This window comes from Streptomyces canarius (genome assembly GCF_014650735.1).
Lineage (GTDB): Bacteria > Actinomycetota > Actinomycetes > Streptomycetales > Streptomycetaceae > Streptomyces > Streptomyces olivaceoviridis.
Genome location: NZ_BMVN01000046.1, coordinates 1 through 57671 on the forward strand (window position 1 = coordinate 1; position 57671 = coordinate 57671).

At 72.0% G+C, this 57671-nt stretch carries 47 protein-coding genes (1 of these 47 running past the window's edge); 24 read left to right on the forward strand and 23 right to left on the reverse strand.

Annotated elements, in window-relative coordinates; all coding sequences use genetic code 11:
- The coding region (locus IE294_RS38080; RefSeq protein ID WP_189893862.1) for a transposase at positions 1 to 275 on the forward strand (275 nt) is incomplete at its 5' end.
- A gap of 70 nt (positions 276 to 345) precedes the next feature.
- Here the strand turns inward: IE294_RS38080 and IE294_RS38085 are convergent.
- The 13 genes from IE294_RS38085 to IE294_RS38145 form a co-directional block, all read right to left on the reverse strand.
- On the reverse strand, positions 346 to 1671 hold the full coding sequence (locus tag IE294_RS38085) for a hypothetical protein (RefSeq protein WP_189893864.1): 1326 nt from the start codon (positions 1669 to 1671) through the stop codon (positions 346 to 348).
- 104 nt (positions 1672 to 1775) lie between these two features.
- Positions 1776 to 1961, reverse strand: a complete 186-nt coding sequence (locus IE294_RS38090; RefSeq protein WP_189893866.1) for a hypothetical protein — start codon at positions 1959 to 1961, stop codon at positions 1776 to 1778.
- Between the two features lie 478 nt (positions 1962 to 2439).
- Positions 2440 to 3708, reverse strand: a complete 1269-nt coding sequence (locus IE294_RS38095) for a hypothetical protein (RefSeq protein WP_229917747.1) — start codon at positions 3706 to 3708, stop codon at positions 2440 to 2442.
- A gap of 53 nt (positions 3709 to 3761) precedes the next feature.
- The gene (locus IE294_RS38100; protein ID WP_189893870.1) at positions 3762 to 5741 is read right to left on the reverse strand and encodes a hypothetical protein; all 1980 of its coding nucleotides are present in this window, start codon (positions 5739 to 5741) and stop codon (positions 3762 to 3764) included.
- The gene (locus IE294_RS38105) at positions 5738 to 6532 is read right to left on the reverse strand and encodes a toll/interleukin-1 receptor domain-containing protein (protein WP_189893872.1); all 795 of its coding nucleotides are present in this window, start codon (positions 6530 to 6532) and stop codon (positions 5738 to 5740) included. The genes IE294_RS38100 and IE294_RS38105 overlap by 4 nt, the downstream gene beginning before the upstream one ends.
- A gap of 306 nt (positions 6533 to 6838) precedes the next feature.
- Positions 6839 to 8092: a helix-turn-helix domain-containing protein gene (locus tag IE294_RS38110; protein WP_189893874.1), complete on the reverse strand. Its 1254-nt coding sequence runs from the start codon at positions 8090 to 8092 to the stop codon at positions 6839 to 6841.
- A 471-nt stretch (positions 8093 to 8563) separates the two neighbouring features.
- Complete coding sequence (locus IE294_RS38115) at positions 8564 to 9028, reverse strand: GNAT family N-acetyltransferase (RefSeq protein WP_189893876.1); 465 nt, start codon at positions 9026 to 9028, stop codon at positions 8564 to 8566.
- Between the two features lie 216 nt (positions 9029 to 9244).
- Positions 9245 to 10375: a DNA polymerase III subunit beta gene (dnaN, locus tag IE294_RS38120; protein ID WP_189893920.1), complete on the reverse strand. Its 1131-nt coding sequence runs from the start codon at positions 10373 to 10375 to the stop codon at positions 9245 to 9247.
- An 83-nt stretch (positions 10376 to 10458) separates the two neighbouring features.
- Positions 10459 to 10962, reverse strand: a complete 504-nt coding sequence (locus tag IE294_RS38125) for a YbaK/EbsC family protein (protein ID WP_014674734.1) — start codon at positions 10960 to 10962, stop codon at positions 10459 to 10461.
- Positions 10963 to 10994: 32 nt separating this feature from the next.
- Positions 10995 to 11885, reverse strand: a complete 891-nt coding sequence (gene ddaH / locus IE294_RS38130) for a dimethylargininase (protein ID WP_373315921.1) — start codon at positions 11883 to 11885, stop codon at positions 10995 to 10997.
- Positions 11886 to 12054: 169 nt separating this feature from the next.
- Entirely contained in the window at positions 12055 to 13437 is a 1383-nt protein-coding gene (locus IE294_RS38135; protein WP_189893878.1) for an MFS transporter, read from the reverse strand.
- Between the two features lie 66 nt (positions 13438 to 13503).
- The gene (locus tag IE294_RS38140) at positions 13504 to 14889 is read right to left on the reverse strand and encodes an FAD-binding oxidoreductase (protein ID WP_189893879.1); all 1386 of its coding nucleotides are present in this window, start codon (positions 14887 to 14889) and stop codon (positions 13504 to 13506) included.
- A 2-nt stretch (positions 14890 to 14891) separates the two neighbouring features.
- Entirely contained in the window at positions 14892 to 15224 is a 333-nt protein-coding gene (locus IE294_RS38145) for an avidin-fold protein (RefSeq protein WP_189893924.1), read from the reverse strand.
- Between the two features lie 176 nt (positions 15225 to 15400).
- Here IE294_RS38145 and IE294_RS38150 point away from each other — a divergent pair, with 176 nt between their 5' ends.
- From IE294_RS38150 to IE294_RS38190, 9 genes are all read left to right on the forward strand, one after another.
- The gene (locus IE294_RS38150) at positions 15401 to 16660 is read left to right on the forward strand and encodes an ATP-grasp domain-containing protein (RefSeq protein WP_189893880.1); all 1260 of its coding nucleotides are present in this window, start codon (positions 15401 to 15403) and stop codon (positions 16658 to 16660) included.
- An 89-nt stretch (positions 16661 to 16749) separates the two neighbouring features.
- Positions 16750 to 18048: a lysine N(6)-hydroxylase/L-ornithine N(5)-oxygenase family protein gene (locus IE294_RS38155; RefSeq protein ID WP_189893881.1), complete on the forward strand. Its 1299-nt coding sequence runs from the start codon at positions 16750 to 16752 to the stop codon at positions 18046 to 18048.
- Between the two features lie 33 nt (positions 18049 to 18081).
- The gene (locus IE294_RS38160) at positions 18082 to 18447 is read left to right on the forward strand and encodes a cupin domain-containing protein (protein ID WP_189893882.1); all 366 of its coding nucleotides are present in this window, start codon (positions 18082 to 18084) and stop codon (positions 18445 to 18447) included.
- 3 nt (positions 18448 to 18450) lie between these two features.
- Positions 18451 to 20079 carry a class I tRNA ligase family protein gene (locus tag IE294_RS38165; protein ID WP_189893883.1) on the forward strand — a complete coding sequence of 543 codons (1629 nt, stop codon included), beginning with the start codon at positions 18451 to 18453 and terminating at the stop codon, positions 20077 to 20079.
- Between the two features lie 40 nt (positions 20080 to 20119).
- Positions 20120 to 21241 (forward strand): NAD(P)/FAD-dependent oxidoreductase, encoded by a 1122-nt coding sequence (locus IE294_RS38170; RefSeq protein ID WP_189893884.1) that lies wholly within the window; start codon positions 20120 to 20122, stop codon positions 21239 to 21241.
- Positions 21242 to 21266: 25 nt separating this feature from the next.
- Entirely contained in the window at positions 21267 to 22523 is a 1257-nt protein-coding gene (locus IE294_RS38175) for an ATP-grasp domain-containing protein (protein ID WP_189893885.1), read from the forward strand.
- A gap of 23 nt (positions 22524 to 22546) precedes the next feature.
- Complete coding sequence (locus IE294_RS38180; protein WP_189893886.1) at positions 22547 to 23845, forward strand: ATP-grasp domain-containing protein; 1299 nt, start codon at positions 22547 to 22549, stop codon at positions 23843 to 23845.
- Positions 23846 to 23867: 22 nt separating this feature from the next.
- Positions 23868 to 24860, forward strand: coding sequence for an MmcQ/YjbR family DNA-binding protein (locus tag IE294_RS38185; protein ID WP_189893888.1), 993 nt, complete (start codon positions 23868 to 23870; stop codon positions 24858 to 24860).
- A gap of 120 nt (positions 24861 to 24980) precedes the next feature.
- Positions 24981 to 25817, forward strand: coding sequence for an isocitrate lyase/PEP mutase family protein (locus IE294_RS38190; RefSeq protein WP_189893890.1), 837 nt, complete (start codon positions 24981 to 24983; stop codon positions 25815 to 25817).
- 49 nt (positions 25818 to 25866) lie between these two features.
- Here the strand turns inward: IE294_RS38190 and IE294_RS38195 are convergent, their stop codons facing one another.
- Positions 25867 to 27516 carry a DUF885 domain-containing protein gene (locus tag IE294_RS38195; protein WP_189893892.1) on the reverse strand — a complete coding sequence of 550 codons (1650 nt, stop codon included), beginning with the start codon at positions 27514 to 27516 and terminating at the stop codon, positions 25867 to 25869.
- Entirely contained in the window at positions 27513 to 28994 is a 1482-nt protein-coding gene (locus tag IE294_RS38200; protein ID WP_229917750.1) for an NB-ARC domain-containing protein, read from the reverse strand. Before IE294_RS38200 ends, IE294_RS38195 begins: the two co-directional genes overlap by 4 nt.
- Before the next feature lie 595 nt (positions 28995 to 29589).
- Between IE294_RS38200 and IE294_RS38205 the strand changes: the two genes are divergently transcribed.
- Entirely contained in the window at positions 29590 to 32613 is a 3024-nt protein-coding gene (locus IE294_RS38205; RefSeq protein ID WP_306433507.1) for an AfsR/SARP family transcriptional regulator, read from the forward strand.
- Positions 32614 to 32666: 53 nt separating this feature from the next.
- Here IE294_RS38205 and IE294_RS38210 read toward each other — a convergent pair whose 3' ends face one another.
- From IE294_RS38210 to IE294_RS38220, 3 genes are all read right to left on the reverse strand, one after another.
- Entirely contained in the window at positions 32667 to 32831 is a 165-nt protein-coding gene (locus tag IE294_RS38210; protein ID WP_189893893.1) for a hypothetical protein, read from the reverse strand.
- A gap of 129 nt (positions 32832 to 32960) precedes the next feature.
- Entirely contained in the window at positions 32961 to 33329 is a 369-nt protein-coding gene (locus IE294_RS38215) for an alpha/beta fold hydrolase (protein ID WP_189893895.1), read from the reverse strand.
- A gap of 125 nt (positions 33330 to 33454) precedes the next feature.
- Entirely contained in the window at positions 33455 to 34672 is a 1218-nt protein-coding gene (locus IE294_RS38220; RefSeq protein WP_189893897.1) for a serpin family protein, read from the reverse strand.
- A gap of 112 nt (positions 34673 to 34784) precedes the next feature.
- Here IE294_RS38220 and IE294_RS38225 point away from each other — a divergent pair, with 112 nt between their 5' ends.
- The 6 genes from IE294_RS38225 to IE294_RS38250 all read left to right on the forward strand — a co-directional run bounded on the left by IE294_RS38225 (position 34785) and on the right by IE294_RS38250 (position 41304).
- Complete coding sequence (locus IE294_RS38225; protein ID WP_373315922.1) at positions 34785 to 35978, forward strand: DUF4190 domain-containing protein; 1194 nt, start codon at positions 34785 to 34787, stop codon at positions 35976 to 35978.
- Between the two features lie 149 nt (positions 35979 to 36127).
- On the forward strand, positions 36128 to 36880 hold the full coding sequence (locus IE294_RS38230; RefSeq protein WP_189893899.1) for a GntR family transcriptional regulator: 753 nt from the start codon (positions 36128 to 36130) through the stop codon (positions 36878 to 36880).
- A gap of 375 nt (positions 36881 to 37255) precedes the next feature.
- Positions 37256 to 37447, forward strand: a complete 192-nt coding sequence (locus IE294_RS38235) for an SPOR domain-containing protein (protein WP_189893932.1) — start codon at positions 37256 to 37258, stop codon at positions 37445 to 37447.
- Between the two features lie 30 nt (positions 37448 to 37477).
- Complete coding sequence (locus IE294_RS38240; RefSeq protein WP_189893901.1) at positions 37478 to 37903, forward strand: (deoxy)nucleoside triphosphate pyrophosphohydrolase; 426 nt, start codon at positions 37478 to 37480, stop codon at positions 37901 to 37903.
- Positions 37904 to 38015: 112 nt separating this feature from the next.
- Positions 38016 to 38444 carry an ATP-binding protein gene (locus tag IE294_RS38245; RefSeq protein WP_014674759.1) on the forward strand — a complete coding sequence of 143 codons (429 nt, stop codon included), beginning with the start codon at positions 38016 to 38018 and terminating at the stop codon, positions 38442 to 38444.
- A gap of 271 nt (positions 38445 to 38715) precedes the next feature.
- Entirely contained in the window at positions 38716 to 41304 is a 2589-nt protein-coding gene (locus tag IE294_RS38250) for a SpoIIE family protein phosphatase (protein ID WP_189893903.1), read from the forward strand.
- Positions 41305 to 41369: 65 nt separating this feature from the next.
- On the opposite strand, the gene IE294_RS38255 is transcribed toward IE294_RS38250, so the two are convergent.
- Positions 41370 to 42995 (reverse strand): hypothetical protein, encoded by a 1626-nt coding sequence (locus IE294_RS38255; RefSeq protein ID WP_189893905.1) that lies wholly within the window; start codon positions 42993 to 42995, stop codon positions 41370 to 41372.
- Between the two features lie 81 nt (positions 42996 to 43076).
- Between IE294_RS38255 and IE294_RS38260 the strand changes: the two genes are divergently transcribed.
- Positions 43077 to 44375 (forward strand): glycoside hydrolase family 18 protein, encoded by a 1299-nt coding sequence (locus IE294_RS38260; protein ID WP_229917752.1) that lies wholly within the window; start codon positions 43077 to 43079, stop codon positions 44373 to 44375.
- Here IE294_RS38260 and IE294_RS38265 read toward each other — a convergent pair.
- The 4 genes from IE294_RS38265 to IE294_RS38280 are packed head-to-tail and all read right to left on the reverse strand — an operon-like array spanning position 44353 to position 48235.
- Positions 44353 to 45126, reverse strand: coding sequence for a succinate dehydrogenase/fumarate reductase iron-sulfur subunit (locus tag IE294_RS38265; protein ID WP_189893907.1), 774 nt, complete (start codon positions 45124 to 45126; stop codon positions 44353 to 44355). The two genes, IE294_RS38260 and IE294_RS38265, sit on opposite strands and share 23 nt — an antisense overlap.
- Positions 45123 to 47078: a fumarate reductase/succinate dehydrogenase flavoprotein subunit gene (locus IE294_RS38270; protein WP_189893908.1), complete on the reverse strand. Its 1956-nt coding sequence runs from the start codon at positions 47076 to 47078 to the stop codon at positions 45123 to 45125. The genes IE294_RS38265 and IE294_RS38270 overlap by 4 nt, the downstream gene beginning before the upstream one ends.
- 22 nt (positions 47079 to 47100) lie before the next feature.
- A complete protein-coding gene (sdhC, locus tag IE294_RS38275; protein WP_189893910.1) occupies positions 47101 to 47922 on the reverse strand; it encodes a succinate dehydrogenase subunit SdhC in 822 nt (273 codons plus the stop codon).
- 28 nt (positions 47923 to 47950) lie between these two features.
- Entirely contained in the window at positions 47951 to 48235 is a 285-nt protein-coding gene (locus IE294_RS38280) for an Rv0250c family protein (RefSeq protein ID WP_014674766.1), read from the reverse strand.
- Between the two features lie 313 nt (positions 48236 to 48548).
- Here IE294_RS38280 and IE294_RS38285 point away from each other — a divergent pair, with 313 nt between their 5' ends.
- The 6 genes from IE294_RS38285 to IE294_RS38310 form a co-directional block, all read left to right on the forward strand.
- Entirely contained in the window at positions 48549 to 50876 is a 2328-nt protein-coding gene (locus IE294_RS38285) for an ABC transporter family substrate-binding protein (protein ID WP_229917754.1), read from the forward strand.
- Between the two features lie 173 nt (positions 50877 to 51049).
- Positions 51050 to 52957 carry a translational GTPase TypA gene (gene typA, locus IE294_RS38290; protein WP_189818102.1) on the forward strand — a complete coding sequence of 636 codons (1908 nt, stop codon included), beginning with the start codon at positions 51050 to 51052 and terminating at the stop codon, positions 52955 to 52957.
- Positions 52958 to 53438: 481 nt separating this feature from the next.
- Positions 53439 to 54479: an ABC transporter permease gene (locus tag IE294_RS38295; RefSeq protein WP_189893913.1), complete on the forward strand. Its 1041-nt coding sequence runs from the start codon at positions 53439 to 53441 to the stop codon at positions 54477 to 54479.
- A gap of 104 nt (positions 54480 to 54583) precedes the next feature.
- Positions 54584 to 56377: an ABC transporter substrate-binding protein gene (locus tag IE294_RS38300; protein ID WP_189893915.1), complete on the forward strand. Its 1794-nt coding sequence runs from the start codon at positions 54584 to 54586 to the stop codon at positions 56375 to 56377.
- Between the two features lie 92 nt (positions 56378 to 56469).
- The gene (locus IE294_RS38305) at positions 56470 to 57447 is read left to right on the forward strand and encodes an ABC transporter permease (protein WP_014674771.1); all 978 of its coding nucleotides are present in this window, start codon (positions 56470 to 56472) and stop codon (positions 57445 to 57447) included.
- 15 nt (positions 57448 to 57462) lie between these two features.
- On the forward strand, positions 57463 to 57671 hold the 5' portion of the coding sequence (locus IE294_RS38310) for an ABC transporter ATP-binding protein (protein WP_189893917.1). 853 nt of this gene lie beyond the right edge of the window; 209 of the gene's 1062 nt are visible here — the first part of the coding sequence; it begins with the start codon at positions 57463 to 57465; its stop codon lies beyond the right edge, outside the window.

Below are 57671 nucleotides of genomic sequence, written 5' to 3' on the forward strand. Positions count from 1 at the left end.
CGATGCGGGCCTGGGTCGCCGAACAAGACTGGCTCACCCTGGAACGATTACCCGCCTACGCTCCTGAGCTGAACCCGGTGGAACTGCTGTGGTCCTCGCTCAAGAAGCGTGAACTCGCCAACCTCGCCGGCGACCACCTCGCCGATGTCGCCGACGCCACCGAGCAAGGCATCCACCGCATCAACGCCAACCCCCGACTGCCATGGTCATTCCTCGCCCATACCGGCCTGACCATCCGCCCACCACACCCACCGAACTTACGAAAAGATCAGTAGGAAACGAACCTCTGCCGGAGTAGTAAGTCGGAGAGCGGATACTGCCATCCGCCCACCGTGCAAAGTGCGTTCACCAAGAGATGCGTCGGTTCCCAGGTGCTATGGAGCTCCCGTGGAGACCGACTGCGACAGCCCCGGGGCCGTCGGGTGAAAGAGCGCGGAGGACCAAGTCGATTACGTAGTCGCTGCTGGCGCCTCGCGTACCAAGCCATCCGTCCTTGAGGAGCGTGGCGAACGTGGTGTTGTTGAGGTACCTGGGCACATCGCTCTCTCGAAGGCGCTTGCCACCGCGAGAACCGCGAGCGAGCGGGCTGTCGACCAACGCCTTGAAGTGAGGGCGGGTGAGGTACATACCGGGGATGAGCGCAGTGGAACTCATAACGAAGGGCACATTCCGGCATAATTTGACCATGCTCGGAGCGGTGACGAGCCGAGGATCCAAGCCGTCGTCGAGTTGTTCGCATTCCTTGTCCACCATCGCCATGCGCTCCATCTCGCGCTCTGCGGTCGCGTCGTACCGGTATGTCCAGACGCCTGCCTCCTTGCGCATCCGCTTGTACTGGACTGTGGTAACGCTTCCGGTGAACTCGTTCACGTAAATCATGTCGACCCCGGTGACGCTCTCCACGTTGTGGCGGTTGGCGTTGTACACGAAGAGACGATGGCCAGACGGTCCGCCGCTGCGACGATAGATGCGCCACCCCACCTCGATCGCGTCCATGCCCGTCATCCCCGGGAAGCGGTGGTAGTCGTGCACGATCTGTTGGTCCTCGATCTGCCGGAGATCGGGTAGCCCCGCGAGAAATGGTACAGAGCGGGTCTCCAGGACTTCGGGCGTAACGGGAGACTGCCAGGACTCGACCACGTCACGCTCCATGCCCGCGACTTCGAGCAGCGTGCCCACGGCGTCCTTCTCCAGGTTCAGTTTCTCCCCGACAGCGCCTGCTGGTGGGTGCATCCCTAGGGACTGCTCCAGACCGGAAAGTGTCGAGGCCAGCTCAGGCCGTAGCTGACGTACGCATTCGAGTAGTCGTTGGCCGGCTACTTCCGACATGCGGCCGTCGTCCTGAAGGAAGCGCCTGCTTGCTCCCATCGGCATCTCAAGATCCGTGAGTGGGAGCGGCCGAGTGAGCGGGGTGAAATCCTTGGTGAGCAATGAGCGTTCGTAGGTGCCTGAACGTCTCCCGGGGAAAGCGCCACCGACGCCGATGATAGTGCGCGTGCCGAAATCGGGTTCCCGGTCGGTGAAGAAGGTCAGACACCATCCGCGGGGCTTTCGCCACTCTTTGTACGGGTAGGCGAAGCTCCGCTCGTCTCGCTGAAGCCAGCGTGGTGGGGGTTCTGGGAGGCGTTGCAGCATGAGGGTGGTGCAGTGGACCAGCGCGATGGATGCCACGAGTGTCTCCCGATGATGAAGCAGTTCGACGTGGTCATTCTCAGGTAAGTCAACGTGAGTGACTCCAGGTTGGTCAAAGGTGGGACGCTGGTAGTTCGCGACGTTCAGTACGGGAGAGCGCTGACCGCTGTAGTCCAGTCGTACAGCCGGTCGTCGCGGCCCCCGTCACGGACGGTGAGTGAGTGCGGGTCCGGTCTAATGCCCTGCTGGTTGGCCCTCCACATCGGGCCGTAGGGGTCGGCATGCCTCTCGACCAGGGTGGTCGAGTTGGAGGGCAGAGCCAAGTACACGCCGCGCAGCCTGCGGCACTTCTTCGCCTCCACTGCCCTGGCCAACGGCGTGCCGGTTCACGAGGTCTCGCGTTGACTGGGCCACCGGTCAGTCAAGACCACGGTCGACGTCAACGGACGTGTATTCCCTAGCGCATGGGACCGATGCAGGGAAGTTCTGCAGCATGCCATGCGGCCCGTATGCCTGGCGGCAAGGTCTCAGCCGTCGCAGGAGGCAAGCTGAAGCGCTGGCATCAGAGCTGCGTAGGCGTACGAGGCCCGTCTGGCCTACATGGTGTTGGGATAGGACGCCCGTGCTGGGATGACCTCTGCGAAACCTGCGTCTTCGCAGGTGGGAGCTCTGCACTACGAATTAAGGTTCAACGTGTAGCAGATGGCACCATCACGTCGATGACCCGCACTCTCCCACGACAGGAACGGGCTCCCCTGCCGCGGTGTGCGGCGAAGGGGAGCCTCGGGGAGCCACCCGTCTACCGGATCAGTTCGCGTCCTCGTCCCGTGTGTGGGGGTCGGCGGGCCGGTGCGGGCTGTGCGGGGGGTCCCAGTGGTGTGGAGACGTCATGTCGTCCTCGCCCGTCTCCCACCATTCTCTGCTCCTTTCGTTTGCGCTGCTTTCTGCCGCCCGGGGCGTGAACGTGTCAGCATGCGGGTCCGCGGCCCTGTCGGTGAACGGCGGACCCTCGGGGTCTGGGGCGCGGGGCGGCCAGGGCCCCGCGGTGCCCCCGTCGTCCGAAGGGTCGCCCTCTGACCCCTCGTCGGGGGCCAGGCCGAAGGCCCGCCTGATCTCGTCGGCGGCCTCGTCCAGCCCCTCCGCTTCCAGGAACCGCATCACACGGTGTACGAACACCGTGTATCCGTCCATGTCCGGCTTGAGGCCCGCAGCCGTCAGCAACAGGCGCAGTCGATCCGAGACCCCCACCTCCTCCTCGCGGTCGAACGTCTCCCCTCCAAGGTCACCCTCGTCCCACAGCGGACCCCCGACGGTCGCCTCGCTCCGCGCGCCCACGGGCGGAACGAGCAGGTGGCGGAAGAGCTCGGGCACCTCCTCGTCGTTGGCCGCCGCCGCGATCGTGGCGAGCGGGCCGATCATGTGGACCGCCTTCTCGATCTCGTTCTCGTGGCGGGCCAGCCACCACACCACCGCGCTGCCCGCACTCTTGAGTACGTCGTCGCCGAGGTAGCGCCGCTTGTTGCGCTCGTGCTGGCGCTCGTACTCCCAGATCTCCTCGTCCTTGCGAAGATCGGTCAGCTTCCGCAGGCGCTCGCGGTCGGCGGGAGCGAGGGTCAGCTTCACATCGGCCGCCAGGGCCTTCACCCGTTCGTTCCGGTCCGGGAGCAGGACGCCCAACTCCCCGTCCAGGAGGTACTGGGCGAAGTTCACCCGGCCGGGTTCCTCGTGGCGGACGACCTCCCGGGCCCGGCTGACGACCGAGGAGGCGGCGACGGCCGGGGAGGCGTCGTCGGACCGGCCGGCGTGGTCGGCTACAGGCTTCCACCACACGGTGGCGGAGAAGAGGAAGTCGTAGCCGTCCGTCGCGCTCGGCAGCGCCACGTCTCTCACCCGTGTCTCCTGGTACGGCTGCTCCACCGGTGCTGCGGGCGGCTCGGGTTCCCCGGGCTCGTACGGTCCGGCCGACGCGCGACCACCGCTGTGGACCGTCATCACGAGCAGCAGGGAGCCCGAGGCCGTGACCATGGACATGAAGCCCCACAGCCACGCCGACCAGTGCAGGAGGCTTCCGAGCACAGCCGGTGCGAGGCCGCAGAGAGCGACGAACGACAAGCTGGAAAAACGTTGTCTCATCGTGCCTCTTCCGTGGTCCGTGGTCCGGTGTTCGCACGCTCCGTACGGCCGTACTGCACATGGTCGATGTACTGCCAGAAGAGGGTGGCGACCGCTGCCCGGGACGGGTGGCGCGCGGACCCACCCCAGTCGCAGGCGATGGTGTAGAGGCGGTGGAGGGCAGCCCCGCGACCGTGCGCCGCCCCGACCATCACCTCCAGCGCCATCTTCCGTGTGCTGTCGCCCGCCACGGCGTCCAGCCAGCTGCTCACCAGCGGGTTCCAGAGCTCCGTCGGCGGCTGAGAGAACACCACCTCCCAGCCCAGGAACAGGTCCGGCCACGGCGGCGGGTCCGGTGCCCGGCCGCTTCTCAACAACTCTGTGAGCAGATGGAGATGAGGCTCTGCCCCGTGCGGCTCCCAACGTGCCCGGGCCCGCAAGCGGTCGATCAGCAGTCGGTAGAGCCGGCGGTCGCGGCCGGCGAGGTCGAGAAGCGCCTCCCGGGCCTCGCGCGCCGCCTCCCCCTTCCGTACGGCGAGGTAGTGGAGCCGTACCACCGCCTGATCCGGGTGCGTCGCGCTGAGGCTCTGGACGCAGGCTGTGGTCAGGACACGGGCGAGACCGTCCGACAAGGAGCCGGATCTCACGGCACAGTCGTACATCCGCTTGCGGAACCATCCCCCGAACCTCTCGTGGCCGAGACCGAGTTCGAGGGCCGTCACGGCTCGCGGATCGCGGGGCGTTCCGGTCGTGTGGTCCGCCCAGCACGCCACGAGGTCGAAAAGGTGGTCGGGCCGCCCGACGGCCAGGGTCCGCTCGCCGAAGCGGACGACGACGTTCACCCGGTCGTCGGCGGTCAGGCCGCGTAGCCCGGCGGCATTGCCGATCCATTCCCTGAGGTCGTCGCGTATCCCGGGAAAGTTCGCCCAGAAGTACGTCCGTACCGCGTCGGCGTAGGCCAGCTGCTCGAAGCGGAGCCGTCCATCCGGATCCCGCTCGATTCCGAGCTCGGCCAACCGTGCTCCGAAATCCGTACGCGCGAGCTCGGTCGTCGCCTCCTCCTCGTGCCTCACCGTCTTCATCAGACCGTGCCACGCCTCGTAGACGATGTCAGCGCGGGCCTCCTCGAACATCGCCGTCGCGAGCAACAGGGCCCGCTCGGGTGCGGTGCGGACCGCGGCCACCTGTCGGCCCACCTCGCTGGCACGGTCGGTCACCGCGTGCATCGCCTCGCCGAGCCATCCCGCGAAGTCGGCGCCGAACCGGCCGCTGTCGCGAGCGGCCCTCACCAGTCCCGTGAGCCGCGCCAGTTCTCGCATGGGGGAGCGGTCGCACAGGTGCTGGAGGTCAGCGCTCCGCAGATCTGAGGGACGGAAGGGCATCCGGTCCATGCGGAGGTACCGGGTGACGACGGCGACACCCCTGGGGCGTCCCAGCCTCACCGTGTGCGGTTCGAGGTCCGGCGGGTGGGTGTGCTCCATGCCTGACGGCAGGACGACGACCATGTGGGCCCCCGCCTCCTGGACCTGTGGCCGGCGCACGGCCAGGCGGCGCTGGGCTTGGTGGTACGTCTCCTCGTCGGCGATTCCGGAGAGGTCGAGGAGGAAACGGTCCCCCCTACCGGGAACGAGAGGGTTCTCGTCCTCGCTGGTGACGGGAAGCTCCTCGAATCGGACCCCCTCCTCGTCGGCGCTCCCGTCCTCACCGAACCCGTGCAGCAGCATGATCGCCGCGGCGCGACGGCCGCTGCCGGGCAGCCCTTCCAGCAGCACCACCGATCCGGGCTTCTCCAGACGGTCGGCGGCAACGCGGTAGCCCACCGGCGGAACGAACCGGTCGGCCAGGCGCACCCGGTCCTCGCGGGTGATCCGGAGGGACGCGACCCCTTTGCGGATCATCCAGTCCGGGCCGACGCCGTAGAAGACGTACTGGTGCCCCTCGCTGTTGTTCACCGGGCCGCGCGGATCGTTGACGGTGACGCGGTCCCGCTCGGTCATCGTCCGTCGTCCGAGTGCCGGCGCTCGCGCTCGAAGCGCTGGTGGACCGTACCGTTGTTGTCGCCCGCCGTGAACTGGAGCCCGGTGTTGTCGCCTTCGAAGTGTGGTGCGTTGTACTGATGGCCCTGACCGGTGTGCACAGGTCCCTGTGGCTCGTTGACGAAGGTGCCGGACAGGTCGCCGTTGAGGTTCCCGATGCCGCCGCGCACGCGCTGCTCGACGTCGCGCGTTCGCATCCTGGTGTGCCCGGTGTCCCGAGCCGACTTCTCGCGGGACTTGGCCTCCGCCCGCTCCCGAACCGCACGGGCGTCCCGGTCCACCGCACCCAGCTCGGGCAGGAGCCGGGCGAGGGTGTCGCCGAGCGCCGTCAGGTCCGACTCGGCGTTGCGGTGGTCGAACCGCCTGTACTGGCAGTCCGCCAGCTCCAGCAGATCGTCCGGAAGGACGGCACGATCGATCCTCGTGGCCTTTCCGACGAGCACGGGGATCACCAGGGCCCCGCGGTCGAGCGCGGTCTGGATCTCGCGACGGGTCCAGTCCTGCTCGGCTTCGAGGGCAGGGCGACCGTTGGCCCCCCGCACCTCCGCCCAGCGCGGGCCGATCACAGCAAGGAGAGCCTCGCACTCCTCCACCGCCCTGACCAGTTCCACCGGGAAACGGCGTCCGGGATCGATCGAGTTGCTGGCGAAGAATATCCGCTCGTCGCCGAAGCGACGGGCGAGTTCACGAGCGATCATGGTCGCTGCGGACTCCTCGTCACCCGTGCGGTAGTTGACGAAGACGTCGGGCATGAAGGTTCCCTTCGTGAGAGGAAGACGGGGTGAACAGGCACGCGGCTGTGCACCGGGGCTCCGGTCCGCCCGGGCCGTGAGGTCCCACCGTGTGACGGCACGGCGCATCCACGGGAGGGCGTGCGATTGAGGGGTGCCGCCTGGTGCGTCACTGGCCGCGGACAGCCCGGAGAAACCGGGGGTGTGATGCCACCGCCGAGCGGTGATCAGAGGGTCCCGCCGGAATCGTGGGATCCGGGGGGGCGGAGGGACAGGGCGGACCGGTGAGCCGGGCGACTCGCGTGTGTGCCGGTCGTGGAGCGGCTGTCAGTCGTGCGCGGGGGCGAGTACGCGTGCCAGCGCGGGCTGCAGATCACGTACGGCGCGGCTGCTGCGGAACCGGGAGAGCTCCCGTGCGAGACGCCGGACGTCGCTGTTCACCGTCGCCGAGGGCACGGCCGGCATCACTTCCAGGAGATCCCCGGCGATCGCGCACGCGTGCTCGACCTCCCCGGAGGCGGCATGGGCCAAGGACCGGCGGAAGCCGTACCGGGCGCGGGTACGCAGCGCGTGCGGCGGGAGGCGGCGGTACTCCCGGTCGAGTACCTCGGCGGCGGCCTTGGGGCGGCCCAGGTCGTGCAGGCACCAGCCGGTCGACATCGCCGCCGGATCGCTCACATGGGAGGTGCCGATCACGGGCTCGGCGTCATTGCGGGCGTCGTCGCCGGCGAGCAGTTCCCGTGCCCTGTCGAGGCTGCGGAGGCAGTCGACTTCGTTGCCGACGAGCGCGTGCCCCTGTGCCTCCCGTTGGGCCGCGAGCCCTCGGATGCGCGGCGGGAGTTCGCTGCTCTGGGCGCGGCGGGCCAAGGCGACGGTGCCGGCGGCGTCCCCGCCGTACATGGTGATCAGGGCGCGTCGCACCAGTGCGTAGGAACCGAGGTACGGGTCGCCCCCAGTGCGCGCCAGTTCGGCAGCCTCGCCCGTCCAGCCGAGTGCCGCGTCGCTGTCCCCGGCCTCCTGGGCCATCCAGCCGGTGAACTCCGCGAACCGCGAGGCGAGCAGCAACGCAGGAGCCCGAGAAGCGGACCGGGCGTCGGCGGCCAACCCGGCGATCATGCGGGTCTGTGTCTCCAGCAAGGGCAGCAGGACCTTGGGTGCGGTGGACTGACCGAGCTGCCGCAGTTGGTCGAACTGCGTGCGGAGGGAGGGCAGGAGGGGGTTGTCGGTGGAGGACAGTGCCTGACCGCCCAGTTTCAGGCCGAGGTCGACCAGCGCCCCCGTACCCGCCGAGAGGACCGCACGGCGCCCGACGAGCCAGCGGCTCGAACCGGCGGGGCGTTCGGCGGTGCCCGAGTCCGAGTACGTCTCGGGACGGGTGACCAGGCGCTGCAGCTCGCCGTCCGCGCCGAGGAAGGCGTCGCACCGCCGGGCTAGTTCGGGGGACGCGGAACGCTCCCCGCGCTCGACCTTGCTGAGGTGCCCCTTGTCGTAGTTGAGCGCCACGGAGAACTCAGTCAGAGTCAGCCCCGCTTCTACTCGCAAACGGCGAAGTTCCGGGCCGAAGCGTAAATCCGTGCTCATCGTCAACCTCCCCTTGAACAGTGACCGTGAGAGCCGTCCGCCCTCACGGGAGCCGTCAACCGACGATCACCGGTGGACACGAACTCGACAGCGAACACCCGCTGTAGCGACGGCGTATCGCTTCGCATCCGAAAGTGAGTCTGGCACGACGCGTGCCAGGAGAATCGGGGTTCGGCGGTGTTGCCCGTTGCCTCTTTCGTTCTCCGTTGCTGCCGTCCACTCCTTTGAGTGACCGGGGTCGCCCGCGATCGGGACAAAGCGATCGATGAAGAGCACTGGTCCCGGAGGCGGTCGGGCTGGGTGAAGTGGGCGGCGTAGACGGTGCCGAGACGGCGTCGAGGTGTAGGAGGGCGCCGAAGGAGTCGGTCTGGTCGTACGCGGGTCCCACCCTTAAGAAGCGCGCCCGGTTCCTGGGGTTCTGCCGGCACCCGCGCAGTCTCTATCCGCCCGGTGTCCGTATTGCGGGCTGAATCACCTGACCGATCGGCGATAGATTTGCCGTGAACCGCCTTCCGGGCCTGGATCAGTGGCTTCGGCCGGGGTGAAGCCGAGACCTTCGTAGAAGGCGCGTGCCCCGCTGGCAACAGCGCCCGGGTGGTCGGCACCGAAGGTGACCACCTCGATGCTGCCGGGGCCATGCACGAACCTGCTTGTCGCGTCCGCCATCAGCGCCGCACCGACGCCCTTCCCGCGTGCCTTCTCCGAGACGACGAGCCAATGAACGTGGTGAACCGGGGGCTTCGCACCGAAGAGCAGGCCGCCGAGGAGACCCGATCCAGGGGAGAGGGCGACGAGCGCCGCGGACTGGCGAATGTGCTGGTCCACGGCGCTGTGGAAACCAGGGTCCTCGACCATCGGGCCGAACCAGTGCTCGACCTGGGCTGCCAAGCCGAGAAAACCGGGGAAGTCCTGTTCTCGCGCGAGTCTGACGATCACCCGAGCAGTCTGACAGACGAGACAGACGTTGCCTGATCCGGCACTGGGCGTCGAAGGAGTCGCGCGCCAGGTCGAACGGGCGCCGGACAGGGACGGGTGTGCCGTGGAGCTGTGTGCCCCGTAGGCAGGGGCCGGTGTCTGATCGGGACCGTCAGCGGGCGCGGCAGGTCTTCGACGAGTGGCCGGGTGCACGGCGCGTCCACCCGGCCCCTTCCGTCAGCTCAACTGGCGCACCGACATGAGCAGATGGCGGTGTTCCTCGTGGGGCGTGTGGTCCGCGTCCGGCAGGCCGCTCAGCATCGCCCGCTGGCCGGGGCCCAGGAGTTCGAAGCGCACCTGCGGGGCGTTGAAGGAAGCGAGGGCTTCCAGCAGGTACGCCGGGTTGAAGGCGACCGCCATGTCGTCGGCGCCCTCCAGCGTGGCCGCGAGCCGCTGCGAAGCGACGTCGTCCTCGTACCCCGCCTGGAGCAGGACGGTTCCCTGGGCGGAGAAGTCGAGCCGGATGGGGCTGTTGGGCTCCGCGACGACCGCGACACGGCGGACCGCGTCGACGAGCGGCTCCCGCTGCGCGACCGCGACTGCCGGGCCGTCCAGCGCGAACAGCTTGTCGTAGCGCGGCAGTCGCCCTTCCAGCAGCCGCAGCGTCGTACGCATACCGGCTGCCTCGAACGAGATCAAGCCGCCGCCCGAGCCGTTCAGCCCGACACGAAGGGGGCCGGACTTCGCCAGCGAACGGGAGATCTCGGTCAGCCTGCGGCCTGGTACCACCACCTCCACGGCCTCGGAGCCGGTTTCCCCGGGCTCCCAGGACACCGTGCGCACGGCATAGCGGTACCGGTCCGACGCGGCCAGCGTCATCGACTCGCCGTCCAGCCGCACCTGGATGCCCGTGAGCACCGGGAGCGTGTCGTCACGGCCCGCCGCGATCACGACCTGTCCGACGGCGGCAGCGAGCTCGGCCGCGTCCACCACTCCGCGACAGGCCGGAAGCTCGGGCAGCGCCGGGTACTCCTGTGTGGGCAGCGTCGACAGCCCGAAGCGCGTACCGCCCCCGTCCATCGTGAAGCGCACGCCCTCCAGCGCGCACCGCACCATCGCATCGGGCAGCACCCGGCAGATGTCGAGCAGCCGGCGCCCGGGCACGAGCACCTGACCGGGTGCCAGGGTCTCCGCCGCCACCTCGATGTCGGCGGAAGCCTCGTAGTCGAAGCCGGAGACGCGCAGCCGGCCCTCCCGGGCGTCCAGCATCAACCCGCCCAGCACCGGCACGGGTGAACGGACGGGCAGCGACTTGGCCGCCCACCCCACCGCCTCCGCGAGAGCGCCCCGCTCGATCCGGAACTCCATCAGCGCGTCCCCCATCACGTCGTACCCGTCGGACCGCGCACGCTATACGTCGCCACTGACAACGCCCGCGGACCACAGGCCGTTCAGGGGGCGCTCGCTATCGCGGCCACGCGGGGCGCGACCAGCGTGCGGTAGCAGGCCGTGCGCAGCGCCACCGACTCGTCGAGGCGCCCCGCGTTGAAGAAGATCTCCTCGTGCGCGAAGAGGGCCGGGTCGGCGACCACCTCCAGTTCCGGGTCGAAGCTCAACGGCATGATGCAGCCGCTGACACAGCCCGTCAGCTGCTCGGCGACCTCCCGCGCCGCGAAGGACGCCTCCCGGCCGGCGTACAGCGCGGTGAGCGCGGGCAGGTCGACCCTGCGGTCCCCGGGCACCACCGCGATCACGTACCGGCGCCGCTTGCTGCTCAGCGCCACCCTGATGACCAGGCTCTTCGCGGCCTGGTCCAAGCGGTGGCCGCGCAGCGCGCTGGCCAGGTCGGTGCGTCCCTGCGGTGCATGGTTCAGCAGGCGGTACCGGGCGCCGCCCCTGGCGAGCAGGTCGAGCAGGCGGGTACGGCTGTCCGCAGTCGCGAGCGCGGAGGACATGGCGATCCTTTTCTGGGAGAGGTGTCGGCGGCTCAGCGGTCGCGCAGCTCCAACGTGCAGCACTTGACGCTGCCGCCCGCCTTGAGCAGTTCGGTGAGCTCGACCCCGATCGGTTCGAAGCCACGGGCCCGCAACTGGGCCTGCAATCCCTTCGCCGCGGTCGGCAGCAGCACATGACGTCCGTCGGAGAAGGCGTTGAGCCCGAAGACGGCGGCGTCCTCCGCCGTGGCGATCACCGCCTGGGGGAACAGGGCCCGCAGCACGGCCTGGCTGCCCGGAGTGAAGGCGTCGGGGTAGTACATGATCTCGTCGTCGGACAGGACCGCGAGGGCGGTGTCCAGGTGGTAGTGCCTCGGGTTGACCAGCGTCAGCGAGGTGACCGGCAGCCCGAAGAACTCCTGGGCCTCGGCGTGGGCACGGATGTCGGTGCGGAAGCCGGTCCCGGCCAGTATCCGTCGGCCGACGGTGAGGAGATCGCCCTCGCCCTCGTTGATGTGCTCGGGCCACAGCACGTCCTGGTAGCCGCGCTCCTCGAACCAGCGCAGGTAGGCGGGCCCCTCGGCGGTGCGCTCGGCGTGCCGGAAGCGGGCGCCGAAGACCCTGCCGTCGACGACGGTGGCGCCGTTGGCCGCGAACACCATGTCGGGCAGCCCCTCGACCGGCTTGATCTCCTCGACGCTGTGGCCCAGTTCGAGGTAGAGGTCGCGCAACTGCTCCCACTGGCGCACCGCGAGCATCGTGTCGGTGTCGCGGCCGGGGTTCATCCAGGGGTTGATCGAGTACGTGACGTCGTAGTGCCGCGGCCGGCACATCAGCAGCCTGCGGCGGGTGGCGGTGCGGGTGCGCTGCCCCGCCGGGTGCGTCGAGATGCTGGGCGCGATGGTGTCGGTGACCGGCACGGTTGCTCCTTCGACTGTGCTCATGGGTGATGAGGTACGGAACGGGTCTCACGGGTGGTGAGGTGCGGAACGGGTCTCACGGGTGGTGAGGTGAGTGGGCTCACGGGTGGTGAGGGGCTCAGGGTGGTGAGGGTGTCCGGCCCGCGCGCGGTGGTGGGGGGAGCGGGCGGGCCGGGGCGCAGGTGCCGGTCGTTCAGCGTCCGCTGGGGATCGCGGTCCCGCCGGCGTCCTCCGCCGCGACGGTCGCCTCAGCGGGGTCCGGCTCGGCCGGTGCGGTCCGCTCGGCCGCGTCCGTCCGCTCGGCCAGGTCCGTGTCCTCGGCCGCCTCCGTCTCCTCGGCCGCGTTCCGTGGCTCGTCCGACGACCGCAGGCCCGCGAAGGCCAGGGCCGCCGCCACCGTGCCGAGGACCGCGCAGGTCGCCCAGACACCGTCGCCGTAGTGGGTCCACATCAGCATGCCGAGCGCCGGGCCGACCGCCGAGCCGAGGCCGAACACGGTCTGGGACGCGGCGATGTAGCGACCGCGGACCTTCTCGTCGGCCTTCGCCGGGTGCGCCCACAGGGTCGGTCCGCTGACCATGAGGCCGCCCACGCTGACGGCGGTGGTCAGCAGGACCAGCGCGGGCACGCTGCCGGGCAGGCCGTAGCCGGCGATGCCGAGGCAGTAGACGAACGTGCCCACCGTCGCGGCCGTGCTCGCACGCCAGCGGCTGATCCGTGCGGTCACCGCCAGTTCGAAGCTGATCAGCAGGGCCGAGGACAGGGTCAGCACACCGCTGTACAGGGAGGTGGGGTGGCCCGCCTCGTCGAGGTCGACCGGCAGCACCGCGAAGAACTGGGCGTACACCAGGGCGCTGAGCAGCATGGAGCCCAGGTAGAGCAGGAAGCGGTGGTCGCGCACCATGGTCCCGTACGCCGAGCGGTGGGCCTCCCGCGCGGCGCCGGGGTCCTGCGCGCCGGCGGTCGGTGCCGGCCGGGGCAGCAGGATCGCGGCGAGCAGGGCATAGGCCAGCGCCGTCGAGCCGTCCACCCAGAACAGCAGGTTCCAGTCGATCTGGATGAGGCCCGCGGCGAGCAGCGGGCCGGCCGCGGCGCCGATGTTCATGGCGATGCGCAGCATGGAGAACCCCATGACGCGGAACTCGTCCGGCATCAGGTCGCTCAGCAGCGCGGAGGCGGCCGGGCGGTACGACTGCGTCATCAGGCCGAGGACGACGACCACGCCGAGCAGGACGGGGTAGTCGCCGGGGTCGGCCAGCCAGGGGATGAGGAAGACCAGCACGGCCGAGCAGCCCATCGCCGTGGTGATGGTGTTGCGGCTGCCGAGCCGGGAGGTCAGTTCGCCGCCGAGGACGGTGCCCGCCACCGCGCCCACGCCGTAGGCGCCGAGCAGGAAGCCCGCCTTGTCGACGCCGTACCCGCGGTGCGTCAGGTACAGCACCAGGAAGGTCTGTACGAAGGCGCCGAGCTGGTTGAGCAGCACACCGCCGAGGAGGTAGCGGACCGAGCGGGGCGTGGCCCGCAGGGCGTCGAGGACACCGGGCGCGGCGTTCTCCTTGGACTTGGACACACTCATCGCTTCACCTTCGTAGGGGGGAGAGGGGCCCTCCCGGGCCTTCGGCAGCCCGGAGCGGACCGGGTGTCAGGAACCGACGGCCTGGTCGAAGGAGAAGACACCCTCGGGGTCGTACTTCTGCTTCACCTGGACCAGGCGCCCGTAGTTGGCGCCGTAGTAGGCCTCACGCCAGTTCGTGAGGTGGGGGTCGACGAAGTTCTGGTAGGCGGAGCCGGTGACGTGCGGGGCCATGCCGGCGTGCAGGCCGTCCAGCCAGTCGAGGTTGGCGGCGATCAGGCCGGGGTCGTCGTCGTCCGTCCAGGAGGTGTCCATGGAGACCAGGAACAGGGTGTCCCGGTGGACGAAGGCGGTGGCGTCCGGGGCCACGCGGTTGATGGCGCCGCCCCAGGAGAACAGGCCGACCCCGCCACCGTCGGCGTTGTGGCTGCCGGGCCAGCGCTCGACCCAGGACAGCATGGTCTCGACGCCGTCGCCGGACAGCGGTTCGCGGATGTAGTTGGAGCGCAGCGCGAACTGGTCCCCGGAGGTGGCGTGGACCATGTACTTGTTGGCCTCCCAGAACGTGCGCTCGGCGACGTCCCTGGACACCGGGGTGGCCGCGGTCAGGACCGGGTCCAGGATCTCCAGGCACTCGCTCGCCGGGCCGAAGTACTGGCCTTGCAGGGTGACTTCGGCGTTGTCCCGGATCGCGCCGGGTCCGGTGCCGTGCGTCCACACACCGAGCCGGGCCGCGAAGTCGTCCGGCGCCCGGCGCACCATGTGCTGTCCGGCCTCCAGGACGGCGGCGGCGTCGGACCACTTCCAGGTGACGTAGAAGGTGGTGACGTCGGGGACCGGGTGGGCCTGGAAGGTGAGGGAGACGTTGATGCCGAAGTTGCCGCCGCCGCCGCCCCTGCACGCCCAGAACAGGTCGGGGTTCTCCCGCTCGTTGGCCACCGCGAGGGAGCCGTCGGCGAGGACCACGGTGGTCTCCACCAGGGCGTCGGCGGTCAGGCCGTAGCGGCGGGCGGCGAAGGCGGCGCCACCGCCGAGCGCCAGGCCCGCGACGCCGACGGTCGGGCTGGTGCCGGTGGAGAAGACCATCTCGTACGGCTGCATCGCGTCGTAGACATGGCTGATCTTGGCGCCGCCGCCCGCGACGACCAGGCCGGTGGAGCCGTCGGCGCGGGTCTGGGTGAGCCTGCTGAGGTCGATGACCAGGCCGTCGCCCACGGAGTAACCGGCGAAGCTGTGGCCGCCGTTGCGGGCGACGACCGGGACGCCCTGCTCGCGCGCCCACACGAGGGCCCGCTGGACGTCCGCGGTGTGGGCCGCGGTGAGCACGGCGGCCGGGGTGCGGTGCTTGTAGCGCGTGTTGAACAGGTGCGAGCCGACGCGGTAGCCGGGGCTGCCCGGCAGGAAGACGCGCCCCTCCACCTCGCCGGCCAGCCGGGAGTAGTCGACGCCGGCCACCGTCAGCGCACCTCCTCGATGGAGGAGACGCCGCTCGCGGCGTGGGCACCGTAGCGCTCCCAGCGCTCGTGCAGCCGTATCCGGCCGTCGGCCAGGACCTCGGGGGTGTTGACGCTGCGGCCGGAGATCACCCGGCCGTCGTCGAGAACCATGCTGTACGAAAAGCTGATCACACCGTCCGTGTCACGGGTCCCCGCCAGGGAGCCGCGCCGTACGTCGCCGCCGGTGAACTCGGCCCAGACCAGATCACCCTGCTGCCGGTACAGCGCGATGGGCGCGTCGTCGGCCGGGTCGGCCAGGACCTTCCGGAATCGCTTGCCGTCGTAGTTGATCACGTCAGCCATGGAACAGGCGGGCGCGATTGCCCGGAAGGGGCCTGCCGGACGGCCAATCAACCGGACGTGAACCCGGGCCGCGTCCGGGTTGATTGTCCCTCTCGGACATGGCTTCCGGGCAACCCGCGCACCCCGTGGAATCGCCCTGTCACTCGGATTCAGGAGGCGATCAGCGCGTGGACGACAACAGTGCCGGCGAGGCCGCGAAGGACGTGATCCTGCTCATCGGGTGCGGGCTGCGCAAGTACCGCGAGTACCTGCTGGCCGGTGCCGCGGCGACGCACCCGGTCTGGCTGTTCACGGACGACGAGCCCGACTGGCAGACACCCTGCCTCAGCGGGCACACGGTCGTGGACCTCACCGACCGGGACGCCGTGCTCACGGCCGCCCGGGAGCTGGCGGGGCGCGTCACGGTGCGCGGTGTACTCAGCTGGGACGAGACCCTGATCGTGACGACCGCGCACGTGGCGGAGGCACTCGGCCTGCCCGGCGCGGGCGTGGACGGCGTGGAGGGCTGCCGGGACAAGTACCGCAGCCGCCGGCTGCTCACCGAGGCGGGCATCGACCAGCCCCGGTACGCCTGGGTGGACACCGCCGAGGAGGCGTTCGCGGCGGCGGAGGAGATCGGCTACCCGGTCGTCGTCAAGCCGCGCGGCATGGGCGCCAGCATCGGCGTCGTGCTCGCCCAGGACGCCGGCGAGGTCGCCGAGGCGTTCCGGACCGCCGACGAGTCCAGCCGGATCGGAGCGGTCTCCTACCGCGGCGGGGCGCTGGTCGAGGAGTACCTCGAAGGGCCCGAGATCAGCGTCGACGCGGCCGTCGTGGACGGCGAGTACCACCCGATGTTCGTGGCCCGCAAACAGGTCGGCCTCTTCCCCTACTTCGAGGAGATCGGCCACCACGTCGCCGCGGACGACCCGCTGCGCACCGATCCGGAACTGCTGGCGATGCTGCGGGCGGCGCACCGCGCCATCGGCTACGGCTCCGGCATCACCCACACGGAGGTCAAGCTGACCTCCCGCGGTCCGGTCATCGTCGAGATCAACGGACGGCTCGGCGGCGACCTCATCCCGCGTCTGGGGCAGCTCGCCACCGGCATCGACCCGGCCCGCGCCGCCGTGCGCGCCGCGCTGGGACAGCGACCCGACTTCACCGACACCGAGCACCGCACGGTCGGCATCCGCTTCGGTTACCCGCCCGAGGACTGCGTGGTCCGCTCGGTCACCCCGCCCGCCGCCGCCGAGGGCCTGCTCGCCGCCGAGGCGATGGCCGGACCCGGCACCGAACTGAGGCTGCCCCCGAACGGCTACCTCGCCCGCCACTCCTACGTCATCGTCGCCGGCGCGGACCCCGCGCAGACCGCCGCCCGCCTGGACGCGGCGGCGGCCCTGGTCGTCCTCGACCGGCAGCCGCTGACCGTGCCCGTCCCGGCGTGAACCGGGCCCACCGGCCCGGGACCGCCCGGCGTGAACCGGGCCCACCCCACCCCCGGAACCAGACCGCCGACACCTCTGAGGAGAACCACATGGCACACCGCACAGTCGAACTGCTCGCCGTCGGCGCGGGTCCGGCGAACCTCGCCCTCGCGGTCGCGCTGGAGGAACTGGCGCCCGACCTCGCGGACCAGGCCCTCGTCGTCGAGCGCGAGGAGAACGTCGTATGGCAGCGGGGCATGCTGCTCCCCGACGCCCTCAGCCAGGTCTCCTTCCTCAAGGACCTGGTCACCATGCGCAACCCGCGCAGCGAGTTCTCGTTCCTCAGCTTCCTGCACGCCCGCGGCCGGCTCGACGCGTTCGTCAACCTCGGCAGCTTCGTGCCGTACCGCAGCGAGATATCCGAGTACCTCCAGTGGGTGGCGGACTCGCTGGAGCGGACGCGGGTGGAGTACGGCCGGACCGTCACCTCGGTCACGCCCGTGCACGGCGCGGACGGTGAGATCGACCGCTGGACCGTGGAGTTGGCGGACGGCGAGACCATCGACTGCCGCTACCTGGTGATCGGCGCCGGGCGGGACGCGCACGTACCCGCCGTGTTCGAGGGGCTCCCGGCCGAGCGGGTCATCCACTCCACCGAGTACACCCAGCGGATTGCCGGCGTGCCGGCCGACCGGCCGCCCCGGGTCGCCGTGGTCGGCGGGGCGCAGAGCGCGGCCGAGCTGTTCGGCGCGGCCCTGCGGGACCTGCCCGGCTGCCGGCCGACGATGATCATGCGCTCGATCGGTCTGAACGGCTACGAGAGCAGCAAGTTCACCAACGAGCTGTTCTACTCGTCGTTCGTCGACGAGTTCTACGACGCCGAGCCCGAGGCCCGCCGCCAGCTGCTGGCCGAGATGCACCGCTCCAACTACGGCGGTCTGGCCCCGGCCACCCTCGACTCGCTCTACCGGCAGTTCTACCAGGACCGGCGCACCGGCTCCGACCGCCTCGGCATGATCACCATGACCGACATCACGGGCGCCACGACCGACGGCGACGACATCGTGCTGACGCTCACCGACCGCCGCACCTCCGCCACCCGCGAGCTCCGCTGCGACCTGCTGCTCCTCGGCACCGGGTTCGTCCGCGAGATGCCCCGCATGGTGCGCGCGCTCGGCGGCGCGCTCGGCCTCGACCAGATCGCCGTCACCCGCAACTACCGCCTGGAAACCGGCCGTCAGGGTGCCGCCGCCTGCTACCTCCAAGGCGTCAACGAGGCCACCCACGGCATCGCCGATTCCCTGCTCAGCGTCCTCGCCGCACGCTCCGCGGAGATCACCGAGGACATCCTCGCGCACCGCGCCGGCCGGCCGGCCGGCGACCGTGAGCCCGCCCTCGCCGCGGCCTGACCACCACCGCTTCCCACCCAGCAGAGAGACGACATGCTCATCAAGCACCTCGACCGCGCCGGTCTCACCCACGAGAACGGCCTCGACGCCCAGCGTCTGCTGCCCTGGTCCGAACTGAACGCCCCCTTCGAGGGCTCCTGGTGCGTCATCCGCCCGGGTACCGCGTCCACCGCGCACTCCCACCACGAGTACGAGATCTTCATCGCCCTGCGGGGCGAGGCGTTCCTGGAGGCCGGCGGCGAGCGCGTGCCGTTCGCCGCCGGCGACATCGTCCACTTCCCGCCGCACCACGAGCACCGCGTCGTCAACGACTCCGACGCCGACTTCGAGATGTACAGCGTCTGGTGGGACGCCGAGATGGCCGACCGCTTCACCCACCGCCACGCCCGGGAGGCCTGAGCCATGGACCAGCCGACAGGACAGCGGCGCACGGTCATCATCGGCCCGCCCCCCACCCCCAACGGCGACCTGCACGTCGGCCACATCGCGGGCCCGTACATGGCGGCCGACGTGCACGCCCGCTACCTGCGGGCCACCGGGCAGCCGGTGCTCTACACGACGGGCACGGACGACAGCCAGACGTACGTCGTCTCCAGCGCCGCCAAGCTGGGCACCACCCCGCAGGACCTGGCGGCGAAGAGCTGGCGGGAGATCCGGGAGACGCTCGGCCTGATGGGCGTCTCCGTCGACGGGTTCGCCCCCTTCGACGACGGCTACCGCGCGATGACGCTGGACTTCCTCACCCGGCTGCACGACGCCGGCAGGTTCCGGCTGCGCACGGTGAAGCTGCCGTACGTCGAGGCGACCGGCGAGTTCCTGATGGAGGGCCTGGTCAGCGGCGGCTGCCCGGTGTGCCTGGCGGTCAGCCGGGGCGGGCTGTGCGAGAGCTGCGGGCACCCCAACAACTTCGCCGAGCTGACCGACCCGCGCTCCACCGTCGACCCCACGGCCGAGGTGACCTACCGGGAGACGCGGATCCTGGTCCTGCCGCTGGAGGAGTACCGGGAGCAGCTGACCGCCTACCACCGGGCCAAGGAGTCCACCTGGCGCCCGCACATCGTGCAGCTGATGCGCGAGCTGCTGGCCCGCCCGCTGCCGGACTTCCCCATCACCTATCCCACCGGGTGGGGGATCCCGGCGCCGTTCCCCGAGACGCCGGGCCAGGTCATCAACGCCTGGGCCGAGGGCATGCCGGCCTCGATGTACTGCACGGCCGTGGCCCAGCGCGCGCACGGCGAGCGGCCCGCGAGCGACGACGAGTTGTGGCGCGCGGAGAACGGCATCCGGCTGGTCTACTTCCTCGGCTTCGACAACGCCTACTTCTGGGGACTGACCCACCTGTCGCTGCTGCTCGCCCACGAGGGCCGCTACGTCGTCCCGGACGCGATCGTCAGCAACGAGTTCTACGAGCTGGAGAACGAGAAGTTCTCCACCAGCAAGGGCCACGTGGTGTGGACGCGCGACCTGGTGCGCGAGGTCCCCCGCGACCTCGTCCGCTTCCACCTCGCGCTCACCGCGCCGGAGCACGCCCGCACCAACTTCTCCCGGGCCGCCCTGGAGAAGATCACCGGCGAGCGGCTGGCCGACCCGTGGAACCGGCTGGGCGCCCTGCTCGGCAAGGCGGTCGCCGAACTGGGCCTGGAGGGGCACGAGCTGCCGGTGTCGCCGCAGGCGAACGCGCGCCGGGCGGCGATGGCCGAGCGGTTCGAGGCCGGTTACCGGCTCACCGGCTACAGCCTCAGCCGCACCGCCGACCTGATCCCGCTGCACATCGAGCGGCTCCTGGACCGGGCCGAGGCCCTGACGGCCGGGCCGGCCCCGGCCGACCGCACCGCGTCCGCGGCCGAACTGGGGGACCTCTTCGCGGAGCTGCGCACCCTGATCGCCGCGGCCTCGCCGATCCTCATCGACCTCGCCGAACAGGCGCGGGCCGAGGGCGGCTTCGACGGCACGTTCGCCGTCGCGCCCGAGGAGCGGACGACCACGCCGTTCACCGTTCCGGCGCTCGGCCGCACCACCGCCGAGAGCTGAGCGACCGCCGCACGACCGAGAGAAAGAAGGGAGGTGCCCGATGCGTGTCACCGTCGTCGGCGGCGGGGTGATCGCCCTGCTGACCGCCGTGGAGTGCGCCCTGGACGGACACCGGGTCACGGTGGTCGACCAGGGGTCCATCCCGTACGGCCGGGCCACCTCTTTCGACCAGCACCGGATCATCCGGGCCCTGCACCCGGGCGATCCGCTCGCCACCGCCGCCGCGCTGCGCGCGCACCGCCGCTGGCTGGAACTGGAGGAGCTGTTCGCCACCCGCTTCTACGAGCGGGTCGGCGCGCTCACCGTGCTCCCGCCCGCGGCGGCGGACGCGGGCACGGTGCTGCTGGCCGACGCCGGGGGACGCGCGCGCACGCTCACGGCGGACGCGCTCGCCGACCGCTACCCGCACCTCTCCCTCGGCGGCGCCGCCGGCGCGGTCCTGGAGGACGACGCCGGCGTGCTGCTCGCCGAGCGGGTGCTCGCCGCCTGCGTCGGCTGGCTGAGGTGGCAGTCGGGCGTCGGTCTGCTCGAACACCGGCCCGCGGTCGCGGTGGACGGGGAGCGCGGACGGGTCACGCTCGCCGACGGACAGGTGCTGGACGGTGACGGTGTGGTGGTCGCCGTGGGGCCGTGGGCGCGCCGCCTGCTGCCCGAGCGGGTGGCGAAGTCGCTCGCCCTGTACCGGCAGTCGTTGCTGTACTGCCGGGTGCCCAGGGGGGTGGCCGAGGCGTGGGCCGCCACACCGGCCGTCCCCGCCCTGGGCACCCGGCGCGGCGCCTGGCTGATCCCGCCGGTGGCCGGTACGGCGCTCAAGCTCAGCTCGGCCGCCGTCTGCCGCCAGGTCGACGACCTCACCGACAACACCACGCCCGAGAGGTGGCAGCAGGAGCTGACGGCCGAGTTCGGCGACCTGCTGCCGGGCTTCGGACCGGCCTGGGTGCTCGGCACCAAGGACTGCTACTACCTGTCGCACGCCGAGACCGGTGGCCCCCTCGCGGTCTCCCTCGGCGCCTCGGCCCACGCGTACGCGGCGTGCGGCGGTTCGTCGTTCAAGTTCGCGCCGCTGATCGCCCGCACCCTCGCCGACCGGGTCCTGGGCCGCGTCCCCGACCGAACGGGCCTGGCGGCCCTGGACGCCGACCCCCTCGACGCCCGGCCCTGATCCCTTCCAACCGAGAGGAACCGCCATGAAACTCCTGGCGCTCGAAGCCCGGCAGAACGCCACCTACTACATCTCCCGCTACGAGCAGGTCGTCGGCCTCGGCGCGGACCTGTACGTGCTCAACGGCGAGGGCACCGAGGACTTCTGGCCCGCCGACCGCTACCGCACCGCCGGCTCACGGTCCATCGAGGCCCTGATCGCGGCGGCCAAGGAGTGGCACGCCGAGGAACGCTTCGAGGGCGTGTTCACCTTCTCGGAGTCGGGGGTGCTCGCGGTCGCCGCGGTGGCCGAGGCCCTCGGCCTGCCCGGCATCGGCGTGGAGGCCGCACGTGCCAGCCGGAACAAGCTGCTGATGCGCCAGGCCCACGAGCGCGGCGGCGCCGCCCACCCGCACTTCCGCTTCGTCACCACCGAGGCCGAGGCACTCGCCGCCGGCCGGGAGTTCGGCTACCCGGTGATCGTCAAGCCGACCCTGGGGGCCGCCTCGAACTACGTCTTCCGTGCCGACGACGCGGCCGAACTGCGTGAGCGCTACGCCCAGGCCGCCCAGGGCCTGACCGAGCTGTCCTGGTACGCGATGGAGGCCGACGGACTGGACCTGGGTCCGCACGGGCTGCTGGTGGAGTCCTTCCTCGACGGCGACGAGTTCCTCATCGAGGCCCTCGCCTGGGACGACGAGGTGTACCTCGGCTCCATCGTCGACCGGGTCACCGCCGAGGGCGACACCTTCGACGACGACGTCCACCACGCCCCGACCGCGCTCACCCCGGCCCAGGTCGAGGCCGTGCACGAGGTCGTCACCGCGGGCGCCCGCGCCCAGGGGCTGCGGCGCAGCGTGCTGCACGCCGAGGTCCGCTTCCACGAGGGCCGCCCGCACCTGGTGGAGATCGCCGTACGCCCGGGCGGCGGCGGCCTGGACCACATGGCCCGCATCTCCGCCGGCTACGACCCGATAGCCGCCGTCGCCGACGTGGCCCGCGGGGTCCGCCCGAAGGCGGGCCACTACCGGCCGACCGGGGTCCACACGGCGGCCCTGTGCCTGCTGCCCCCGGCCTCCGGTCGCGTGGCGCACGTGCACGTCCCCGACGGCCTGGCCGACCGGGACGACCTGTTCTTCCTCAAGGTCACCGCCAAGCCCGGCGACCTGGTCCGCCGCCCGCCCGCGGGCAACAGCATCCTCGGCTTCCTCGGTGTGACGGGCACGTCGTTCGAGGACGCCATGTCCACCGCCGAGGAACTCGCCGCCCAGGTCCGCGCCGACCTGACCGGCCCGGACGCCTGATCCATCCACCAAGGAGTACAGACATGCCCGAACGCCCTGTCGTCATGGTGGGCTTCGTGCCCGTGGCGGTGACCTCGCTCGCGCAGTTCCAGCCCGAGGGCTCCGTGATCGTCATCGACGAACCCGATGTGATCCGCAAGCGCGAGCTCGGGCCGAAGGCCGACGAGGCCCCGGTGGTACGGGAGCTGATCGCCTGGGAGTACCAGCTCGAAGGCGCGGCCGACGCCTTCTACAACGCCCACCCCGACCTCGACCCGGCCGCCGTCGCCCCGCTCCAGGAGTACGCCACGCCCTTCGCGGCCCGCCTCGCCGAACGGTACGGGGTACCCACCGGCGGCTACGGGGCGCTGCGGATCCTGCGGGACAAGGCCGTGCTGCGCAGGGTCAGCCGGGCCGCCGGCATCCTCAACCCGGAGTCCGTGGAGGTGACCGGCCCGGACGAGGTCCGCGCCTTCATGGCGGAGCACCCCGGGCCGGCCGTGCTGAAGCCGGCCAACCGCCAGGCCGCCCTCGGCACCCGCATCCTTGCCTCCCCCGACGAGATCGACGAGGCATGGGCGGAGACCACCGCCATGGACGAGGGCGTGATGGTCCCCGACCGCGGGTTCGAGCTCCGCATGCTCGTCGAGCGGTGCGTCCAGGGCCGCGAGTACAGCGTGGAGCTGCTCGTGGAGCGCGGCCGTGCGGTGTTCGGCAACGTCACCGGCAAGGAGCTCTACCCCGGCGGCCGGCCGGTGGAGCTGGGCCATCTGGTGCCCGCCGACATCCCCGGCGACCTGGACGCGCTGCTGCGCGCCGAAACCGGGCGGCTGCTGGAGGCCGTCGGGTTCGGCACGGGCATCGCGCACTGCGAGTGGATCGTCGAGAACGGCCGCCCCTACCTGGTGGAGTGCGCCGGCCGCTTCCCCGGCGACGGCATCGTCGACCTGATCGACCGTGCGTACCGCGTCGACCTCGTCCGCGCCTTCTGGACCCTCATGAAGGGCGAACCGCTGACCGCTCCGCTCCCGGAGAAGGCCCCCGGCGCCGCCGCCATCCGCTTCCTGCACACCGGGGCCGGGGTGGTGGAGGATGTCTCGGGGCTCGACGAGGCGCGCGCGCTGCCCGGCGTCCAGGCGTGCTCGGTGACCGTGGAGCCGGGTGCCGAGGTGCGGGAGCTGCGCAGCTCGTGGGACCGTGTCGGCTCGGTCGTCACCGAGGCGGAGAACGGGGCCGAGGCGGTCGCCGCCGCCCGGCGGGCCCTGGACACGATCCAGATCAAGGTCCGCCCCGCGCAGGACGGCCCCGTGCAGGACGAACCCGCGCAGGACCGACCGGCGTAGGTTCCACGACAGAAGGAGAGACATGGCCACCGTCGAGGACGTGCGGCGCCTGGCGGTCGCGTTACCGCGCACCGAGGAGCACCTGATCCGGGACCGGGTGAAGTTCCGTGTCGGCCGGATCGTCTACCTGGCGCTGTCCCGTGACGAGACCACGCTGGGCTTCGCGTTCCCCAAGGAGGAGCGCGCGGCCCTGGTGGCCTCGGAACCGGAGAAGTTCTCGCTGCCCCGGACCTCCGACCTGCGCTACAACTGGGTCCAGGCCGCGCTCGCCGCGCTGAGCCTGCCCGAGCTGACGGAACTGGTCACCGACGCCTGGCGCATGTGCGTCCCCGCGAAGGTGGCCCGCGCCCACCTCGGACCCGACCCCGCGCCGCCCCCGCGCCCGGCCCCGACGCTGGCCGAACTGCGCCTTTCCGCCCAGGTGTTCGCCGCCTACCCGGGCGTCGACCGCAGCTGGCTGGAGCTGCGCGGGCCCTCCGCTCCCGACCTCGACCTCGGCGACCCGGCCGGCCGCACGGCCCTGCACCGCTGGCTCAACACCTGGGGGTGCAGGCTCCCCTACCCGCGGGAGGGCGAACCGTACCCGCTCGGGGAGGGGCTGGTCGCGTGGACGGACAGCCACCCCCTGCCCGACACACCGCTCCCCGAGCTGACCGACCCCGAGATCGACACTGTGGCCACCGCGTACGAGGAACTCGCCCGGCTTCCGGTCAGATTCGGGCCCCGGCCCCGGTCCCTCGGCCCGACGGCCGCCGCGAAGGCGCTCTACGCGCTGCGCCCGCACACCGTCATGCCGTGGGACGCGGCCATCGCCACCGAGCTGTACGGCGCCCGGGACGGCGCCGCCTTCGCCCGCCACCTGCGCACCGGCAGGGCCTGGGCACGGGCCGCCCTCGCCGAGAGCGGACTGAGCGCCGACGCGCTCGTCGCCGACCTCGGCCGGCCCGCCGTCACTCTCGCCAAGGTCCTCGACGAACACCTGTACGTGACCATCACCCGCCGCACGGCGGGCTGACCGTACGCCCGGGTCGTCCGAATACCGACCCTGTTCCGACCCCCCGTGCAACGATCCGTCGCGATCGTCACCCGAACCGCGGCACAGAGCTGTGCCGACCACGAAAGGCACCGAAGAACCATGACAGTTGACCAGAGCACCAAGGACAAGGCGCGGCGGCTGCGGGCGCTCGGCTCCGAGTCCGTCCTCGTGCTGCCCAACGCCTGGGACGCGGGCAGCGCCGCCGTGATGGCCGCCGCCGGCGCCCAGGCGATCGCCACGACCAGCGGTGGTGTCGCCTGGTCCCTCGGCAAGGGCGACGGCGAGCAGGCCGACCGGGACGAGATGCTCGCGGCTGCCGCGCGCATCGCCGCCGTGGTCGACGTCCCGGTCACCGTGGACGTCGAGGGCGGCTACGGCGCGGCCCCGGACGAGGTGGCGAAGACGGTCACCGCGGTGGTCGCCGCGGGAGCGGTGGGCATCAACCTGGAGGACTCCAAGGCCCCCGGCGGCCCGCTGTTCACCCCCGAGGAGCAGGCGGAGCGGATCGCGGCGGCGCGCGCCGCCGCGACCGCGGCCGGGCTGCCCGAGCTGGTCGTCAACGCCCGTACGGACGTGTACCTGTTCGGCATCGGCGAGGAGTCCGGCCGCCTGGAGGACGTGCTGACCCGCGCCGCCGCCTACGAGCGGGCGGGTGCCGACGGCATCTTCGTGCCCGGCCTGCTGGACCTGGCCGTCCTCGGCGAGCTGACCGCCCGCTCCCCGCTGCCGGTGAACGCCATGGCCGGTCCCGGCGGACCCGGCGTGGCCGAGCTGGCCAAGGCCGGGGTGCGCCGCGTCAGCGTCGGCACCGCGGTCGCCCAGGCCGCGTACACGGCGGCCCGCCGCGCCACCCTGGAACTCCTCGGCTCCGGCACCTACGAGGAACTGGCCGACTCGCTGGACTTCTTCCAGATGAACGGCCTCTTCAGCGCCTGAGCACGGCGGGGGGCCGGTGCCGGCCGCACCGGCCCCCCGCGCGGAACGCTCAGCCCCTGCGCGTCCAGCGCGCGACGACCTGGTCCAGCACGTCGAGCGGCAGCGCGCCGCCGCCGAGCACCAGGTCGTGGAAGGCACGTATGTCGAAGGCGGGCCCCAGTTCCCGGGCCGCGCGCGTGCGCAACCGCTGGATCTCCAGCCGGCCGGTCATGTACGACAGCGCCTGACCGGGCCACTCGATGTAGCGGTCGGTCTCGTTCTGGATCTCCGTCTCGGACAGCACCGTGTGCTCCCGCAAGTACGCCGCCGCCTGCTCGCGCGTCCAGCCGAAGTGGTGCAGCCCGGTGTCCACGACCAGGCGGGCGGCGCGCAGCGAGTCCATCGCCAGCATCCCCAAGCGGGCCAGCGGGCCCGAGTACAGCCCCATCTCGTCGGCGAGCCGCTCCGCGTACAGCCCCCAGCCCTCGATGTAGGCGTTGATCCAGGCGATCCGGCGCAGCCGCGGCAGCCCGGTCAGCTCCTGGGCGAGGGAGAGCTGGACGTGGTGGCCGGGCACGGCCTCGTGGAAGGCGGTGGCCTCGGCGAGCACCCGCGAACGCTCCGTGGGCCGATCGGTGTTGGCGTGGTACGTTCCCGGCCGCGAACCGTCCAGCGCGGCCGGCATGTACCAGGCCAGGGGCGCGCCCGGCGCCTCGGTGCCCTCCAGCGCACAGGGCAGGGCGGGCAGCCGCCCGAAGCGCCGGGGAGCGGCCAGCTCGGCCCGGGCGATCGCCGTACGGGCGGCCCCGAGCATCTCCTGCGCGCCGCTCCAGCGCAGCCGGGTGTCCGTACGCAGCCGCTCCCGCACCTCGGCCGGGGTCGGCGCGCCGCCGAAGGCCTGTGCTCCGACGGGCACGTACTCCCGCTCGATGTGGGCGAGCAGCGCCACCCCGGTGTCGTGCAGCTCCTTGGGCGAGCGGCCGGTGGTGGTGTGGACGCGGGCCAGGGTGGCGTAGTGCTCCTCCCCGTCGGGCAGATGGCACAGTCCCGGGCGCTCCGGGGACCGCCCCGGGGAGGCGAGGTCCGTGCGCAGTGCCTCGCGGTAGGCGGCGAAGGCCGGGCGCACCCGCTCGTCGACCAGCCGGTCCCGTTCGGCGTGGTGACGGGTACGCAGCGGCACCGCGCGCAGCGGGTCCCCGGCGGGGTCGGCGAGGTAGGCGTCGAGCCGGGCCACCGCCGTGCGGACCCGCTCGGCGACGGGCAGCCGTCCCGCCCGCAGGCCCTCGCGGTGCCGCTCGGCCGCCTTCGCCAGGTACTCGGGCACCGCCGCCAGCCGTTCCAGATGACCCCGCTCCTGTTCCTCGTCCGCCGGACGCACCGCGGGCAGGGAGCCCAGCAGCCGGCCGAGGGGTGAGTTCTGGTAGTCGGCGACGGTGTGCTCGACCAGCCGTGTCCCCAGCCGGTCGGCGACCGCCCGCGCCTGCTGCACCACCACGGCCCGGGTCACCTCCTCGGCGGCGTCCGCGACCGGCGCGCGGGCGGCCCGCTCGGCCAGCCGCGCCGCCTCACCGGCCAGGGCCTCCTGCGCCTGCCACGACGGGTCGGCGAGCCGTCCGAGCGTCTCCGGGCACCCTTCGAGCGCGTCGTCCAGCGGGTCCTCGGCGGCGATCAGGCCGACGGCCTCCTCGGCGAGACCGGCGACGGGGGTGGGAGTGGTCATGCTGGGGTCTCCTGTGTCATGGCGGGGAAGGGGTGTGCCGCGCCCGGTGCGGGCCGGTCGCTGCGCGGACGGTGCCGGGCGGGCTCCGGACCGTCCGCCGTGGCAGCCGCCCGGGCCAGCGCGAACTGCCGTACCAGCGGCGGCAGTCCGTACTGCCCGGGGACGTCGGTACGCTCCAGCAGCCCGCTGTCGACCACGGCTTCGAGGACGTCCTCCACCGTTTCCACCGGCTCTTGCGGCGCCTGCGGCGGCTCCGGCGCGTGCGCGAGGGCGGTGGACGGAGTGCGGATCACCCCGTCCACGGCAGGTGCCGCCCCCGTCGCCGCGAACCGGTGCAGCAGGAGCCGGGCCCAGGGCGTGAGACGGCGGTAGGCGTCCTCGTAGCGCTCGGTGAGGCTCTCGTCGCCCACTCGCAGCCGGCCGGACAGCCCGTCGGCGGCGAGGAGTTCGGCGACCGCCTCGGCGAGGAAGGCCTCCGGGCGCGCGGCCAGACGCCGGCCGGCGAGGGTGAGGGCGAGCGGCAGGTCGCCGCACGCCTCCGCGAGCAGCAGACCCGCCCGCGGGGCACCGGCCAGCCGTTCCGCGCCGACGATCCCCGCGAGCAGGTCCATCGACTCGTCCCGGCCGAGGACGGGCAGCGCCAGCCGCCGTACCCCGTCGAGGCCGAGCAGCCGGGACCGCGCGGTGACCACGATCCTGCTGTGGGGCGTGGCCACGAGCAGGTCGCGCACCTGGCGTTCCTGGAGTGTGCCGTCGAGTACGACCAGCAGGCGCCGCTCGTACAGCACCGAGCGGTACAGCCCGATGCGCTGCGCGGGATCGTCCGGGATGAGCTCGGGCGCGATGCCGAGGGACCGCAGCATGCCGCCCGCGATGCCCGGGGCGTCCTTGCGCCCGTCGGCGGCTGCGCCGAGGCTGACGTACAACTGCCCGTCCGGCAGGTCCGCGGCCAGTTCGTGGGCCAGCCGCAGCGCGAGCGCGGACTTGCCCACTCCGGTCGGTCCGTGGATGACCAGCGGCGGGACGGGGCCGGTACCCGCCGCCGTCAGCGCGCGTGCCTCACCCAGCTCCCGGGCCCGGCCGGCCAGCGGACGCGGTTCCATCGGGAGCTGGGCCGGTACGGGCAGCAGTGCCCGTACCGCGGCGGCCCGCAGCCGCGGTTCCGGTGCCTGCTGCGCCGGCTTGACGGCCGGCCCCGGCCCGTCGCCCGCCCGGCCCGCCGCCGCCCGCCAGCGCCGCTCCCAGACCGCCCGGTCCCCGCCACAGGCCTCGGCGAAAGCGAGGGCCACCTGGAGGGTGGGCAGCCGGTGACCGGCCGCGGCGTCCGAGAGCACCGAGGCCGAGAACAGCGCACGCCTCGCCAGCTCCCGGTAGCTGGGGGAGCCCGCCGCGACCCGGAGCCGGCGCAGCTCCAGGGCGAAGGCGGTGGCCGGTCCGGCGTCCGGCGCCAGCGGTTTCTCCGGTCTGCCCACGCTCATGCTCCTTGCGATGGTCGGGGGCGGTGTGCCACGGGTTCGCCGCGCGCCCCGCCCTCTCCTGTCTGCCCTCGCAGGGTCCGGCCGGCCGTTCCCGATCCCTTCCCCGAGCGGTACCGGACGGTCCCCGAGCCGTCCGGACGGGGCGGGCCGGGGCGGCCGTGGCGCCCCGGACGGAAGGCCGTGCACGGCACGGGGTCTTCGCGCCGCCAGGCGTTATGCTTCCGTGGGTTTGGGGGCCCGCCGGGTGAACCGGGGGCACGGGGGGTTGGGGAGCCGATGGCGGCCGAGCGTGTGCGGAACGGCGTGACGAACGCCGCGGGCAGTGCGGCTGCCGAGTCCCGCAGTGTCCTGCCGGTTCGCCGTGCCCGTCGGGCGTGGGGCCCGGCCGGTGCCCGCGCGCACCGGACGAGGACGGCGCACGGCCCGTCCCGTGTGCTGTCCGGTCCGCTGGGGGACCCGTCGGGCGGGGACCGACTGTGCCTCGGTGGTGCCCTTCGGGAGCGCGTTCCGGCGCTGCCGCCGGTGTCCGCGCGCCTGGTCGCGCCGCCCCGGCCGGCCGGGGCGGCGCGGGAGGACGCAATCAAGGGGGAGAAGCTTGCTGGGACAACATGCCGAAGACCGGCTGCGCTTCAACGTGCTGGGGCCGCTGGAGGTCTGGACGGGGGAAACCCGGCTGAGACTCGGCGGACTGGTCCAGGAGCGGGTGCTCGCCACCCTGCTGCTTGAGCCGGGCAGGCTCGTTCCCGTCTCGCGGCTCGTCGAGGCGGCGTGGGAGGAGGAGCCTCCGGCCACCGCGTCGCACCAGGTCCGCAAGGCGGTGGCCGACCTGCGGCGCCGCATACCCGGCGGGAGCCAGGTCGTCATCACCGACGGCCCCGGCTACCGCGTCGCCGTCCTCGAGGACCAGCTCGACCTGACCGAGTTCACCGTTCTGGTCCGCCGGGCCAGGGCCGCCGCCGAACAGGACCGGACGGCCCAGGCGGTCGAGGCACTGCGGACCGCCCTGGAACTGTGGCGCGGACCCGTCCTCTCCGATGTCGCCGGCCCGGTGATCTCCGCCGCTGCCGCCGCGCTGGACGAGCGCCGCCTCGCCGCCGCGGAGCAGCTCTTCGAGCTGTGCCTCGGCCTCGGCCAGGCCGCCGAACTCGTCGCCGACCTGCGCGACCTGACGGCGAAGTACCCGCTGCGGGAGAACCTGCGCCGGCAGCTGATGCTCGCGCTGTACCGCTCCAGCCGGCAGGCGGAGGCACTGGAGGAGTACGCCCGGGTCCGGGACCTGCTGGTGGAGGAGCTGGGCATCGACCCGGGCCAGCAACTCACCCAGGTCTACGAGGGGATCCTCCGGGAGAGCCCCGACCTGGCCGCCCCGGAGCCGCCCTCGCCCCCCGCACCGGCCGCGCCGGTGCCGGCCCAGGCACCGTGCACCCTGCCCTACGACCTGGCCGACTTCTCCGGCCGCGACCGTGAACAGCGCGAGCTGCTCGACTGCGCACAGCGGTCCGTCGCCTCCGCGCCCGGGATCGTCGCCATCGACGGCATGGGCGGCTGCGGCAAGACGGCCCTGGCCGTGCGCGTCGCGCACCGGCTGGCCGACGAGTACCCCGATGGCCGGCTCTACATCAACCTGCGCGGCTACACACCGGGCGAGCAGCCCGTGACCTCGGCTGCGGCGCTCGCCACCCTGCTGCGCGCGCTCGGCATCCCCGGCGACCAGATCCCCGACGACCTGGAGGGCCGGACCGCCGCCTGGCGGGCCGCGCTGACGGGCCGGCGGCTGCTCCTGCTGCTCGACAACGCGGTCGACGCGGCCGATGTCCGCCTCCTCATGCCCCCGTCCCCGGGCTGCCTGGTCCTGGTGACGAGCCGCAGCCGGCTGCTGGACCTCGACGGGGCGCACTGGACCTCGCTCGACGTCATGTCCGGCGACGACAGCGTGCTGCTGGTGTCGAAGACGCTCGGCGCCGAGCGGGTCGCGGCGGAACCCGAGGCGTCGGCCGAGCTGGCCCGGCTCTGCGGCCATCTGCCGCTCGCCCTGCGGATCGCCACCGCCCGGCTGCGCAACCGGCCGCGCTGGACGGTCGGCTACCTGGTGGACCGGCTGTGCGACGAGACGCGCCGGCTCGACGAACTGAGCCTGGGCGAACGGAGCGTGGCGGCCACCCTGCGCCTGTCGTACCAGACGATGGCGGCGGAGTCCCGCGTCGCCTTCCGGCTGCTGGCGCTGCACCCCGGCTCCGACATCGACGTCCACTCGGCCGCGGCCCTCCTGGGCACGGACACCCGTGACGCCGAGGACATCCTTGAGCACATGCTCGACGTCCACCTGCTCCAGCAGCCGGACGTGGGCCTGTACGCCTTCCACGACCTCGTGCGCAGCTTCGCGCTCAGCCTGCGCGGACCGGCCACGGAGCAGGAGGACCACGCCGCGGTCGGGCGGCTGCTCGCCTACTACCTCACGGCCACCGAGCGGGCCTGTGACGTCCTCTTCCCCGGGCGGCGCCGCCGTCCGACCGGTCTGCCGGCCACCGGGGCGGAGCTGCCGGACCTGGGTGACGCCCACCGGGCCCTGACCTGGTTCACGCGGGAACACACCGCGCTCAGCGGCGCCGTCGCCCTGGCCCGGACGCACGGTCACGACCGCCACGCGGTGTGGCTGACCCGCGACGTGGTCTTCTACCTCAACGCCCGCGGCCACATCAGCGAGTTCCGCGACCTGAGCCGCAGCGCGGTCGACGTCGCCCGCCGGCTCGGCGATCTGGTGCTGCTCGCGGTGAGCCTGTCCAACCTGGGGGTCGCCTGCTGGAAGCTGGGTCGCTTCGAGGAGGGCGTGGAAGTGGCCCGGGAGGCGCTGGAGGTGGCCACCGAACTCGGTGACCGGGACACCGAGGCCCACTCGGAGTCCACCCTCGGCCTGCTCAACAGTGTGCTCGGCCGGTTCGACGAGGCCCTGCCGCACCTGGTCCGGGCCGTCGACCTCGGCCGGGAACTGGGGAACGCGCGCTCGGAGTCCGAGAGCCTGACCATTCTCAGCACCCTGTACGAGCAGTGGGGCCGGTATCCGGAGGCGGTGGAGGCGGCACGGCGGGCCGTCGAACTCGACCGGCGACTCGGCAACCGCGAGAACGAGATCGTGTCCGTCACCGACCTCGCCCTCGCGCTGCTGGGCCTGGAGGAGTACACCGAGGCCCAGCAGTGCCTCGAACGGGCCCGGCGCATCGGCGACCAGACCCACGACCCCGGCAACGTCGGCGTCCTGCTCGCCCTGTCGGCCGACGTCCAGCACCGCCTGGGCGACACGGCCGACGCCGCGCGCCTCGCGGACCACGCCCTGGAACTCGTCCGGTCGAGCGTGGTGCCGATCCGGCAGGTGAAGACGGAGAACATACTCGGCCGGCTGTGCACCCGGCAGGGCGATCCCGCCAAGGCGCTCCACCTGCACACCAGTGCCCTGAAGACCGCTTCGGGCATCGGTTACCGGATCGAGGAGGCCCACGCCCTGGCCGGCCTGGCGCGGGCCTGCGAGGCCCTCGGCGACCACGCGGCGGCCCGGCAGCACGCCGGGGCCGCCGCCGGGCTCTTCGACACGATGGGCGTACCCGAGATCGGCCGGAGCCGCTGAGGCGCCGCGGCGTGCGGCTCCCGCACCGGGTCCTGTCGTGCGGGAGGCGGTGGTCAGCCGGCGGAGGACGCGGTGATGACGGTCGGGCCCTGGTTCTCGGCGGTCACATGGTGCCCGGCCGGCCGGTCGGCCGCCGCGTCGTGCTGGACCGCCGCGCCCAGTGCGAACACCAGCGCCATCGCGACCATCCCGAACAGACCCGCCAGCTTGTCACGCATCGTCTTGCCCCCCTTGTGATGTCCTGTTCTCGACACCACTGATGCTGCTGTGAGCCGTTCCCGGACCGTTCCTCCCGCGATACCGGGAACCACGGCCCCCACGGGAACGGCACCCCCGCCCGGCTACGGCTACGGCTTCGGCGGGGCGGGGACCAGTCCGGTGCACGCCACCACCCGCGGGCCCTCCGCGAGCAGGACCACCGACGTGCGGACCGTCCCCGAGCTGTGTCCGGCCATGTCCAGCAGGGCCCGTACCACCGAACGGAGTTCGACCTGTTCGTCCGGGGTGGCCGGCGACGGCTCCGCACTGCCGTGCCGCCGGGCGTCCACGGCGACGACCTGGTGCATGCCGCTCTCGGTGACCGTGGTGATCAGGAACTCGGTACCCTCCGGCAGTGCCCGCGTCCCCCGGGGCGCCAGGCTGCCGACGCGGGCGAGTTCCTGGTTGATGCGGTGCAGGACCGAGTCGTCGGCCGGGCTGTACTCCGGACGCTTCACGGCATCCTCCTTCTCCAGACGTGTGTCCCGGTCAGAATTCCGGCACCCGGCCCCGTTCACCTCCCACGCCGTTCCCGTCCGGGTCCCGCTCGCTGTGCGCCGTCGGCAGCAGGACCGGTGCCGCCTCACCGAGCGGGGGACGGCACCGGGTACGGCGCCGGTTCCGTCACCCAGCCCGCCGCCAGCACCAGGCGGGACTCGCGGTGGGTGGCCAGGAACGCGAAGGGGCGGTCGAAGGCGACGCGGACGACCGTCGTCTCGTACCGGTACTGCGGGACCCCGCCGGCCGGCACCGGCATGACCGCCGTCACCGCCGCCGCGCGGAAGCCGAGCGCGCCGAACTGGGCCACTGCCGACTGGCGGGCCTCCCCGACGGCCAACGGGTAAGGGCTCACCCCCGGGAAGTGACCGGTCGCGGTGTCCGTCGCCGCGCCGAGGCCGAACAGGCCGGGCAGGGCGAGCAGATCGTGGTCCGCCCGTACCTCGTACGCCACCGTCGTCACGTCCAGCGTCGTCGGCTGCGGCGCGGTCGCCGGCTGCTGCTCCACGTGCAGACCGGGGCCGACGTGCCCGTGCGGCAGCGCGCCGCCCCCGGTCAGCGGCAGCCCGCGCTCCACGACCCCCAACCCGGCCGCCAGCACCTGACCCGGCCTCATCCGCTCCTCGCCCAGCACCAGATGCACGTCGACACCGTTGTCCCCGGGCACCGTCAGCGCGGTGACGAAGCCGTCCGGCGTGCCCGCCACCCCCACCCGGTCCGGCCGCACGCTGCGCCGGTGCAGGCCGCGCAGGGTACGGCCCTGCCAGGGGCCGGAGCCGGGCCGCAGCGGCTGCTCCGTGAACGGCTGCCGCCACTCGGTGCGCAGCGCGAGGGCGGTGGCCAGCACCATCCGCGCCTCCCGGGTCAGCGTCACCGGCATGCGCTCGACCAGCCCGCCGGTCCGCTCGGCAGCCCAGGCGTCCAGCCGCTCCTGCGCGGTGACGAGGTCGTCCCCGAAGACCCCGTGGGTCCCGGCGGGCAGCCCGGCCCGCCACTCCTCCCGCAGGGCCAGCCCGTGGTGCGTCCACAGACCGAGCGCCGCGTCCAGACCGGTGACCCCCGCCAGCCCGGCCAGCAACTCCCGCGCGGCACCGGCCGCCTGCTCGGCGGGCACGCCCAGCGCGCCGGCCAGTTCCGCCCGCGCCGGGCCCGCCGCGCCGTCGGCCAGGAAGGCCAGCAGCGGCCACACGCCCGGCGCCGAGAACACCGAGCCCTCGCCGTTCAGGGCCTGTGCCCACCGGGCCGTCAGCCCGTTCACTCGCCGGACGGTCTCCCCGGCCACCGTGCTCGTCTCCACCCGCATTCCGCCCCCGTTCCGCTCACGCTTACCATGCGGCCAGTCGTACGTCCGTCCAGCCGCCGGCCGGCCGCCGGTCCCCTGTGCCGCCGCCGCCCGATCCAGGAGCACGGTACCGGTGTCCCTCCCCCCGCCTCCCGGCCCCCACCAGCCGCAAGAGCCGTACCAGCCACCCCGGCCGCGGGCGGCGGAGCCGTACGGCCCGTCGCCGTACCCCCGAGAGCCGGGCGGCTCCCCGGGGTTGCCCGCCTACCAGTCGTGGTCGCAGGGCTACCACCCCTACAACCACCCGGCGCCGGTCAACGGCCTCGCCATCGCCTCCCTGGTGCTCGGGGTGCTGTGCTGCCTGCCCGGGGTGGGGCTGGTGCTCGGGCTGGCCGGGCTGCGCCAGATCCGCCGGCGCGGCGAGCGCGGCACGGGGCTGGCCGTGGGCGGCGCGGTGCTGTCCGGGGCCGGGCTCGTGCTGTGGGCGGTGCTGATCGCGACGGGCGGCGCCTCGGCGCTGTGGCACGGGTTCGAGGACGGCGCACGCGGCGGCAGGACCCTCGCGCTGGCCGAGGGCGAGTGCTTCGACACGCCGGGGGGCGCGCTGGGCGGTGACACGTACGACGTGGACAGGGTGTCCTGCGCCGGCGCGCACGACGGCGAGGTGTTCGCGACCGTCACGCTCCCCGGCGGCTCCTACCCCGGGGACGACGCGGTCGGCGACGCCGCCGACGAGCGCTGCTGGAACCTCCGGGACAGTTACGCGATGGACGGCTGGGCGGTCCCGCGGGACGTCGACGTGTACTACCTGACGCCGACCGAGGACAGCTGGGCCGCCGGGGACCGCGAGATCACCTGCGTGTTCGGCAACACCGCCGAGGGCGAGGACCTGACCGGGTCGCTGCGCAACGACGAGACCGTCCTCGACGCCGACCAGGTCGCCTACCTGAAGGCCGCACACGTCCTCAACGCCGCCCTGGACACCGCTCCCGAGGAGGAGTACGTCGAGGACGACCTGCCGGGGCACCGGGCCTGGGCGGGCCGGGTGTCGGCCGCGCTGGGCGAACAGGCCCGGATGCTGCGCGCCCACGACTGGCCCGCCGGTGCCCGCGGGCCCGTGGCCGCGCTCGCCGCCGACCTGGACAAGGCGCGCGCGCAGTGGGCGAAGGCCGCGCGGGCCGGTGACGCGGACGCCTTCTACGAGCACTACGACACCGGCTCCGACCTCATCGACCCGTCCCGGGGGGTCCCCGTGCGCAGGGCCCTGGGGCTCGCCACCACCGTGCCGGCCGGCGACGACGGATCGGACGCGAGCGTCCAGGTGTGAGAGCGCGCCTATACGGGGCAGAAAGCGCCTGAGTAAAGCCCTCCCCGGACCTCTGTCATCACATCGAGTGATTCTCTGGCCTTTGCTTGCACGGCTCAACCCACGGTTGCCACGCTGTAGCTGTCTGTACAACCTGATGGGAGCGGCCAGTGGCTTTCGGTGAGCAGCCGGCGTACCTGCGTGTCGCGGGTGATCTCCGCAAGAAGATCGTCGACGGTTCGCTGCCGCCCCATACCCGCCTGCCCTCGCAGGCCCGCATCCGCGAGGAGTACGGCGTCTCGGACACGGTCGCGCTGGAGGCCCGCAAGGTGCTGATGGCCGAGGGCCTGGTCGAGGGCCGCTCCGGCTCGGGCACGTACGTGCGCGAGCGGCCCGTGCCCCGGCGGGTCGCCCGCTCCGGATACCGCCCGGCCGGCGGCGCCACCCCGTTCCGGCAGGAGCAGGCCGACGCCTCGGTGCGGGGCACCTGGGAGTCCAGCAGCGCGCAGACCGAGGCCGGCGCGGCCATCGCCGAGCGGCTCGCGATCCAGACCGGCGACCGGGTCATGCGCACCAAGTACCTGTTCCGGGAGGCCGGCGAGCCGATGATGCTCTCCACCTCCTGGGAACCCCTCGCCGTCACCGGCCGCACCCCGGTGATGCTGCCCGAGGAGGGGCCGCTCGGCGGGATGGGCGTGGTCGAGCGCATGCGGGCCATCGACGTCATCGTGGACAACGTCACCGAGGAGGTCGGCGCCCGCCCCGGCCTCGCCGAGGAACTGCATCTGCTCGGCGGTGTCCCCGGGCACGTGGTCCTGGTCGTGCAGCGCACCTACTTCGCCTCCGGGCGCCCGGTGGAGACCGCCGACGTGGTCATCCCGGCCGACCGCTACCGGGTCGCCTACCACCTGCCGGTCAAGTGAACGCCCCCTCCGGGCGGCCCTCCGCGTGAGGTAGCGCACACCCCGGTGCGCCGCCCGGGCCGGCACGGGCGCCGCCCCGCCCCCGCCGACGCCGCCCGAGGCGCAGCAATCCGGCCGTTTTCGCAGGTGGTCCGGGGTGTCTCCGGCAGGCCGCCGACCCGGGACGGCCGCGTTCCCGACGGCGCGTTCGGTCCCGTGCGCCCCCGGCGTTCTGGCTCGATGCGTACCTCTTTGTGAAAAGCCGTATTCGCAGCGTGAAGGTTGGGCGTACGCTCGGGCATATGCGGATTGCGGTTTCCTTAGACGGGGCCCGGCGGGGGCCCGGGCCCGGGGGAGGGCGGGGCGGTGCGAGAAGGAGCGCGGGCGGTGGGGGCCATGGGTGAGGGCACGGTGTCCCTGCCCTGGATCGTGATACGGCAGGACGACAACGGCAATCGCTACCGCGTCGGCCGGTACGCGACCCGCGCGGAGGCGCAGAAGATCGCCGACAGCCTCGACGACCGGGGGCACAAACAGCTCTACTGGGTCGAGCGCATCGGGCAGAACGGGGACGGCGCGCAGAACTGACCGGTCGCGTGCTCCCGTAGGCTCCGCTCCATGACGCGTACGACCCCCGAGGCGGAACGGATCGTGGTGGTGGGAGCCGCCCTGTTCGACGGCGGCAGGCTGCTGGCCGCGCGCCGCAGCGCGCCCGCCGACCTGGCCGGGCGCTGGGAGCTGCCCGGCGGCAAGGTCGAGGCGGGGGAGCGGCCCGAGGACGCGCTGGTGCGTGAGCTGCGCGAGGAACTGGGCGTCGACGCCGAGCCGGTCGACCGCGTGCCCGGTACATGGCCGCTGCGGACGCCGTACGTCCTCCATGTGTGGACCGCCCGCCTGCGCCCCGGCTCGCCCCTGCCCCAGCCCCTCCAGGACCATGACGAGCTGCGCTGGCTGACGCCGGACCGGATCTGGGAGGTCGACTGGCTCGACCAGGACGTCCCGGCGGTCCGGGAGGTGGCGGCCTCGATCGGGCGCGGGGCGTAGGTGCACGGCCCCGAGTGGAGCGCGCCCGTTCGTGCCACAGTGCGCCCTCACACGCGGTACTGCGACCCGGATATCGGGTATGTGCCCATTAACCCCATGAAACCGGACATGGGTGGGCTCGCTGGCCTGGGAAGTGATCGGCGTGATCGACACCGATGGCGACTGCGCCGAGTGGACGTTTCCCGCGGAACCGGGCGCCGTGCGCAGCGCCCGCGCGGCCGTCCGGTCCCAGCTGCACGGCTGGCACCTCGACTGCGTCGCCGACCTGGCCGCGCTGCTGGTCAGTGAGCTGGTCACCAACTCGCTGCGGCACGCCACCGGCCCCATCGGCGTACGGCTCGTCCGCCCCGCCGGGCTCGACCGCACGCTGCGCGTCGAGGTCTCCGACCCGCTCCCCGACCTGCCGCGCGAACGCGTCGCCCACCCCGAGGACGAGAGCGGACGCGGTCTCCAACTGGTCGCCGGCTCCTCGCTCGACTGGGGAACCCGGCCCGGCGCGAGCGGAAAGACCGTCTGGTTCGAACTGGCGGTGCCCGGGTGACGGCACGGCATGCGCAGGGGCACGGGGTGTACGGCCGACAGCGTGCCGTCCGTCGTGCGCGCCGGGGGCGCACGTGGTCCGGCGGTGTGTGATTCGGCGGTGTGTTCCCTGGTTAGAAGAGTGGAAGTGTTGTCACGGACCGGTCCAAAAAGCACCTGGACCGAGCTGTGATCGTGAACACCGTGTCGTGCGGCGCCGTAGTGCTGGATACTGCGGGCAGCCGCCCCCGGTGACCGGTGCCGGACGCGGTGAGCTGGAGGGGACGGTTCGCGTGAGCGAGATACCAGCGAAGGCCACGGAGTCCGAGGACCCGTCGGACGGCGCGAGGAGGCATGCCGTGGAGGCCGCCGCGGCACCCGGTGACGCCATGTGGCAGAGCAGTCCGCCCGGTTCCATCTACGACTACATCAAGGTCGCGTCCTTCTCCATCAGTCCCGGCGGGCTGGTCGACCAGTGGAGCCTGCGCGCCGAGCAGCTCTTCGGCATCCCCGCCGCACGCGCCGTCGGCATGGACCCGATAGATGCCTTCGTCGATCCCGACCTGCGCGAGCGCGGCCAGCGGAAGATGGCCGAAATCCTCGACGGGCGCGAGTGGACCGGAGTGGTGCCGTTCCGGATGCCGGACCGGCCGGACGGCACGCGCGGCGAGGAGGGCCTGGCCGAGGTGTACGTCATGCCGACGCGCACCGCAGAGGGCGACAAGGCCGCCGTGTGCATCGTCGTGGACGTCCGCACGCTGCGCAGCATCGAGACCGACCTCGCCGCCTCGCAGGCAATTTTCGGTCAATCCCCTTTCGGATTCCTGCTGATCGACCCGGACCTGCGGGTGCGCCGCGTCAACCTGCGGTTCGTTTCCGTCTTCGGCGGCACCCCGGACGACCACCGGGGCAAGGGAGTTCACGACTACCTGCCGCGCGGTGAGGCCGAGCGGGTCTCGGCCACGCTGCGCCGGGTGCTGGAGAGCGGCGAGTCCATCACCGACATGCACGTCACCGGCTTCGTCCCGGGCTCCGAGGAGCGCCGGCACTGGTCGGTCAACCTCTACCGCGTGCACAGCGGCAGCGGCCGGCCCATCGGCGTCGCCTGGCTCGGCACCGACATCACCTCCCGGCGCGCCGCCGCCCGCGAGGCCGCCGCCGCCCGGCGCAACCTCGCCCTGCTCAACGAGGCCGGTGCCCGCATAGGGAACTCCCTCGACCTGGAGACCACGGCCCGCGAACTCCTCGACGTCGTCGTCCCCGGCTTCTGCGACCTCGCCACCGTCGACCTCTACCAGGGCCTGCTGACCGGCGACGAGACCCCGCCCGGCCTCGCCGACGGCAGCGCCGAACTGCGCCGCGTCGCCTTCGCCAGCGCCGTCTCCGGTGCGCCCTTCGGCAGTTCCGGGAAATCCGTCGAGGTCGGCGCGGTGCACCACTTCCCGTTCACCTCCCCCTGCGCGGACGCCCTGCGCACCGCCCGTCCGCAGCGCGTGCCCGCCGAGGAGGGCGGTCTCGTGCAGTCCACGCTTGCGGTGCCGATGGTCGCCCACGACACCGTCGTGGGACTCGCCCAGTTCGCCCGGACGAAGGGCAGCGAGCCGTTCGGCGACCGCGACCGGGACCTCGCGGTCGAACTGGCCGCACGGGCCGCCGTCTGCATCGACAACGCGCGCCTGTACCGCCGCGAACACGAACGGGCGTTGATACTGCAACGCTCCCTGCTCCCACCCGGCGACCCCGAGGCTTCCGGACTGGACATCGCCTGCCGCTATCTGCCCGGCAACGCGGCGACGGAGGTGGGCGGCGACTGGTTCGACGTCATCGAACTGCCGGGTCACCGCACGGCGTTGGTGGTCGGGGACGTCATGGGCCGGGGCCTCAGGGCGGCGGTGGCGATGGGCGAACTCCGCACCGCCGTACGCACGCTGGCCCTGCTGGACCTGGAACCGGCTGAAGTGCTCTCGGCGTTGGACGAGATCGCGCGGGGCCTCGGCACGCCGGGCGGCGTCCAGCAGGCGACCCGTACGGCCCGTCAGCCCCGGGACGCGGACCTCTCCGAGGTGTACCTCGCGACCTGTGTGTACGCCGTGTACGACTCCGTCACCAGACGCTGTACGTTCGCCAACGCCGGGCATCTGCCGCCGGTGCTGGTCGAGCCCGGTGAGACGGCGCTGATGCTCGACGTGCCGCCCGGCATGCCGCTGGGCGTGGGCGGCGAGCCGTTCGAGGAGGTCGAGGTCGAACTCCCCGAGGGCGCGCTGCTCGCGCTCTACACGGACGGCCTGGTCGAATCCCGCGACCACCCGCTGGACGAGGGGCTCCAGGCCTTCGTCGGCGCGCTCACCGACCCCTGCCGGCCCCTGGAGGACGTCTGCGACCACGTCCTCAACACCCTCGACACCCACCACGGCGAGGACGACATCGCCCTGCTGATGGCCCGGGTGCAGGGGCTGCCCGCCGAGTCCGTCGGCGACTGGACGCTGCCGCGCGAGCCGCGCAGTGTGGGCCGGGCCCGGGAGTACGCCCGCGGACAGTTGCTCTCCTGGGATCTGGAGCCGCTGGTCGACACGACGGAACTGCTGGTCAGCGAGCTGGTGACGAACGCGTTGCGGTACGGCGAGGGGGACATCAGGCTACGGCTCCTTCTGGACCGCACCCTGGTCTGCGAGGTCTGGGACTCCGGCCTGGTCCAGCCCCGGCGCCGACGGGCCCGGGACACCGACGAGGGCGGACGCGGACTCCAGCTGGTCGGGCTGCTCAGCGCGGCCTGGGGCTCCCGGCGGACGCCTCGCGGCAAGACGGTCTGGTTCGAGTTGCCGCTGCCCGGCGGGGAGGGCAGCCTCACCGACCCGGCGCAGGCGCTGCTGAGCCTGTTCTGACCCCGGCCCGCCTGGAGGAGGTCCCAGCCGCCGGTGCCGGTGTGGGGCGTCTTCGGACGGCGGCCCTACCTGTGCAGCCGGGAGCGGGTCCGTGGGCCGCCGAACGCGGGCGGGGGGCCGCCGTCCGGGTCCTCTCCGAGGAGGACGCCGCCCAGCACCGCACCGGCGGGGCCGGTCGCGTCCCCCTCGGTGCCGTGGGCCCGGACATCCCGGTCGGCCAGCCTCCGCGCCTCCCCGGCCACGACGTCGGCGCACCCCGTGTTGCCCGCGCCCAGCTCGCGTACCGCCTCCGCCAGCCGCGCCCGGGCCTCCGCACCCACCGCCCCCCGGTGCACCCCGACGAACTCCTCCGCCCCGGCGACCGCACTGCGCGCCACGAGCAGCGCCGCCGCGCCCAGCACCCCCGACCGCGCCCCCGTCAGCCGTTCGACGGCCCGAGTGATCCGGCGCAGTGCGTCCAGCGGGTCGTACGACCCACCGGTCAGCTCCTCACGGACCACCGCCAACACCCCGTCGACGTGGGCCGACCGGGCAGCCGGTTCACCCGAGGCCGGCGAGCCCCGCCCGGTCCCACGCCGGACCACCGCCGGCCCCTCGTCGGCGGGCGCCGGCCGGGCCTCCGGCTCACCCGGTGCCGGTGAGGTGCGCCGGGCCGCCGCCAGCTCCGCCTCCGCGCCGGTCAGCGTGGCCGGTACCAGTCCGGCCGCCTCCCGTACCTGGGCCGCGAGCCGCTCCACCCCGCCCACCAGCACCCCCGCCTGGGCCACCGCGCCCTCGCCCGCGCGCAACTGCCACGCGGCCCGCCGTGTCTCGCCCACATCGGCGGACTGCCGGGCCTCGTTCAGCCGGGCGCCGGCGAACACCAGCCGGTCCTTGGCCTGTTCGACGTACCCGGTGACGGACCCGGCGACCGAGCGCGCGTACCGCTCCCGCAGCGCCGCCAGGGTCCTCTGCGCGGCCATCGTCCGCGCCGCCAGCTCCCGGAACCGCTCCTCGGCCACCTCCAGCGCCGCGCGCATCCCCTCCTCGTCCGCCGTGAGGTCCCGCAACCGGTCCAGCGACTCCGCCTGCGCGTCCAGCCGGCGCCCGGCCTCCGCGCAGCGGCCGATCACCCCGACCAGTGCCTGACGCCGGGCGCCCGCCTCCTTCGGGACGCCCTCCTCGTACCGCCGCCAGATGGCGAACGCCGCCGACAGCTCGGTCCCGGCGGCCCGCAGCGCGTGCGTGAACGGCTCGGTCCGCTGCTCCCCGAACCGTTCCCGCACGAAGGACAGTTCCTCCCGGCTGGTCCGTACGCAGTCGTCGGCCAGCCGCAGTGCCGCCCGGGCCTGGCGTTCGGAGTCGGCCGGGGCGGGCACGGGCGGATGCGCCGAGACGGTCCCCGGGGTCGTCCGGGTCCGGGCCCGGCGGGTGCGCCGCAGCCAGCCGTATCCGGCCAGGGCCACGGCCGCGACCCCGGCGATGAGCGGCAGCACGAGGTCGGCGGCCGACGTGCCGCCCTGCTGCGGCGCGGCGGCGCTCGCCACCGCGCCGGCGGGCCCCACGGGAACCGGATCACGGGTATCGACCGTCATCACCGGCAACACCAGCCACCCGGCTCCCACCAGGGCGCCCAGCACGGCATGCGCCATCCGCACCCATATGTGCGCGGTGGCCCGCCGGGGCCGGCCCCGGAACAGGGAGGACGTCACATTTCGGAGCGTATGGGCAGGTAGACGGCTCCGCGAGCGGGATGGATACGGGTGGGGGACCAGGCGGACAGGGGGGGCGGAATGGACGAGAACCGGACCGATGACATCCGGACCGATGACATCCGGACCGAGGACGTCCGGGCCGAGGACGTCCGGGCCGAGGACATACGGACCCAGGACGTCCATACCGAGGACGGCGATACCGTCGACGTCCATACCGACGACGCCGATACCGACGGCGTCCCTCCCGGCGGCACCCCGACCGGCGAAGAGCGCCCGGCGCCGGACCGCGTCCAGCAGGACCGCCCCCACCCGGACGACGCCGGACCCCGGACCGCCCCCCGCCCCCGCGTCCGCCCCCGCACACGCCGCCTCCTCCGGATCGCCGCCGGCCTCCTCGCCCTCCTCCTGCTCCCCCTCCTCACCGCCGAGACGGCCCTCCGCCTCAACTACACCGGCGCTCCGGCCCCCGGCACCCGCACCCGGCACCAGGACGCTCTCTGGCTCGGGCATGCCTGGGTGGACGGACGCAGGACCGACCGGGACGTCGAGGCCCTCGCCCGCCGGCTGAGGGGCACGGGGATCCGCGATCTGTACGTCCACGCGGGGCCGCTCGAACACGACGGGACCCTTCCGGCGTCGGCGTACCCGAAGGCCCGCCGGCTGATCGCGGCCGTCCACCGGGAACTCCCCGGCGTCCGCGTGCAGGCCTGGCTCGGCGACAAGCTGGCCAGTGAGAGCCCGGACGGCCTGCGCCTGGAGCGCGCCGCGACCCGGGCGGCGGTCGTCGCCTCCGCCCGGCAGATCCTCGCCGCCGGTTTCGAGGGCACCCACGTCGACCTGGAACCGCTCCACTCCGGCGACCGCGACTACCTGTCCCTCCTCGACGACCTGCGCGACCTCACCCACGCCCGGGGCGCCGTCCTCTCCGTCGCGGCCCACCAGATCGACCCGCTGCCCGCCTTCCACTCCTTCTGGGGCACGACCACCGGCCACCCCAAGTGGTGGTCGCAGGCGTACTTCGGGCAGGTGGCCCGCCGGGTGGACCAGATCGCCGTCATGTCGTACGACACCATGCAGCCGCTGGAGAGCCTGTACGGCGGCTATGTGGCCCAGCAGACCAGCCTCGCCCTGGAGGTCACCCCCGAGAGCACCGACCTGCTGATGGGCCTGCCCTTCTACCACGAGAACCGGTTCGGTCACCGGGCGCGCGCCGAGACCGTCCCGGCCGCCGTCCGCGGGGTCCGCCTCGGGCTGAGCCGCACGGACGCCGGCCGGGCCCGCTTCGGCGTCGCCCTCTACGTGGACTTCGCGGCCACCGAGGCGGACTGGCGGGCGTACCGGGAGGACTGGGTGGCTACGCCCCCGACCGCCTTCTGATCTTCGAACCCAGCCAGACCAGCGGGTCGTACTTGCGGTCCACCGCGCGTTCCTTCAGCGGGATCAGGGCGTTGTCGGTGATCTTGATGTCCTCGGGGCAGACCTCGGTGCAGCACTTGGTGATGTTGCAGTAGCCGAGGCCGTGGTCGTCCTGGGCGGTGCGTCCGCGGTCCAGGCCGGTCTCTGCTGCCGCGTCCAGCGGGTGCATGTCGAGTTCGGCGACGCGCATCAGGTAGCGCGGGCCGGCGAATGCCTGCTTGTTCTCCTCGTGGTCCCGCACCACATGGCAGGTGTTCTGGCACAGGAAGCACTCGATGCACTTGCGGAACTCCTGCGGGCGGTCCACGTCCTCCTGGAACATGCGGTACTCGCCGGGGCCGAGACCGGGGGGCGGCACGAAGGCCGGGACCTCGCGCGCCTTGTGGTAGTTGAACCCGACGTCCGTCACCAGGTCCCGGATCACCGGGAAGGCGCGCAGCGGGGTGATCGTGATCGTCTCCGCGCGGTCGAAGACCGACATGCGGGTCATGCACAGCAGCCGGGGGCGGCCGTTGACCTCCGCCGAGCACGAACCGCACTTGCCCGCCTTGCAGTTCCAGCGCACGGCGAGGTCGGGCGCCTGGGTGGCCTGGAGGCGGTGGACGATGTCCAGGACCACCTCGCCGTCGTTCACCTCGACCGTGAAGTCCTCCAGGCCGCCGCCCTGTTCGTCGCCCCGCCAGACCTGGAAGCGGGCTTCGTAGCTGCTCACTCGTACAGCTCCTCTTCGGCGAGGTACTTGACCAGCTCCTCCTTCTCGAAGAGGGCGAGCAGGTCCGGGCGGATGGGTTCGGTGGTCTCGCGGGTGAGGCGGATCTGGCCGCGGGCCGGGTCGGTCGCCGCGAGGCCGCCGGCGGGGTCGGCGAGGGTGCACAGCAGGTTCACGTTGCGCCAGGCCCGGTCCATCCGGGGATGGTCCTCGCGGGTGTGCCCGCCGCGCGACTCGGTGCGCTCCAGCGCGGCGCGGGCCACGCACTCGCTGACCAGCAGCATGTTCCTGAGGTCCAGGGCGAGGTGCCAGCCGGGATTGAACTGGCGGTGGCCCTCGACGCCGGCCCGCCCGGCCCGCACCCGCAGCTCGGCCAGCTTGTGCAGGGCCTGCTCCATCTCGCCCTCGCGGCGGATGATGCCGACCAGGTCGTTCATCGCCTGCTGGAGTTCCTGGTGCAGGGTGTACGGGTTCTCCGGCGGGCCCGCCTCGCCCTCCGCCCCGGCGGAGAACGGCCGCAGCGCCTCCGCCGACGCCGCGCCGACCTGGGCGTCGTCCACGGGCGGGCGCCGGTGGGCCAGTGCCCGCGCGTACTGCGCCGCGTGCCGGCCGGCCCGGCGCCCGAACACCAGCAGGTCGGAGAGGGAGTTGCCGCCGAGCCGGTTGGAGCCGTGCATGCCGCCGGCCACCTCACCGGCCGCGTACAGCCCGGGCACCCCGCGCGCCGCCGCCGTGTCGGAGTCGACGGCGATGCCGCCCATCACGTAGTGGCAGGTCGGCCCGACCTCCATCGCCTCCGCGGTGATGTCGACGTCCGCCAGCTCCTTGAACTGGTGGTACATGGACGGCAGCCGGCGCCGGACCACCTCGGCGGGCATCCGGGTCGACACGTCCAGGAAGACCCCGCCGTGCGGGGAGCCCCGGCCCGCCTTCACCTCGGCGTTGATCGCGCGGGCGACCTCGTCGCGGGGGAGGAGTTCGGGCGGCCGGCGGTTGTGGTCGGGGTCCTCGTACCACCGGTCGGCCTCCTCCTCCGACTCGGCGTACTTCTCCTTGAAGACCTCCGGGATGTAGTCGAACATGAACCGCTTGCCCTCGGAGTTCCGGAGCACCCCGCCGTCCCCGCGCACCGACTCGGTGACGAGGATGCCCTTCACCGACGGCGGCCAGACCATGCCGGTCGGGTGGAACTGCACGAACTCCATGTTGAGCAGCGGGGCGCCGGCCAGCAGCGCCAGCGCGTGGCCGTCGCCCGTGTACTCCCACGAGTTGGACGTGACCTTGAAGGACTTGCCGATGCCGCCGGTCGCGAGGACCACGGCCGGCGCCTGGAGGACGAAGAAGCGGCCGGTCTCACGGTCGTAGGCGAAGACGCCGCTCACGCGGTCCGCGGCGGAGCCGCCGTCGGACGCGGTGTCCTTGAGGATCCGGGTGACCGTGCACTCCTGGAAGACCTTCAGCCGGGACTCGTAGTCCCCGGTCTCCTGGAAGTCCTCCTGCTGGAGCGCGACGATCTTCTGCTGGAGCGTGCGGATCAGCTCCAGGCCCGTACGGTCGCCCACGTGGGCCAGGCGCGGGTACTCGTGCCCGCCGAAGTTCCGCTGCGAGATGCGGCCGTCCTTCGTACGGTCGAACAGCGCGCCCCAGGTCTCCAGCTCCCACACCCGCTCCGGGGCCTCGCGCGCGTGCAGTTCGGCCATCCGCCACTGGTTGAGGAACTTGCCGCCGCGCATGGTGTCGCGGAAGTGGACCTGCCAGGTGTCGTGCTCGTTGGCGTTGGCCATCGCCGCCGCGATGCCGCCCTCGGCCATCACCGTGTGCGCCTTGCCGAACAGCGACTTGCAGATCACCGCCGTACGGGCGCCCCGCTCGCGCGCCTCGATCGCCGCGCGGAGGCCCGCGCCCCCGGCGCCGACCACGACGACGTCCCACTCCTGCCGGTCGACCACGGACATCAGTCAGTCCCTCACTGGATCTCTAGAAGAAGCGCGGATCGTCGAAGACCCCGGACGCGACCAGGTAGACGTAGAAGTCGGCGAGCGCCACGCTGAGCAGCGAGGCCCAGGCGAGCTGCATGTGGCGGGCGTTGAGCCGGCCGACGAACTGCCAGGCGCGGTAGCGCACGGGGTGCCGGGAGAAGTGCTTGAGCTTGCCGCCGACGATGTGCCGGCAGGAGTGGCACGAGAGGGTGTACGCCCAGATCAGCAGGATGTTGGCGAGGAAGACCAGGGTGCCCAGGCCCATGTGCCCCCACCGGTAGTGCTCGTCCCGGAAGGCCAGCACGGTGTCGTACGTCAGCACGCCGGCCACCAGCAGGGCGGCGTAGAAGAAGTACCGGTGGATGTTCTGGAGGATCAGCGGGAAGCGGGTCTCGCCGGTGTACGTCCGGTGCGGCTCGGCCACCGCGCAGGCGGGCGGGGACGCCCAGAAGGCGCGGTAGTACGCCTTGCGGTAGTAGTAGCAGGTCAGCCGGAAGCCGAGCGGGAAGATCAGGATGATGACGGCGGGGGAGATGCCCCACCAGCTCCCGAAGAGGTCGGCGTTGGGCCCGGCGCGCATGGTCCGGCAGTTCTCCGCCAGGCACGGCGAGTAGAACGGCGAGACGTACGGGGCGGCGTAGTAGTGGGCGTTCGCGAAGGCCCGCCAGGTCGAGTACACGACGAAGGCCAGCAGGCCGGCCGCGGTGGCGGCGGGCGCCAGCCACCAGCGGTCGGTCCGCAGGTGCGGGGCGGCGATCGCGGCGCGCGTACGGGTGCGTACGCCACCGCTGTTCTGTCGGGGTTCCGTACCAGTGGCCAAGGGGGACTCCGGTCGGTTCGGGGGAGTGTCAGGGGGCGCGGCGGTCGCGGGCGCCCAGGCCCTCGTCGTCCGAGTCCGTCCACAGGCTGATGTCGTACGGCGCGTCGGAGATGGTGACGAGGTCGGGCCGGCGTGGCGTGGCCGGGGCGGCGGCCTCCCGCAGCAGTGCCACGCTCTCACGCAGGTGGTCGGCGTCCAGGCGGACCCGGCGTATCTCCAGAGCGCTGCCGAGCTGGTGTTCCAGGCGGCTCACCGACCGGTTGAGGTCGTCGAGGCAGCGCTGGACGGCGTTGATGTCGTCGTGCACGGACATGACTTGCCCTCGCTTCCGCGGGTCCGGCGGTCATGGGCGGCAACGTTCATGCGCCTTGGAGTGTTGCGCCTCACGCACGCCGGTGTGAAGGGATGTGCAGCGATTGGCCGAGGCGCACGGATGCACCGCCCGGTGTGTTGCGCCGCACGGGTGGGCTTGCCGGCCGTCGTCGCCGTGTCGCCCACCGTGGCCGGATCCTTTCCTCTTCAGTGGCCGCATAGATCTGATCAGCTCCATATACCGCCAAACGTGATCAGCTCCATATACCGACAAATGCGAGCATAAGGCCCGTGGCTTCCTGGAGGTAGCAGAGATGTCCTACGACGGCGTTGGGCAGCCCCCCACAGGGGCGCGAGGCTCCCTCGACGGGCGGCTCCGCCGCGGGGCGCGACCAGCCACGACGCACCCGCGGGCGGCCGGCGGCCGGTCCCGGCACGTGCAGCGCGCCCTCGTCTTCCTCGGCGCGAGCGCCCTCGCCGTCCCCCTCCTCGCCGGCTGCGGCGAGGACGACGAGGCCGGCACCCCCCTCGCACCGCAGGACATCGCTCTCGTCACCCGCGACAAGGTCGCCGACGGCGGCACCCTGAAGTGGGCCGTGGACGCCGTACCGGAGACCCTGAACACCTTCCAGGCCGACGCCGACGCCGGCACCAGCCGCGTCGCCCAGGCCGTGCTGCCGTCCATGTTCCGGCTGGACGCCGCCGGACGGCCGGTGCCCAACCCGGCCTACCTGGAATCGGCCAAGGTCATCGAGACCGAGCCGCGCCAGGTCGTGCTGTACAAGCTGAACCAGCAGGCCGTCTGGACCGACGGCCGGGAGATCGGCGCCGCCGACTTCGTCGCCCAGTGGCGCGCCCTGTCCGGCAAGAACAGCGCCTTCTGGACCGCTCGCAACGCCGGCTACGACCGCATCGCCAAGATCGAGCGCGGCGCCAGCGACCTCCAGGTCCGGGTGACCTTCTCCCGCCCCTACGCCGACTGGAAGTCGCTGTTCTCCCCGCTGTACCCGAAGGACGTCACGGGCACCCCGGACGCCTTCAACGACGGCGCCCGGCGCAAGCTGAAGGTCACCGCCGGGCCCTTCAAGGTCACGAAGGTCGACACCGCCAAGAAGGACGTCGTCCTCACCCGCAACCCGCGCTGGTGGGGCAAGCCCGCCAAGCTGAACGAGATCGTGCTGCACGCCGTGTCGCGCGACAAGCGGGCCGCCGCCCTCGCCGACGGCAGCGTGGACCTCGCCGAGATCGACTCCGCCGACGCCCAGCGGATCGGGCTCGCGGGCCGCGAGAAGGGCACCGGCACCCCGCTCCAGGGCGCCGGGGGCAAGACCTCCGCGAAGAAGTTGCGCGACTGGGCGCTCGCGCACGGCTTCGACTCCGACCAGGTGCACGCCGGCAAGAACAAGCTGCGCAAGGCCATCACCCGGTACCTGGAGCAGCAGCAGGCGCTGCGGGACGTCGAGGTCCGCAAGTCCCTGGAGCCCGCCTACACCCAGCTCGCCCTCAACGGCTCCACCGGTCCCCTCGCCGACGACCGGGTCCGACGGGCCGTCGCCCGCGCCCTGGACCGCGTGGAGCTGGCCCGGCTGGTGCTCACCCCGCTGGGGCTGCCCGCCGTGCCCGTCGGCAGCCACCTCGCCCTGTCCGGGCAGGCCGCCTACGCCGACGCCAGCGGCGCGATCGGCGGCCAGGACGCCAAGGAGGCGCAGGCGCTGCTCGCCGACGCCGGCTGGGTGCGCGGCGGCCCGCTCAAGGAGCAGAAGAAGCCCGAGAAGGCGGCCGGCCCCGAGCGCCCCGCCGAGGACGTGTCGAACGGCGGCAAGGACGGCGAGTACATCGTCGGGGAGGACGACGACGAGAAGGGCCGCGACGACGGGCCCGGCGACGGCGGGAGCCAGGCCGGCGGCGGGAGCCACGGCGGTCCGGACCGCGACGGCAAGGGCAAGCACCACGAGTCCGCCGGCGACCAGCACGAGCACCCCGACCAGCACCTCGTGCGGGAGGGCAAGCACGGCGGCGCGCCCGGCGCCTACGCCCCCCAGGGCACGGCCGCCCCGGCCGCCGCGCCCGCCGGACCGCTCGCGAAGGACGGCAAGCCGCTCGCGCTGCGCTTCGTCCTGCCCTCCGGGTCGGGCTCACAGACGCTGAACTCGGTCGCCGAGCGGATCTCCGCGATGCTGGAGCAGGTCGGCATCCGCACGACGATCACGAAGGTCTCCGACGAGAGCTACTTCAAGGACCACATCGCCGCCGGCGACTACGACCTCGCCCTGTACTCCTGGCCGTCCTCCGCGTTCCCGGCGACGGACGCCCGGCCCATCTACGCCAAGCCGGTCGCGGCGGCGGACGGCTCGGTGAACGTCGAGCAGAACTACACGCGGGTCGGCACGGACCAGGTCGACCAGCTCTTCGACCAGGCCGCGACCACACTGGACGAGGGCGAGGCGCGTTCCCTGATCCGCAAGGCCGACGCCCGCATCTGGGCCGCCGCCGCCTCGATCCCGCTCTACCAGCGGCCCCAGCTGGTGGGGGCCCACAAGAACGTGGTGAACGCCGGGGCCTTCGGCTTCCGGACGCCGGTCTACGAGGACATGGGCTTTTTGAAGAAGGGGGCGAAGGTTTCGCCGAGCCCGGCCAAATAGCCGCCGCCGGGGGCGTGGGGGGCGGCCTGAGCTGCGCCGTCGTATCCCGGCGAGCTCCCGCGGCAGCGGCCACGTACCATGGGGTGAGGCCGTGGCGTGTCCAGCCCGGCAGGGCCCGCGCGACACGGACGTACGCGCAGGGCAGTCCGCACACTCCGGGAGTACGCCACACTATGGCCACGCGCCACGACATTCGCAACGTCGCCATCGTCGCCCACGTCGACCACGGCAAGACCACCATCGTCGACGGGATGCTGAAGCAGGCCGGCGCCTTCGCCGCCCACCAGCTCGACCAGGTCGACGACCGCGTCATGGACTCGAACGACCTGGAGCGTGAGAAGGGCATCACGATCCTCGCCAAGAACACGGCGGTGAAGTACCACCCCAAGGACGGTGGGGAGCCCATCACCATCAACATCATCGACACCCCCGGCCACGCCGACTTCGGCGGCGAGGTCGAGCGCGGCCTGTCGATGGTCGACGGCGTCGTGCTGCTCGTGGACGCCTCCGAGGGCCCGCTGCCGCAGACCCGTTTCGTGCTGCGCAAGGCGCTCCAGGCCCGGCTCCCCGTCATCCTGTGCATCAACAAGACGGACCGTCCGGACGCCCGTATCGACGAGGTCGTCAACGAGACCTACGACCTCTTCCTCGACCTGGACGCGGACGAGGAGCAGATCGAGTTCCCGATCGTCTACGCCTGTGGCCGTGACGGCATCGCCTCGCTGACCAAGCCGGACAACGGCACGGTCCCGGCGGACTCCACCAGCCTGGAGCCGTTCTTCTCCACCATCCTGGAGCACATCCCGGCCCCGACCTACGACGAGGACGCCCCGCTCCAGGCGCACGTCACCAACCTGGACGCCGACAACTTCCTCGGCCGTATCGCGCTGCTCCGGGTCGAGCAGGGCGAGCTGCGCAAGGGCCAGACGGTCGCCTGGATCAAGCGGGACGGCTCCGTCAGCAACGTGCGCATCTCCGAGCTGATGATGACGGAGGCGCTCACCCGCAAGCCGGCCGAGAAGGCGGGCCCGGGTGACATCTGCGCGGTGGCCGGTATCCCGGACATCATGATCGGCGAGACGCTGGCCGACCCGGAGAACCCGGTCGCGCTGCCCCTGATCAAGGTCGACGAGCCGGCGATCTCCATGGTGATCGGCACCAACACCTCCCCGCTGGTCGGCCGTGGCGCCACCGGCAAGGGCGCCGACAAGAAGGCGGCCGTCAAGGACCGCAAGGTCACCGCCCGCCAGGTCAAGGACCGCCTGGACCGCGAGCTGATCGGTAACGTCAGCCTCCGTGTCCTGGAGACCGAGCGCCCGGACGCCTGGGAGGTGCAGGGCCGTGGTGAGCTGGCGCTCGCCATCCTGGTCGAGACCATGCGCCGCGAGGGCTACGAGCTGACCGTCGGCAAGCCGCAGGTCGTCACCAAGGACGTCGACGGCAAGACGTACGAGCCGATGGAGCGCATGACGATCGACGTGCCCGAGGAGCACATGGGTGCCGTCACCCAGCTCATGGGCGTGCGCAAGGGCCGCATGGACAACATGTCCAACCACGGCTCCGGCTGGGTCCGCATGGAGTGGGTCGTCCCCTCCCGTGGCCTGATCGGCTTCCGTACCGAGTTCCTGACGCAGACCCGTGGCACGGGCATCGCCCACTCCATCCACGAGGGCTTCGAGCCGTGGGCCGGCCCGCTCCAGACCCGGAACAACGGCTCCCTGGTCGCCGACCGCTCCGGTGCCGTCACCGCGTTCGCGATGACGAACCTTCAGGAGCGCGGCGTGCTCTTCGTGGAGCCGGGCACCGAGGTGTACGAGGGCATGATCGTCGGCGAGAACTCCCGCTCCGACGACATGGACGTCAACATCACCAAGGAGAAGAAGCTCACTAACATGCGGTCCTCGACGGCGGATGTGACCGAGTCGATCGTTCCGCCGCGCAAGCTGTCGCTGGAGCAGTCGCTGGAGTTCTGCCGCGACGACGAGTGCGTCGAGGTGACCCCGGAGGCCGTTCGCATCCGCAAGGTCGTGCTCGACCAGCGGGAGCGGGCGCGTGCCGCGAGCCGCGCCAAGCACGGCTGATTCCCGGCCATCTGAGCCCGGGTTCCCCCCACGGTGGGGGAACCCGGGCTTTTTGCAACCTGTTTTCGGGCGCCCCATGTCCGACATGCGGAGATCGCTGCCCGATAGCCATGTAACAAGTCCGTTTCGCGCCTTCTTCTGACGAACAGTTTGTCCAGATTTTGGAAGGTCTAGGCGCCAGCTGTGACTGAATTGAGATCTACGGGCAGTGGTCGGTGGTCGACCCATGGCAGATAGTTAGCCGCGTAGCGCTCGGGTCAATGGGTCTCGCGCTGTGGGGACAGCGCCGACTCACGAGCACCACAGGGTTTCTGACCCTCCGTCAGGGGTGTCGGAGGGAAGACGGAAACCCTCGACAGTTGGTGAACACGTGAGGTCTTGAGGAGGGAACCCCGGTAACTACGCGCGTCCGACTGCGGTCACGCGCGTTCTCGGAGTACGCGGACACCTCTCCCGCTTATACCTGTGAAACGGACGAACCGTGACAAGTCCTATCAATGTGGAGGGCGGCGGGGCTTCGGTCGTCGTCGACGGCGCACCAGGGCCGGAGACGAAGAGCGAACCCGTCACGCTCGCGGGCCGGTCCCCCGGCCAGCTGATGTGGCTGCGCTTCAAGCGCGACCGCACGGGCGTCATCTGCGCCGTGGTGGTGATCGGCTACTTCGTCGTCGCCCTGCTCGCACCGCTGCTGGTGAAGCTGACGGGCACTGATCCGTACACCCTGTACGGCCAGGATCCCACCTACGCCGACAAGCCCGTCCTCGACGAATTCGGGCTTCCGCTGGGTTACTTGGGGGGCGTCTCCGGCGACCACTGGTTCGGCGTCGAGCCGCAGTACGGCCGCGACCTCTACGCCATGCTGCTGTACGGCATGCGCACCTCGCTGTACATGGCGCTCGGCATCACCGTGCTCATCATGGTCACCGGTGTCGTGATCGGCCTGATCGGCGGCTACTCCGGCGGTCGCACGGACTACTGGATCGGACGCGGCACCGACTTCTTCCTCTCCTTCCCGCAACAGCTGTTCTTCATCGCCTTCATGCCCGTCGTCACGTCCTTCTTCGTGGACCCCCGAGAGGAGACGCCGACCTACTTCCGCGCCCTGGCCATGCTGATCGTGCTGTGGCTGCTGGGCTGGATGGGCATGGCCCGCATCGTCCGGTCGACCGTACTGTCCCTGCGCGAACGGGAGTTCGTGGAGGCGGCCAAGGTCTCGGGCGCCTCGCCGTGGCGGATCGTGCGCAAGGAGATCCTGCCCAACGTCGTCACCCCGATCCTGGTGCAGTTCACGTACCAACTGCCCAGCACCATCCTCAGCATCGCCTTCCTGTCCTTCGCGGGTGTGGGGTTCGTCGAGCCGACGCCCGACTGGGGACGCCTCTTCGCCGCCGGCGCCCGGTACGCCGAGCAGGACCCGGCGTTCATGTTCTTCCCCGGGTTGGCGCTGGTGGTCTTCGTCCTGTGCTTCAACCTCCTGGGGGACTCCGTACGGGACGCGTTCGACCCCAAGTCCGGGCGGTAGGTCGTCCGTTGGGTGGGGGGTGGCTGCCGCCCCCGCCGGCCCGCACCCGGCCGGCGCCCGGCAGATCTCACGGATAACAACCGACAGGTAGGTGGATTCGCCACATGATGTCTCATCGCGCCCGCGGAGCGCGTGCCGTAGTGATCGCCATCGCGGCCGGCTCCCTGGCTCTCACGGGCTGCTCCAAGAACGAGGGCGGCAAGTCCGGCAAGGACTCCAAGAAGGACCAGAAGGAAGCGGCGGTCCAGTCGAAGGCGGTCACCTATGTCGACGCCGCGGGCTCGACCGGACCCGCGAAGGACGTGCCCGGCGCCAAACCCGGCGGCACGATCACGGTGTACCAGGAGGCGGGCCTGTCCCACCTGGACCCCGCCCAGATCTACGTCTCCGATGCCGGCCAGGTCGCCAACCTGCTCTTCCGCCGCCTGACCCAGTTCCAGGAGGACGACAAAGGCAACGTGTCCGTCGTCGGTGACCTCGCCACCGACTCCGGCAAGTCCTCCGAGGGCGGGAAGACCTGGACCTTCACGCTGAAGGACGGCATCAAGGACGAGAACGGCAACCCGATCACCTCGGCCGACGTCCGGCACAGCGTCGAGCGCCTGTACGCGAAGTTCGTCTTCGACGGCCCGACCTACCTCCAGACCTGGCTGAGCGGGGCCGACTACCGCAAGGCCCTGCCCGGCGGCGGCTTCGACGGCAAGCACCTGCCGGCCTCGGTGCTGGACACCCCGGACGACAAGACGGTGGTCTTCCACTTCGACCAGCCGCGCCCGGACCTGCCGCAGACGCTCGCCATGGCCGGCTACTCCATCGTCCCGGCGAAGGGCGACACCAAGGAGAGGTACGAGAAGAAGCCGGTCGCCACCGGCCCGTACAAGATCGCCGAGAACAAGGCCGGCAAGACCCTGAAGCTGGTCAAGAACACCAACTGGGACCCGAAGACCGACTCCGTGCGCCACCAGTACGTCGACGGCTTCACCATCCAGTTCGGCGTCACCGAGTCCACCCAGACCAAGCGCCTGATCGCCGACGAGGGTGACAACAAGAACGCCATCCAGCTCACCAACGGTGTCGAGGCCACGCAGATCCAGGACGTCATCAACAACCCGGAGGCCAGCAAGCGCACGGTCAAGGGCTACCAGCCCTACGTCATGACCCTGACCTTCAACCTCGACCGGGTCAAGGACAAGAAGGTCCGCGAGGCCGTCACCTACGCGGTCAACTCCAAGTCCCTCATCGCCGGTGAGGGCGGCGCCTACGGCGGTGACGTCGCGCCGAACTACTTCGCCCCGACGCTGCCCGGCTACGAGCCGAGCTACGACCCCTACGGCCGGCTGAAGACCCCGCAGGGCAACATCGCCAAGGCCAAGGAGATCCTCAAGAGCGTCCCGGCCGCCGAGAAGAAGATCGTCTTCGCCTACGCCAACAGCGAGGCCGGCCAGAAGCGCAAGGTCGCCATCGAGGACGCCCTGACCAAGGTCGGGTTCGACGTCGTCGCCAAGGAGGTCGACGCGGCGAGCTACTACGAGCAGATCGGCAAGCTCAAGAACCCGTACGACGCCTACATCACCGGCTGGGGCCAGGACTGGCCGTCCCCGGGCACGGTGGTCACCCCGATCTACGACGGCTCGCAGGTCTTCGACGGCTCCTCGAACTACTCGCACGTCAAGGACCCGAAGGTCGACGCCCTCATCAAGAAGGCGCTGACGCAGAACCCGACCGATGCCGCCAAGACCTGGAAGGAAGCGCACCACTACCTGCTGGAGAACGTCATCCCGGCGGCTCCGCTGTGGTACACGAAGCAGTTCCAGATCTCCGGCTCCAACGTGGGCGGTGCCCGCTACGGCTCGGTGTCCAGCCTCATCGACATCACCCGGCTGTACCTGAAGTCGTGACCCGCGGCTGATCAAGGGGGCGCGCTCCGCAGCGAGCGCGCCCCCTGTCCGAGCGCCTCCTACCCACCGTCTCCGCAGAGAGCCAGCCCGCCATGCTTCAGTTCATCATCCGGCGCACGGTCGGCGCCTTCGTCACGCTCTTCCTCATCGGGGCGGCGACGTTCTTCCTCTTCGTGGCCGCACCCTCCGACTACGCCTCCCTGGCCTGCGGCAAGGACTGTTCGCCCCAGCGGCTCGCGGACATCCGGGAGGCCCTCGGGCTCAACCTGCCCCTGGCCCAGCAGTTCTGGGACTTCATGTCCGGCATCGTGACGGGCCGCGACTTCCCGACCGGGCACTGCTCGGCCCCCTGCCTGGGCGTGTCGTTCTACTCGGGGGACATGGTCTGGAGCACCATCATGGACCGGTTCCCGCTGACCCTCACCCTGACCGCCGGCGGCGCGATCGTCTTCCTCGTCATCGGGGTCGGCGCGGGCATGATCGCCGCCTACCGGCGCGGGACACTGGTCGACAAGGTCGCCACCGGCGCGTCCATGGTGCTGAGCTCGTTCCAGATCTACTTCCTCGGCCCGATCGTGCTGACGGTCCTCGTCTACAGCACCGGCTGGATGGAGGACCCCAAGTACGTGCCCCTCACCCAGGACCCGGTCGGCTGGTTCGTCGGGATGTCGATCCCGGTCTGCGTGATGGCCACGATCTTCACCGCGCAGTACACCCGTATGGCGCGCTCCTCGATGATCGAACAGCTCGCCGAGGACCATGTGCGCACCGCCCGGGCCAAGGGCATGTCGCGCAAGTACGTCTTCCTGCGCTACGCGTGGCGCGGCTCGCTCATCCCGATCGTCACCGTGCTCGGCATCGACGTCAGCTCCATGCTGGGCGGTGCCGTCGTCACCGAACTGACCTTCTCCCTCCAGGGGATCGGCCGGCTCGCCGTGGACGGCGCGGTCAACAAGGACCTGCCGCTGACCATGGGGGTCATGCTGTTCGGCGCCTTCTTCATCCTGATCATCAACATCCTGACCGACATCACCTACGCGTGGATCGACCCCCGCATCCGGCTCTCCTAGGAAGAACCAGCCATCGTGACCACAGTGACCAAGGCCGAGGGGGCACCGGCCCCGGCCGGGCCGGACGGATTCCTCTCGGTACGCGATCTCCAGGTGACGTTCTCCACCGAGGACGGCCCGGTCAGGGCCGTCGACGGCCTCTCCTTCGACCTGCACCGCGGGAAGACCCTCGGCATCGTGGGCGAGTCGGGCTCGGGCAAGTCGGTCACCAACCTGACGGTCCT

What these genes read in the sequence shown, in the direction of transcription:
- IE294_RS38305 (WP_014674771.1), top strand. Translation starts at nt 56,470, where the DNA reads ATGCTTCAGTTCATCATCCGGCGCACGGTCGGCGCCTTCGTCACGCTC.
- IE294_RS38100 (WP_189893870.1), bottom strand. Translation starts at nt 5,741, where the DNA reads ATGACCGAGCGGGACCGCGTCACCGTCAACGATCCGCGCGGCCCGGTG.
- typA (WP_189818102.1), top strand. Translation starts at nt 51,050, where the DNA reads ATGGCCACGCGCCACGACATTCGCAACGTCGCCATCGTCGCCCACGTC.
- ddaH (WP_373315921.1), bottom strand. Translation starts at nt 11,885, where the DNA reads ATGAGCACAGTCGAAGGAGCAACCGTGCCGGTCACCGACACCATCGCG.
- IE294_RS38160 (WP_189893882.1), top strand. Translation starts at nt 18,082, where the DNA reads ATGCTCATCAAGCACCTCGACCGCGCCGGTCTCACCCACGAGAACGGC.
- IE294_RS38235 (WP_189893932.1), top strand. Translation starts at nt 37,256, where the DNA reads ATGGGTGAGGGCACGGTGTCCCTGCCCTGGATCGTGATACGGCAGGAC.
- IE294_RS38300 (WP_189893915.1), top strand. Translation starts at nt 54,584, where the DNA reads ATGATGTCTCATCGCGCCCGCGGAGCGCGTGCCGTAGTGATCGCCATC.
- IE294_RS38285 (WP_229917754.1), top strand. Translation starts at nt 48,549, where the DNA reads ATGTCCTACGACGGCGTTGGGCAGCCCCCCACAGGGGCGCGAGGCTCC.
- IE294_RS38260 (WP_229917752.1), top strand. Translation starts at nt 43,077, where the DNA reads ATGGACGAGAACCGGACCGATGACATCCGGACCGATGACATCCGGACC.
- IE294_RS38270 (WP_189893908.1), bottom strand. Translation starts at nt 47,078, where the DNA reads ATGTCCGTGGTCGACCGGCAGGAGTGGGACGTCGTCGTGGTCGGCGCC.
- IE294_RS38210 (WP_189893893.1), bottom strand. Translation starts at nt 32,831, where the DNA reads ATGCGTGACAAGCTGGCGGGTCTGTTCGGGATGGTCGCGATGGCGCTG.
- IE294_RS38220 (WP_189893897.1), bottom strand. Translation starts at nt 34,672, where the DNA reads ATGCGGGTGGAGACGAGCACGGTGGCCGGGGAGACCGTCCGGCGAGTG.
- IE294_RS38200 (WP_229917750.1), bottom strand. Translation starts at nt 28,994, where the DNA reads ATGAGCGTGGGCAGACCGGAGAAACCGCTGGCGCCGGACGCCGGACCG.
- IE294_RS38155 (WP_189893881.1), top strand. Translation starts at nt 16,750, where the DNA reads ATGGCACACCGCACAGTCGAACTGCTCGCCGTCGGCGCGGGTCCGGCG.
- IE294_RS38240 (WP_189893901.1), top strand. Translation starts at nt 37,478, where the DNA reads ATGACGCGTACGACCCCCGAGGCGGAACGGATCGTGGTGGTGGGAGCC.
- IE294_RS38280 (WP_014674766.1), bottom strand. Translation starts at nt 48,235, where the DNA reads ATGTCCGTGCACGACGACATCAACGCCGTCCAGCGCTGCCTCGACGAC.
- IE294_RS38165 (WP_189893883.1), top strand. Translation starts at nt 18,451, where the DNA reads ATGGACCAGCCGACAGGACAGCGGCGCACGGTCATCATCGGCCCGCCC.
- IE294_RS38180 (WP_189893886.1), top strand. Translation starts at nt 22,547, where the DNA reads ATGCCCGAACGCCCTGTCGTCATGGTGGGCTTCGTGCCCGTGGCGGTG.
- IE294_RS38195 (WP_189893892.1), bottom strand. Translation starts at nt 27,516, where the DNA reads ATGACCACTCCCACCCCCGTCGCCGGTCTCGCCGAGGAGGCCGTCGGC.
- IE294_RS38110 (WP_189893874.1), bottom strand. Translation starts at nt 8,092, where the DNA reads ATGAGCACGGATTTACGCTTCGGCCCGGAACTTCGCCGTTTGCGAGTA.
- dnaN (WP_189893920.1), bottom strand. Translation starts at nt 10,375, where the DNA reads ATGGAGTTCCGGATCGAGCGGGGCGCTCTCGCGGAGGCGGTGGGGTGG.
- IE294_RS38135 (WP_189893878.1), bottom strand. Translation starts at nt 13,437, where the DNA reads ATGAGTGTGTCCAAGTCCAAGGAGAACGCCGCGCCCGGTGTCCTCGAC.
- IE294_RS38125 (WP_014674734.1), bottom strand. Translation starts at nt 10,962, where the DNA reads ATGTCCTCCGCGCTCGCGACTGCGGACAGCCGTACCCGCCTGCTCGAC.
- IE294_RS38175 (WP_189893885.1), top strand. Translation starts at nt 21,267, where the DNA reads ATGAAACTCCTGGCGCTCGAAGCCCGGCAGAACGCCACCTACTACATC.
- IE294_RS38105 (WP_189893872.1), bottom strand. Translation starts at nt 6,532, where the DNA reads ATGCCCGACGTCTTCGTCAACTACCGCACGGGTGACGAGGAGTCCGCA.
- IE294_RS38185 (WP_189893888.1), top strand. Translation starts at nt 23,868, where the DNA reads ATGGCCACCGTCGAGGACGTGCGGCGCCTGGCGGTCGCGTTACCGCGC.
- IE294_RS38170 (WP_189893884.1), top strand. Translation starts at nt 20,120, where the DNA reads ATGCGTGTCACCGTCGTCGGCGGCGGGGTGATCGCCCTGCTGACCGCC.
- IE294_RS38190 (WP_189893890.1), top strand. Translation starts at nt 24,981, where the DNA reads ATGACAGTTGACCAGAGCACCAAGGACAAGGCGCGGCGGCTGCGGGCG.